The sequence below is a fragment of the Comamonas brasiliensis genome (assembly GCF_018292285.1).
In the GTDB taxonomy this organism is placed as follows: domain Bacteria; phylum Pseudomonadota; class Gammaproteobacteria; order Burkholderiales; family Burkholderiaceae_C; genus Comamonas; species Comamonas brasiliensis.
Genome location: NZ_JAANES010000001.1, coordinates 1,307,909 through 1,362,086 on the forward strand (window position 1 = coordinate 1,307,909; position 54,178 = coordinate 1,362,086).

Sequence of the window (54,178 nt, forward strand, 5' to 3'; positions counted from 1 at the left end):
CAACAGCCAGCTTTTGCCCGACCCTTCGACCGGGAGGCAGGCAGTTCTGCCGGATTGGGCGACGGCCCGTTTGCTTCGGCCCTTTGAAGTGGTGTTGAGATGAACCAGCGCAAGCACTTTGAACAGCTCTACAAGTCGAGCTCTGATCCCTGGGGAGCCAGAACCTCCTGGTACGAAAGGCGCAAACGTCAGCTGCTCCTGTCCGCATTGCCGCGGGAGCGCTACAGGCATGGCTTTGAGCCCGGCTGCGGCAATGGTGAGGTGACTGCTGCCTTGCTGGAGCGCTGCGAGCAACTTACTGCTGCGGATTTTTCAGAGTCGGCCATTCGTATATGCAGGGCTGCAGTCAACGGCGAGCACCGAGGGCGTCTTCATCTGCAGCGACTGCAGATTCCCGAAGAGTGGCCCCGGGTTCCTGGCAGCGGTTTCGATTTGATGTTTGTCTCGGAGCTGGCCTATTACCTGAGTGATTCTGGTCTGGAAATTTTCAAGGATCGCTGTATGGAGTCGCTGAGGTCAGGAGGGCACTGGCTGATGTGTCACTGGACGCACCAAGCTCCTGACATCTTGCAGGCTGCCATGTCGGTTCACACACTGATCAGCGCCAACTCAGCGCTCAAAAAACTGGTGGAACACCGCGAGGCTGACTTTATCCTGGATGTCTGGGAAAAATCATGATTGGCGTCTGCATTCCCGCCCACAACGAGGAAGAACTCATCGGGGCTTGCCTGCAAAGTGTCTTTATCGCAGCCAACTTCGCTGGCCTTGCCGGAGAGGGCGTCAGCGTTGTGGTGGTGCTGGACAATTGCAGCGATGGCACAGCTGCCATCGTTTCCCAATGGCCGTGTGTTGCCCTGGTCATCAATGCCAGCAATGTGGGCCAAGCGCGCGATGCGGGTGCCCGGTATCTCTTGCAGTGTCAGGCACGATGGCTTGCTTTTACCGACGCCGACAGTTGCGTAGCTCCAGACTGGCTGGCAGTGCAGCTTGAGCAAGGTGCCGAAGTCGTCTGCGGGACTGTTGAAGTTGACAGCTGGGCTGGACATGGCGCGAATGCCGACATAGCGCGCAGGCGCTTTGAGTCCAGCTATCAAGACCGGGAAGGACACCGTCATGTCCATGGAGCGAATCTGGGGGTATCAGCTCTGGGCTATCAACTGGCTGGAGGATTTGAATCTCTTCGATGTGGTGAAGATCAAGCGCTGGTGGACAGACTGGTCCACCTGGGCTTTCATATCGCTTGGACTGCTTTACCTCGGGTCACGACCAGCGGTCGACCGTTCTCGCGGGTGGAAGATGGGTTTGCTGGAGCCATTCGCCTGATATCCTGAGAGACCCAGAGAGCTTCAAGGCCAATGGCTCTTTCATGGTTTGAAGGCATTCACAGTTTCCCGCGTTGAGTCTCAGGTTTGCGGCCAGGCATTGACGGCAATGACCCGAGCATTTCCACAGGCAGGGCGCTTCCCTAATCACACGATCTTCAACGTCTCTGTGCTTGCACTGTCGCCCCGGCTCAAGCACAGCCGCGAAGTGCTTTGCCAAAACGATTGCGGCCTTTTCTACAAGGCGCGTGCGCGATAGAGCCTACGACACTCAGTATCTTGCTCAATCCGCGCTGGCTTCGGTAGGCAATTTATCGCTGTCAATTGCTCAGTACCCAATTTAATATTTCAGTATTTGTATTTCTTGCTGAATTATTTTCCGAAAGAATGCAAGTTTTTCCATGGAAAATTATTGTTTCTATCTAATTCACCCTGTATCGATTTGTTCTAATTTCTCTTGTAGGAAGATTTCCTTAGACTCAGTAATCAGCAATGACGGCACAAATTAAATATCCAGATGTCCGAAGGTATTTGCTTGGTTTTATCCCGAAAGGCAAGCCTGAAATTATGAATAGGGGGGGTGATGGATCGTGTTTCCTTATGTCACATTTAAGGTTGCATGCACGTGCTTGGCCTACAGTACCGCCGCTTTTTAAAGCTTACGCTGAGTTCTAATCTGATTATTTTCCGAATGAGATATCCAAGAATATTAAGTTTCTGAACATCTAGGAACAGATCCGTATGGATTACGCATTTCCCCGCAACAAGAATTAATCTTGGCATCAATTATTCAATAATTGTCTGGAGGCAATATGGCAGCAACGTACATCAAGCAGGAATTTCCAGTGGAACCTCGTTTCGAAGCGAGTCAGAGTGGCGTTTCCTGGCCAGCCGTTTTTGCGGGTGCTCTAGCCGCTGCAATACTTTCCTTGGTTCTATTTATGCTGGGCACGGGACTCGGACTTTCTTCAATATCTGTCTGGTCGGGTAAAGGAACTGACGGAGAGACGATCGGCTGGAGCACTCTTGCGTGGCTCGTGCTGACGCAGCTGGCCTCGGCAGGAGTGGGGGGCTACATGGCAGGCCGCCTGCGCACCAAATGGCAAGGACTGCATACCGATGAAGTCTACTTCCGCGATACCGCGCATGGCTTTCTTGCCTGGGCTTTGGCCACCATTGGGATGGTGGTTTTGACTGCGGCAATGGTAAGCGGCGCAGTGTCGAGTACAAGCAGAGTTGCAGGTGCGGTTGCAGGCGAAGCCGCACATTTCGCCGGTGGGGCTGCAGGAGGCTTGGCCGGGAGCACGGCAGGCGGCATGAGCGGGGTGTTCAATGATGGACAAAGCGCCAATCCAAATGGCAGAGGCAGCAATGACTTGCATTACTGGATCAATGGCTTGCTGCGTAGAGAAGTTGTCTCTGAGCCATCTCAAGTCAACAGTACGGATACCTCTCAACGGGCCAGGGACACAGCGGACGATGCCAAGGAGGTGGGAGTGATTTTCTCGCAGGCCGTGCAAACTGGAAAACTCCCGGATCAGGACGCAACGTATATCGCCAACATCGTTGCTCAAAGAAGCAATGTCAGTGCCGAGGAAGCCAAGACGAAAGTTCAGCAATCCTTTGAGCAAGTTCAAGCAAAGATAGAAAAAGCCAAGCAGGCAGCAGAGCAGGCTCGTAAGGCAACCGCTTATTCTTTGCTGTGGATATTCGTTGCTTTGCTAATTGGCGCTTTTGTCGCCAGCGTCTGTGCAACCGTGGGTGGCCGCCAGCGCGACAACGTTTAACAACAGCACTATATTAGGAGTTCAAAATGAGATCCATCTTGCTCTGGATGTTGGGTGTTCCTATCCCTATCATTATTCTGATAGCACTATTTCTACATTAATCCTGGACATAAGCAATAGGGCCAGCACCGGGATTATGCAAACCGATCGAATTGAGATGAGGAGATTTTGGGGTTTCCCAAGTCTGTGCCAGCTTCACAGACTGTTCAATCATCGATGAGCCCACGTGCTAGGCATCTGGAATGCAGGAACTGCAATGGGTGACTTTTTCGGGTTCCATAATTGACGCGGTGCAGATAATTGCTTTAGGAAACATTACAGAACATAAGGCCTTCGCTTGATCTACAGGCTGTTCGGGACCGGATGCTCACTCTGAAACCTCGATGATTCAAGGAGAAGCTTGCATGAGAATGCGAAAAGCGAATACGGCAAACCTTTCGGACGATCTAAACCGTCTGCTCAACGATCTCAGAGATGTTCTGGCATCCAAGACAAATGGCGCTGATGCAACTGCATCACAGTTATATAGCAAGGCAGTGGCGACGCTAGAGAAAGCCCGCTCGGCTTCGTCTGCGGCGCTGGATGAGTCCAAGGCTGCGGTTCAGTCCGCAGACACATATGTTCATGACTCGCCATGGCGAGCGGTCGGCGGGGCCTTAGCGGTCGGCCTATTGCTGGGATTTTTCTGGTGTGGACGTAACGCCCGTTGAAAATTCCAGCCTATTTGGTGGGTAAACCCAAGCTCGGCGGCGTTTAGGAGAGCCAGTCCGAGCTGCCGAACACAGCATTCCTTCGCCATGGGCGAGGATGCGCCTTTCAAGGAGCTTGCAATGTCGGATCCCGAACACACAGTCCCAACTGGAGCCACGCCAAGCAAAAACGGCAAGCCGGGCGAGAACCAGGCTTCCGAGCCAACGATCATTGCCGAGCAGCACAGAACTGTTCCCGCCGGAGCAACGCATATCCCTTCGGGATCTGCTGCCACCAGCTCGCCGCCGGCGCCTCCCGAACAGCCTGGCAATCCCGATCCATCGCAGCAGCCACAGTATCCGGCTGACCCGATGGATCCCTCAGATCCCCACAGCCCCAACCCGATCGAGGGCCGGCGTTAGGCATCTGCTCCACTGGAACCACCAGAAGCGTCGAGCCGAGCAACTGGGTTTTGACAGCCCAGCTGCATGGCCGTGGCCAAGCCCACGACCAAGCGAACTTTGAACCACGCGGGACGAGTGGGCACGCCGTTTGCCCCTTCGATACTAATTCTCGAGGCCGCACCGACTTGGTCAACCACGCTGCCCAAGCGTAGGGGGCGGGCATCTGTATTTCAAATTTTCTCTATCCCTGTCAGCAGCGATCGATGCATGTGAAATGAGAAACGTATGAGCGATGTATTGGCAAGCGTCATTCGCTCGGTTCGCGCCGAGTTCTCCGATGTTTCCGACATTGATCAGGCAACTCGAATCATCGTGCGGCTCACTGTGGCTGCATTATTGGGCGGCATTCTTGGCTGGCAGCGTGAAAGTCATGGCAAAGCAGCAGGGCTGCGTACGCATATGCTGGTCTCGATGGGGTCTGCATTATTTGTATTGGTCGCTTTGCAAGCAGGCGTCGATACTGCCAACTCTTCCAGAGTTATACAGGGAGTCATTGCGGGGATAGGCTTTCTTGGTGCCGGCACGATTCTCAAGGCAGAGGGCAAGGATTCAGAACCGCATGTCAAAGGCCTGACCACTGCTGCAGGCATTTGGCTCACTGCTGCGATCGGTGTTTGTGCGGGACTCGGGAAGGAAACTACTGCAGTCGTTAGTACGGCATTGGCAATGGTAGTTCTGAGTGCAGTACCAATGCTCACCAAGAAAAAGGATTGAATATGTTATCAATTCATCTGAAGTGTAATAAATTTACGTTATCCAAGTAATAGAAATGTAGTCGTTGTCCTTCGGGGATCCATTTGTTTCCCTTACGCCAAAGAGAATAATTGAGATTATATTGAAATCAAGGAGACGTTATGTTGCGTTACGCTGTAATATTTTTGATTATTGCCCTTGTGGCAGCGGTATTCGGATTTGGCGGCATAGCAGCTGGAGCGGTAGACATTGCAAAGATATTGTTCTTTGTATTTATCATCATTGCCGTCATCACATTTTTGATAGGGTCAATCAAAAAATGACCATCCATTAATAGTCCATTAAGGAGGTAAGCATGAAGTTCAACAAGATATCTCGAATTGTGTTATCTGCCACTGTACTCAGTCTCAGCGGCTTGGCCTTTACGGGTTGTTCCGTTGCCAGGCACCAGCAATCCGTTGGATCCTACGTCGACGATGCCGGCATAACCACTGCAGTAAAGTCCAAATATGCTGAAGACAAGACGGTCGCTGCAACGTCGATCAGCGTCGAAACTATGAAAGGTGTAGTGCAGCTTTCAGGCTTTGCCAAGAGTCAGGCCGAAAAGGATAGAGCTGAGGCTCTCGCCAGAGATACTAAAGGTGTGACGGGTGTGAAAAACAGCATTGTTGTTCGACCCTAAAAGGGCTGCACACCCGCACGGCATTCAATGAGATCGGAGTGTTAAATCCGATCGTCGTTGTGATACGGAATTGACTTGTTTACTGTGGATTGAACGGAGGCTTTATGAACGAAGACCGCATCAAAGGTAACTGGAAGCAATTCAAGGGTAAGCTTCAGGAGCAATGGGGAAAGCTTACTGATGATGACTTTGACGTCATCGATGGGAAGCGGAAGCAAATGCTTGGAAAGATTCAGGAGCGTCAAGGCGTCGCGCAGGATGAAGCCGAAAAGCAGCTGGATGCATGGCAAAAAAGAAATCCTGATTTTTATTGGGATGAATAACTGAGAATCGCATCCTGAACGCAAACAAAGGCCAGATATGGCCTTTGTTTGCGTTAATTTATGAGAAGATATTCCGATTCTATATTCCAGGTGTCGGTTCTTTGGTAATCCTGCCAGGATACGGAAAGCGTCATTGTCAAGTCGATGATCGCGCTTTCACCCCGTTAAGGCTCGACTGTCTGGAGGCGTCTCGCAACACCGCGGGGCATGAAAAGTAATTCCTGCTTCAGGTCGACCAGGCCTTCACGCTCACATCTGCGCTCAACTGGCTAACCGCGTTTCTGGGTATCGGTACTTATCTCGGCATCGTCAGCTTGAGCCAGACCGGCCCGGGTGCAAAAGGACCGCTTTCGAGCAGCAGCATCAGCCTTCCTGCGAGGGCCATCTCCATGTCTTCGATATAGAGGCTGATTTCGCCAAAATTTCCCCGATCTGTCTGGCTGCGGAGTCACCGATGCAGGTCAATTCAGGTCTTCGATGGCGAAGGAATGATAGGCCTTGGCGAAAGAGCATCGGGTATCAAGGATTGACTCTTTCAAGGCGTCAATATCCCCTTCATTTCCCGTATAGACAAGGATTCCCCAGTGACCTTTTTGAGCGAGGTCGGCAATCGCACGTGCCATCGTTCCGTCGGAGCCCACCGAAGGAAGGGGCAATTGCGAGCTGTCAGCGGTAGATGCAATTTCCTGCAGCGCTAATCGTGGTGGAATCATAAAGATGTCTTCTGCGCGGAACCGCGTTTCCGAGAGCTGCTTAGCTATCGACAACGCTTCTTCTTCAGTGGGAAACATGATCAAGGAAAAATTCTTTGGGTAGAAAGTTCCACCAATGAATGCGCGCATTTCAGGGGTCACGACAAGGGTTTGCATAGGTGTTTCCTTTGTGTGTGCCGTCAATTTGAAAAAGGCTTTTTTCTTGGTTGCAGCTGTCTCATTCGGCGACGCTTCCTGTAATAGGTAGCACGATTCCTGATATGTAGCTGGAGCAGACCTGCGATGCGAGGAACACGTAGGCAGGCGCCAACTCCTCGGGTTGAGCCGGCCTTCCCATCTCGGTGTCTGCGCCAAAGTCACGAATCTCTTGAACGGGGCGATCTGCCGGATTCAAAGGCGTCCAGACCGGGCCCGGAGCCACTGCATTCACCCTGATTCCCTTGTCCATGAGGTTCTGCGCCAGGGATTTGGTGAATGCGTGGATTGCTCCTTTGGTGGCGGAGTAGTCCATGAGGTGTTTGCTGCCGCGCAGGCCTGTGACCGAACCCGTATTAATGATGGCATCGCCTTCGTGAAGATAGGGCAGCGTTGACTTGACCATGTGAAAGTAGCCCAGGACATTGGTCCGGAATGTCTGCTCGATACGTTCGTCGGTGAGGTCTTCAATTGCTGAAGCATGCTCCTGGAATGCCGCGTTGTTGACCAGCAAGTTGATGGAGCCGAATTTTTCAAGAACCTGCTTGATTGCGTTGTCGCAGAATTTCTGGTCCTGTACATCGCCTGAAATCGCCAAACTCCGGCGACCTTCCTTTTCTATGGCATCACATGTTTCTTTTGCGTCATCGTCTTCGTTCAGATAAAGAATAGCCACGTCGGCACCTTCGCGGGCAAACAGTACCGCCACTGCACGTCCAATGCCGGAGTCACCGCCGGTAATGACGGCAATTTTTCCCTCCAGCTTCCCACTGCCTTTGTAATCGGAGGCGAGATACAAGGGTTTTGTGATCATCGCTCCCTCATGTCCCGGTTTTGTCAACGGTTGGGACAGCATTGGGGGAGTGGGAACCTCGTGGCCGGGACCAGGGGCGGAGCTTGGGACATCTGAACCCGCCTGCACATCGGCCTTGTCTCTTTCATCGTTGGCCTGTTGCTGGCTTTGGATCTTGCGCTGGACCTGGGCGGTATCCTTCACCGATCGAGGCTGGGAGAGTTTCTGATTCCTAGGCATGGTGATCTCCTGGTTGCTGTGAGTGGCAGTCTGGGCTGGCGGAATGAACCCGACGCCATTCGTTTTGTCCGATGGCGAAGAGATCCGGCATTGGACGTAAGGGCCTTGTGGTCCTGCGCTCAATGCGCCGAATAGCCGGCCTGCTGGAATGATCTGCGCGTGTGCTTCTGTTCGATCAAGGAGCACAGAACATGGCCCACAAAGATATGAGCCTCCTGAATCCGAGCAGTGTTGGTAGAAGGCACGACTACACAGGCATCACAAACTTCTCTCAGGCGGCCTCCACCATGGCCGGTGAGGCCAATGGTCGAGATGTTCATCCTGCGTGCGGCTTCTACTGCGCGGATCACGTTTTCGGAGTTCCCAGAGGTCGAGATGGCCAGCAGGCAGTCTCCCGGTCGGCCAAGGCCTGTGAGCTGGCGTGCGAAAACCTCATTGAATTCGTAGTCGTTGGCGATGCAGGTCAGCGCAGAGGTGTCGGTGGTCAGGGCCATGGCTGCAAGAGGCTGACGCTCTGTGACAAAGCGTCCCGTAAGCTCGGCTGCAATATGCTGGCTGTCCGCTGCAGATCCGCCATTGCCGCAGAGCATGAGTTTTTTCCCCAGGTCCAGGGTCGCGATGATGGTTTCTGCCGCAACCTCAACGTCCGGCCGTATTTCCGCGAGGCAGTTGAAGAGGGCCAGATGGTCATGCAAGGCGAGGGAAAAAGCGGCCTGGCTGAGCGCACGCTCCCTGACTTGCGTTATCTGTGGATTCGCGAGGGGTTTCATTTCGTCTGCTCCATGCTGTGGATCTGATGCGCGCGAGCTATCAGATGGGTAGTCGAGTGGCCGGCCCAGTAGGGCAGGATGATGGTTTGACCGCCCCAGGTCTTCATCAGCGCTGCCTCCGGCATTTCTTGCGCCCGGTAGTCTCCGCCTTTGGTGTAGATGTCAGGCTGGAGCTCGGTGAGCAGAGCCTGAGGACTAGACTCCTCGAAAAGCACAACGAGTGAGACGCATTGCAGTGCGGACAGGACGATGGCGCGGTCGGCAGCGCAGTTCAGAGGGCGGCCAATGCCTTTGCCCAGCGACCGCACAGATGCGTCGCTATTGAGGCCGACAATCAACGAAGCTCCCAGGCGCCGGGCGGCCTGTAGGTATTCGACATGACCACGGTGGAGAAGGTCGAACACCCCGTTGGTGAAGACCATGGGGCGTTCGAGCCGCGAAGCGCGGTCTCGCAGTACATCACAGAGCAGGGCATTGGCAAGAATCATGGTTCACACAGGCCGGTGGTGGAGAGGAAGTGAAGCGCTGCCCTGTAACGGTCCTGTGGCGCAGCATCGGCTGAAACCGGTTGCGTGGTTCGGTGTTGGCGCAGTAACTCCAGCACCGCCTCAGAAACCGACTGTGGCGATATGCGTTCAAGACAATCGTGATGCGTCTGGGGGCATCGGCTTTTGAGGCAGTTCCTGCACGGTACGTCGTGGCTGAGGATGCGTGCGCTGACCTTCCAGGGTGTGTGCTGGGGGTTGGTCAAGGCATAGAGAACGACTACCGGTGTGCCCACTGCAGCGGCGATATGGGCAGGCCCTGTGTTGTTGCACAACAGTGCACGGGCGCCGGCAATCAAGGCCGCCAGTTCACCCAGCTTCAGCTGTCCGGGCAAGCAGATCGCGGGGCGGGTCAACTGCGAGGCAGCTTCGGCAATGAGGTCTTTTTCATGCTCTGAGCCGGTGAAGATGAGCTGACAGCGAGCAGACTCTTCCAACATCCTTGCCGCTGCAGCAAAGTGGCTGGCGGGATAACGCCTAGAGGCCGCATTGGCGCCGGGATGAATCACCAGATAGGGCTGGTCGATGGAGCCGCCCATTGCAGCCATGCGCTCTCGTACCTGCTGCACATCCGCGCTTCCGTAGCGAAGTTTCAGGTGATTGTCGGCCGCCTCGCAGCCAATGTGGCCCACCAGATCCAGCTGGCGTTGGACTTCGTGCCGAACCGTCCCGATCTGTATATCGGTATCCGGAACCCAGTTCGTCAGCAAGGCATATGGATTTTCCCGTGCATGGGCCAGGCGCAGGGGAATATTCGCCAGTCTGCAGGCCAGGGCGGCGGGCAGGGCGCTTTGCGTGCACACCGTGAAGATGATGGCCGCGTCGAAGCGGCGCTCCGTGAGCTTGGTAATGAAATCGAGGTCTGCGCTGACGCTGGCTGGCTTGTCGCCAGTTGCCATCCAGGGGGCGGCGTAGACCAGAGACTCATCGATGGCCTCCACCCTTTCAGCCGCCTCAATGCCGGCCTCTGAAGTCAACAGAGTTATACGTGCCTGGGGGAGGCTGCGGCGCATGGCCGCCAATGCCGGAGTCGTCATGAGGACATCGCCCATGCTGTCAAGCCGCACAGCAAGCACATTGCTTACATGGGCCCAGTCGGCAGTCATGGCCATGATGTCTCCTGCTGAGGTAGAACCATGATCTCTGCCACGACCGAGCCTCTGGGCATGCCCAACAGAAACAATATTGCGCTTGCAACGTTCTGGGGGGGTTGCAGGACATTCAAGTCAATGTCCGGAAAGCGATCAAGCAGAAACGGGGTGCGCATGCCACCGGCAATCACGGTCGAAACACGAATTCCGCTGGAGCGAAACTCCGCATGCAGGGCTTCGCTCAGTCCACGCAGCCCCCATTTGCTTGCATGGTAGGCGCTAGCGTTGGGCCAGGCGCGCAGCGAAGCCGTCGAGGCGATGTTTACTATCTGACCGCCGCGGCCTTGGTCGGCTTCGCACAGCATGGTCAAGCCAGCCTTGACCAGAAGAAAGGGGCCAAAGAGATTGGTGTGCACGACGCGCGTCCACTGTTCTGGCGCGATGTCTTGCACGGAAGCGGTGTGATCCGTGCCCGCATTGTTGATAAGCACATCCAGGCCGCCCCACTGACGTCGGATGGCACCCATGGCCCTTTCGGCTGCGCCGGCAAGGCCGACATCGCAACTCAGTGCCAGCGTGCGATGACCTTGAGGATCGATCTCATGGGCCACCTGTGCGGCTTTGTCTGCATCCAAGTCGGCAAGTACCACGCGAGCGCGAGCCTGCACCAACTGTTGCGAAATGGCTGCCCCGAGGCCACTGGCTGCCCCGGTCACCAGGATTACCTTGTCTTCGAGAGTATTCATGATTTAAAGCGTTTGGTTGCCACCCCAGCGCTCTGGCAATCGCTGTTCCTGCAGCCCTGGGCAGGTACAGCGATTGCCAGCAGTCTTACCATGAGCTTTGCAGAAATATTTCAGGGCGAATGGTGGAGAACGGCACTCCAACTGGTGTTGTTGAGAGTGGGGGACGTGACGATCTCCGTCGGCTCGTTGCTCAAACTGCTCCTGTTCATGAGCCTGCTCTTCTGGTTGGCGGGCGGCATGCGGCGCTGGCTTGCTGGGCGCCTGCTGGGTCATTTCGATGTGGATGAGGGCACACGCATCGCCATCGCTTCGGTGCTGCGCTATCTGGTGCTGATTCTCGGCATGGTCCTGATCCTGCAGAACGTAGGCATCAACCTTTCCGCGCTGGGAGTGGTGGCGGGTGCTGTCGGTGTGGGCGTGGGCTTTGGACTTCAGAACATCGTCAGCAACTTCATCAGCGGGCTCATCGTCATGCTGGAGCGCCCCATCAAGGTGGGCGATCGCATTGAAGTTGGAAGCGTACAAGGGGTGGTGAGAGAGATTTCAGCCCGCCACACGACCTTAGTGAATTCGGACAATGTGGCCATCCTTGTGCCCAACCAGCGCTTTATTGTCGAAAACGTGGTCAATGCTGCCTATCTGCAGGAGCCGGTGCGTTTGCGCGTTGCCGTGACTCTGGCGGCCGACACCGACCCGTTGCTGTTGGACAGACTGCTGCTGGAGCTGGTGCATGCGCATTCCCAGCTTCTGGAGACTCCAACACCCGAAATATTGCTCAGCTCGGCCGACGGCAGCTCGCGCCAGTTCGAGTTTGCTGTCTGGTTTCATCCAGACAACATCGCCAGGGAGCAGCTTGCCAGCGAGATCCGACTGGATCTCGAAATGGCATTTGCAGCCCATGGAGTCCGTCATGCCTGATCCACGAAACGAGGTCTCCCAGCCGCGCAGACCTGCCCGTGCGATCTTTGACCAGCTCTGGCACTACGCGTGGGCATATCGATGGCGTACTTTGGCGGCGGTGGTCTTGCTCATACTTGCCAAGTTGGCAAGCGTGAGCGTACCTCTGGTCTTCAAGCGCATCGTCGATCTTTTCAGTATGCCCGGCAGCCTGGCAGAGGAGGTGACGTCGCAGGCATCGCGTCTGATGCCCAGCGGCGGCCAGGTGGTTGTGCTACCGGTCCTATTGCTGATCGGGTATGCTGCGCTTCGCTTTTCCAGCACGCTCTTCACAGAACTGCGCGATCTGTGCTTCGCGAGGGTGACCTTGTTCGCTGTGGCCGATTTTGCGCAGCGAGCGCTGGGCCATCTGCATCGCATGGGCCCGAAATTTCATCTCCAGATCCAGACCGGGGCTCTGATCCGGGATGTGGACCGGGGCACGGTGGGCATGGGATTCCTGTTGAGTGCATTGCTATTCACCCTGATTCCCACCTTGGTGGAAATTTTTGCGGTGGTTGCAATCATTGCCGCAGGATATAGCGGCTGGTTCACGGTCTGCATTTTGGTGACCTTTGTCTCCTATGCCGGCTATACCGCCCTGATGACGAGGCGAAGAGTCGCTCTGCAGCGCCGTGTCAATGAACTCGACTCACGCTCCAATGGTCTGATGCTGGACAGCCTCCTGAACCAGGAAGCGGTGCGCCACAACGCAAGAGCGCATCATGAAGTCTTGCGCTACCGGAATGTGCGCCAGACCTGGCTGGAGCACAGTGTGGAGAGCCAGAAGGCGCTGTCGGCGCTGCATATGGGCCAAGGCGCCATCATTGCACTGGGGGTGGGCGCTATCATGCTTTTTGCCGGCCTGGAAGCGGTACATGGTCGCATTACCGTTGGTGATCTGGTGCTGCTGAACACTTACGTGATTCAGGTCTGTCTGCCGTTGAACGCCCTGGGTTTTCTCTTCCGTGAAGCCCGGGACGCTATGACGAATGCGGAAAAGCTGCAACAGATGCTGGGCCGCCGGCCGGAGATCCAGGAATCGCCGCAAGCACTGCCCTTGTCGGTCAGGCGCGGCGAAGTAGTTTTCGAGCATGTCGATTTTTCTTACGAAACCGGGCGGCAGGTACTTTGGGATGTGAGTTTCAGAATCGGTCCTGGCCAGACCCTGGCGGTCGTGGGCGGCAGCGGTTCGGGCAAGTCCACCCTGGCACGTCTACTGCTGAGGACATATGACCCCCAGCGGGGGCGGATACTCGTGGACGATACCGATATCAGCACGGTGACGCTGGAGAGTCTGAGGGCCGGGATCGGCATTGTTCCCCAGGACAGCACGCTGTTCAACGAAAGTGTGGCCTACAACATAGCCTACGGCCGTCCCGGAGCATCGATATCCGAAGTTATTGCCGCGGCGCGTGCCGCCCAGCTTACCGAACTGGTCGATTCCTTACCCCAGCAGTTCGAGACCTTGGTCGGAGAGCGGGGCCTGAAGATGTCGGGGGGCGAGAAGCAGCGCATTGCCATCGCGCGCGCATTCCTCAAGAATGCGCCCGTCATGGTTTTCGACGAAGCGACGTCGGCGCTTGATACCCGCTCGGAGAAAGCCATCCAGACCCAGCTCGATACGCTTGCCGCGCAGCGCACTACTCTGATCATTGCGCATCGTCTTTCCACCGTGGTCGACGCCGACCAGATCCTGGTGCTGGACAAGGGAAGAATCGTCGAGCAGGGTCGGCACGAGGAGTTGCTCGCGCGGCGCGGCCTATATGCCCAGCTTTGGGACCTGCAACTGCAAAAGCAAGAGTTCGACAGACTGGAGAGAAGGCTGGTTCGTCAGCCCCTGAATCTGGGTGCGCTTCTGGCAGGTGTCATCGATGGAATTCGGCCCGCATTGGACGCGGGAGGCATACAGCTCATCACGCATCTGGATGCCGAACCGCTGCGCATCAGTGGCGACCCGGCCGTGCTGTCGCAGACCCTCTGGGATATGTGCATGCATGCCATCCAGGCCACGCCGGACGGTGGGCGCATCGATCTGCGGCTGCAGCGAGTGGCTCAGAGGGCGCAGTTGTTGTTGGTGGACGGTCGGCATCTTTCTGCGGACGGTGTCGGGAGCTCGGTGCCATTTTCCGGCTCGAACTTCGATCCCATGGTGCTGCGTTCTGCCATTGAGCGACAGGGTGGCAGCCTGAGCATCCAGTCTGCGACATCGGTTCAAGGAATGAGCATTTCGATGGAGCTGCCCTTGCGCGAGGGCGGCGTGACACATGGTCAAGTCCCGAGATCGAGGGAGAAAATCGCGCTGTCTTCCCTCATGGGTCTGGAGACGGTCATTGTGACTGAAGCTTCAGCACTGCGTTTGTCTCTGGAAGCCGCATTGCAGCAGCATGGCGCCAGGACGCGCGGATTCGCCTCCGCACAGCAAGCCCTTGAGTGGCTGGGCCTGCAGCCGACGGGGCAGTGGCCCGCAGTGCTCATATGTGATATCTCCGACGACAGTCAAGGCGGACGAGAACTGGTCGCAGGAGTGCGTGACATGGAAGAGCGCCTAGGGATTGCACTTGCTGGCAGGATCTCTGCGATTGCCCTTACGGGTTTCGCACGTCCCAACGACGAGCTGATGGCCTTGATGGCCGGATTTCAATTTCAGCTGTCCCGGTCGGCCAATACCAACGAACTGCTGGAGAAGGTGGCTGCGGCAGCCACCTATGAACAGGAGGCGATCAAACCGGTGATCGGTAGCGGTTCAGTTCAGGGAAAGAACGGCAGCTGATGCGATGGCTGACGCCGGCCGGCCTCAGAAATGACACGGATGGTGCAAAGCTTGCCGAAGCTTTTACGCAAAGGCGTGGGCCGTCGCAAGTGTTGCTCCGTTGGGCGCGGGAATGGCATTTGCCTTGTATTTGTAGGCTTCATTTGTGAAGCCGATACCGAAACTCTCAGGAAAGGATCCAGCAATGGCACAGCATGAAGATCGGAGCCGTCGCGGCTCTGGCCGCCAGGCACAACAAGGCATGGGTGAAGGCTTCCAGGGGCGAGAAGGCTACCGTGGAGGTGGCAACTATGGTGACTACGGTGGTGAAGGGGACTTCCGCGGCGGCAATCAGGGCGGCGGCATGTATCGAGGGCATCCGGAAGGCTCTCAGCAGTCTCGCCGAGGTTATCCCGACGACCAGATAGGCTATTACGGCGGGCAGCACGGCGGCTACGACAGGGGCTATGAGTCGGGCCGCGGCCGGCACGAGCAAGATTATGGTCAGGGGGGCTCAGGTTATGGCCAGGGCTACACCGACCAGGAACGTTATGGCGGTCCCTATCGAGGCGGCCAAGGCCAGCCGTATGAGCAAAACTACCGGAGCGGCCAGGGCCAGTATGGCTCGGACTGGTTCGAGGGCGGTCAATCCGGTGGCAATCGCCCAGGGTGGGGCAGCCAGGACAATCAGGGTTGGGGCGGTTCGGGCGTGCCTCCCTATCACGGGCGCGCTGCGAGGAACGAGGGCCGCTTCGATTCTGACTACAGCCAATGGCGCGATGAGCAGATGAGGGCGCTCGACGAGGACTACCATTCCTGGCGTGACGATCGCTACAAGAAGTTCTCCGACGAGTTCTCGCAGTGGCGCAATCAGCGCACCAGCGGTGGCAAAGGCTCCAACTCAACCTCGGGCGGTCAGACTGGGACTTCGGGCTCGGGCGGCAAAGACAACAGCTAATCCAGCCTGAGTCGCACCATTGCCGCCAGATCTTCGGAGCCTGGCGGCAATTTTCCTTATTGAGCGTGACGACGCCGCTTCTCGACCGGCTCGATCTGTAGCAGTTGCCGATACTTGGTGACCGTGCGCCGCGCAACCCTGAGCCCCTGAGAGGCCAGCTGACTGGTGATTTTTCCGTCCGAGAGAGGTTGTTGAGGAGATTCGCCGGCAATGATGTCGCTGATCAGCTCCCGGATGGCCGTGGGTGAGCATGCTGCCCCGCTAGCACTGACCACGGAACGCGAGAAGAAATGCTTGAGCTCGAAAACACCCAGGGGAGTCGCCATGTACTTGTTGTTTGTGACGCGCGAAACCGTGGATTCGTGCACGCCGATCTCGCTGGCTATTTCGCGCAGGAGCAGGGGCTTCATGGCCATGGCGCCGAATTCCAGAAACAGGCTCTGCTTTCTGACGATGGCTTCTGCAACATCGAGGATGGTTGAAAATCTCTGTGCGACATTGCGCAAGGTCCAGCGTGCGTCATGAAGGTCTTCCACCAGCCGTGAATGGCCTTTGCGCAGATTTCTTCGGAAAAGCTCTTCATAGACCTTGTTGATGCGCACGCGGGGGATGACGGCCGGGTTTAGCCGGACTTCCCATTGGTCCTGCCCGCGCCGCACTATCACGTCGGGCACGATGTAGTCCACGCGGGAGCAGCCTACTTGCCAGCCGGGCCGCGGGTTGAGCCTGCGTATGGCCTCTATGGCTGTTTCGATGACCGCCGCCGGTTGTTGCAGCAGCTTGCCGAGACGGGATACATCCCGCGCGGCAAGAGCGTCCAGATGATTGACGATGATACTTTCGGCGATCTCGCGTATCTGGGCATTGTCGATGTTGGGGCACTGGAGCTTCAGGCATTCGCCCACGCTGCGCGCTCCTACTCCTGCGGGATCGAATGATTGCACGAGGCGCAAAGCAATGTTGAGCTCTTGAGGCGTGGGGGCGGGAGAGAGGGGCAGGCTTTCCATGAGTTCGCTGCAGCTCGTGCGCAGGTAACCATCGTCGTCAAGAGATTCAATGATGGATTGCGCCAGATCCGAATCTCTTTGGGAAAGAGGAAGAACATTGAGCTGGATACGCAAGTGCATGGCCAGGGTGGTGGGGCAGGCCGTCAGGTCCAATGCAGAGATGGCCTCGCCTTCGGTGTAGCTCTTGCCTGCATATCCATCGGCCAGCCAAAGATCTCGGTCATCGACGCCGGGCGGCTCGATTCTGGCATCGCTGTCGCGGGCATCAAAGCTGCCGTCTGCATCTGCAGACTCCACTGTGGCGCCTTCTTCCTCCTCTTCCAGAAACGGGTTTTCGTCCATCTTGCTGCGGACCATGGCCGCGAAATCCAGCGAGGACATCTGCAGCAACTGAACGGCATGCTGGAGGCGAGGAGAAAGTGTCTGGCCCTGGCGTATATCTGCGCTTAGATGCATCGAGTTCATGTCGGCTCTCCCTTACGTTGGCTGGTGTGACTGAGCCTGGAGTAACGCAAGGAGCATGCCGAAGCGGCGCGGCCCTGCCGGGACGGCGTGCAGCGGGCGCGGACAGGAGGGAGGTTCGAATTTTCCGAAGGTTCAGAGGAACTTCAAGCCATCAAAATTTCTTGCTCGATTCTTGCAAGATTTTCGGCATTCCTTGCTGGGTGGCGAAATTCTTACGACCTGAGTCACCGAGTTGAACGATGGCTGCTGGCATGGCAATTGCCACCCCGCCAGGGCCCATAAGGGCCAATCACATCAACCTTGAGGACGCGTCATTATGAAATCCAAGCAAGTCATTGATACCTTGAACGATCTTGTCGAAAACTGCAGGGATGGTGAGTACGGCTTCAGAAGCACTGCAGAGCATGCCAAGACGGCGAGTTTGAAGCAGGTGTTTTTGGCACGCGCCGAAGAATGTCGCATCGCAGCCCAGGAGCTCAAGTACCTCGTGGTACAGCTGGGCGGTGATTCAGCCGAAGGTGGCACCCTGGCGGGGGCGGCACACCGGGGCTGGGTGGCAGTCAAAGGAACACTGGCAGGTTACAGCGACCTGAATATGCTGGAAGAAGCGGAGCGCGGCGAGGATGCGGCTCTGGCTCGATACCAGCAAGCACTCGCTGAGGATTTGCCCGCAGATGTTCGCACAGTCGTGCAAAAGCAGTTTGAGGGAGCCAAGCGAAATCACGCACAGATTCGTGATCTGAGGAACCAGGCCAGGGCAGCCAGCTGAATCGGGTTGCTTGCTCCTGCCGGCTCGCGCCGCCAGCGCGAGCATGTCTGGCAACAGCCAGCCGCCGACCGTTGTCAGCGGGTGGCTGTGCGTATAGCGAGTGGGGTCAGAGACAAGGCATGCCTCCCAGCTCTCGATAGCTTAGGGATGGCGACGGCAGACATGGGTCACCAATGCTCCGATGAGAAAAGCAGTGGCGATTGATGTCAGAGGAGTCTGTTTGACGGTTTCACGCAGGCTTTCAGTCCATTCGTTGCCATCATCCTTCCACTGCCGAGATTTTTGCTGGACGTTCTCACCGACCTTGGTGAAGGCTTGCTGCGCGTTCTTCATCCCGGCGGCAACGGCGTCCGCAACCTGGTTGACAGTTCGATGAGCTCCCTGTTCCATCTTGTCCAGGGTCTCAGAGCGCCCAGCTTCCTGTTGGGGGGCCTGGCTGTCCTTGTTGCCCGCGCTCCCGGTCTCGGCGCTCGACGAGGTATTTGATGTGTTGTCGGAATTCATTTTTCACTCCTTATCTAGGTGGAAAGTTACGGAAGACGAGATTGAATATCGTCAGAAAAATAAGGGCTCCCGTCAGAGAAATAAAAATCGACATAGGCTTGTATTCATGATCGTCAATGGGGAAGGGTGTGCCAAATAAGGGCGTTACCAGCCAACCTCCCACCAAGGCCCCCAGTACGCCTATTCCTATGTTGACAATCAGATCCTGATCTCCACGGGTATTCATGGCAAAGGCTGCAATCCATCCGATGAGGCCGCCAACCAAAACCCAAATGAGGAAGTCCATGGAAAAACCCTTCAGTCAAAGGTTGAAGAAGCCGTGGCAATCGACATGCCAGGCAAGGGGGCTAGAGAATTTGCTCACTTGCATCCTCTGGGTAGTTACAAATTACTGCGCGTGAATAGATATACGGGAGTCTCCAGCATCAACAGATTGACCGGACTGGGAATTCGGGTCCGCGCTTCCTGCTCGGGTGGCCGCAAGACCAAGGAATGCAGGAATGGAAATGCTCGATTTATTTCCATGACTTCGGGCAAGATATACGCATATCCTCCCGAGATTTTGAAGAGCTCGTCAATATTACGGTTGTAGATGGATATCGGCACATTGATGCAGCCGAACGTGATTCGATTGTCTGAAATAGTTTCCGACATCAGTCGTTGCAGCCGCTTGTCGCCTGGTTGGCCGGGACGTACCCGGTGAATGGAGACCGCGGCACTGTAGTCAATCCAGAAGACACTCTCGCCATCCGTGTTCATGCCGGCCTCTAGAAAGAAGCGCCCGGCTGGTGTCGTTTTTTCATGAGGCTTGATCCTAGAAAAAGGGCGAGTTCCTATGTCCTCCACGGAGGTGTCTCCGACGGCACTGCCCAGCAAGACAGCGGAGCTCGCGAGTAACTTGCCTTGCTTGTCATATATCCACATATGTGCTGAGTGCTTGTCGACGATAAGGTAAGGGCGTTGCCGGTTGTCTCCGGTCAACCCTATCCATTGATTCAGGCCTGCTGCCTGAACTGTCAAAGCAAGCTCCTTGTCCCTTTCAGCGGTTGCAATCAGGGGTGCAGCCAGCGTGAGCAGCAGGACACATTGCAGAGAGTGGATGGGCATCGTCAATGGCTTTTCAGGCACGGATCGGTCTCGGGCCATGCCCATGCATGGCAATCCAGATGCCCACATCCCCGGGCAGTTCCGGGAACACGGATTGCTGCCTGGGTGCATGACCAGCAAAAGCCGTTTTGTAGATGTGGGGGCTGCTCGAGTCGCAGTTTCTATCGTTCAACGCTCTATCGAGCACACTTTGGCGCACCCCGGGGTAAGCGCCAAGCAAGTGCTGCATCTTGTGGTGATGGATCCGGGGGCGAGCCCTGCGACTTGCTCATTCGAGGAGGGCGTGCTCCACGAGCAGTCCATCGGCAACACGCTCGACTGGGATGTCGATTACGCCGCCTTCGCTAGACAAAAGGCTCGACTGAGCTGGTGCCACGAGATGGACAGTCGCCGTCTGATCCAAATTTTTCCCCATCGGCTAGGACGGTGTGATTCGACGCTTTGGGGAGGCGTCTGGCTTGACGGTATCGTGGTTGCCGCAAGTGGCGCACTCCCCGCGTGGGATGAAGCATTTTCTCTCTGGGTCGCAGGAGGTCTTCGGAGTATCGCTTTGGAGCGATCGACGGGCATGTCGATTGCCTGATGCCGATTGGCGAAGACAGCCAACCAACCCGGAGTCAGACAATGAATGAGCAAACATTCCGAATCGCCATGATCAGCGAGCATGCCTCGCCACTTGCAGCAGCCGGCGGTGTGGATGCCGGTGGGCAGAACATCTATGTGGATTCTGTGGCGCGTGGACTCGCTGCCCTGGGCCACGAGGTAGATGTTCTGACGCGACGGGATGACACCCGATTGCCCGACATGGTGGAATTGGCACAAGGGGTGCGTGTCATGCATATCGATGCCGGTCCGCCCGCCTATGTTCCCAAGGAACAATTGCTGGACTTGATGCCTGCCTTTGCCCATCAGGCGCATCGTCAGCTCGTGAGGCGCGGGCGCTATGACCTGATGCATGCGAATTTCTTCATGTCCGGATGGGTCGGAATGGTGCTGAGGCCCATCATTCAAGCCCCACTGCTTACCACCTTCCATGCTCTGGGCCTGGTTAGGCGGGAGCATCAGGGCGCAGCCGACGCCTTTCCGCCGGTTCGAGAGTCGATAGAGAGATCGCTGGCCAAGCATTCGGACAGAGTGATTGCAGAGTGCCCTCAGGATCGCGATGATTTGATCCGTTTGTATGGGGCTTCGCCCGAACGGATCGAAACCATTCCCTGTGGCGTCGACACCAAGTCCTTCTATCCTAGCTCCCGGGCCGCCGCTCGCGAGCGACTCGGTCTGAGCGCCGACGAATTCATCGTGCTTCAGCTCGGCCGCATCGTGCCCCGAAAGGGTATAGACAATGTCATTCAGGCTCTTGCCTTGTTCCCGGCCTCGGTGGCCGCCAGATTGGTGGTGGTGGGCGGGGAATCCCGAGTGCCAGACCCGCACAGGACACCCGAATTCGCGAGGTTGATGCAGCTGGCCCAGGGTGCCGGCGTCGCGGATCGGGTCTATTTCGCGGGGCAGCGCCACCGTGACGAGCTGCGAGATTGGTATGTGGCAGCCGATGTGTTTGTGACCACCCCGTGGTATGAGCCGTTCGGGATCACGCCGCTAGAAGCCATGGCCTGTGGAATTCCGGTGGTGGGAAGCAATGTCGGGGGAATATCGCATACGGTCCGCAACGGGGTGACGGGATATCTTGTAGAGCCGAAAAAGCCTCAGGCATTGGCGCAAAAATTGCTGCAACTTCATCAGCACCCAGATCTGGCCCAGGCAATGGGCAGAGCAGGGATCCTGCGTGTGCATCAGAGATTCACCTGGGAGCGAGTGGTTGCTGAATTTGTTTCGCTGTTTGCGGACGTCTGCAATCAATACGATGTCAGATCAAGACCGCTTTTGCCAACGCCTCCCATGCAAAGGAGGGCGTCATGAAGAAGACTTTGCAGCCAGCGATATTCCTGGACAAGGACGGCACTCTGATCGAGAACGTTCCCTATAACGTGAATCCGGAGTTGGTGAAGTTCCAGCCGGGAGCTGTCCAAGCGATCAGCCGACTTGGCGCAGCGGGTTTCCTGATTGTCATCGTCACCAATCAAAGCGGCATTGCCAAAGGCTATTTCAAGCGCCGCGAACTCATAGAGCTACGAGATGCGCTGGCTTGCCGGCTGGCGCGTGAGGCGGGGGTCCATCTTCAAGGCTTCCAGTATTGCCCTCATGCACCGGATTCCAACGGACGGCCCACTTGCCTGTGTCGTAAGCCTCGTCCTGGTTTGCTGATGGAGGCTGCAACGCTCTATGGCATTGATCTGCAGAATTCCTGGATGATCGGGGACACGCTCGATGACGTGGAGGCGGGCATCAGGGCAGGTTGTGCCACGGTTTTATACGACTCGGGCGGAGAGACGCTATGGCGTCAGTCTCCTTTGCGGCATCCGACCATGCATGCCTTCCAATGGACGGAAGTCGTCCGCTTCATTCTCGACCAAGAGGAGCAGGGCAGTCCCCAGGTGTCGGTGCAAAAGACCCTGGCGGCACTGTCAGGCGCCACCGAGTAGGGACGGCGATGAGCTTGCGAACAAAGCACCTTCGAAGAATTGGCGTTTTTCGCGCTTTGATGCTGGGCGACATGCTGTGCGCGACCCCTGCCTTGCGGGCGCTGCGCGCAGCTTGCCCCGAGGCCCATATCACCTTGATCGGATTGCCCTGGGCCTCGGAGCTGGCCGGCAGGCTGGCCTCGGTGGATGATTTCGAACCCTTTCCCGGATGGCCGGGACTGCCCGAGATACCTCAACCCCCGGCAGGGGAGATGCAAGCTTTTGTCGGGCGGGTTCGGGCCAGGAGCCTGGATCTGCTCATTCAAATGCATGGATCTGGCAGGCTGACCAATGCCTTGCTGTCCGAGCTGGGGGCCAGACACCGAGCAGGATTCTTCGAGCAGGAGGGCCATGTTCGACCCGAGGATAAGGCCCTTTGGATGGAATGGCCACGCAAGGGCAACGAGATCACGCGGCTGCTTGGCTTGACCAGCCATCTTGGCTTTGCACCACAAGGTACTGCGCTGGATCTGCCTCTCGAGTCCCACGACTACGTTCAAGCCCAGACGCTGATACCGAGCTCTCGGCGCTACGTGGTAGTGCATGCCGGCTCCCAATTGCCCTCACGCCGCTGGCATGCCCAGAGCTTTGCAGCCGTCGGAGATAGTCTGGCAGAGGCGGGATACGAGATAGTGTTGACGGGAACTGCCGGGGAGCAGCCAGTAGTGGCTTCGGTGGCAAACTCGATGAAGCACAGCGCGTTCAATGCATGTGGTGCCACGAATATCTGGACTTTGGGTGCCTTGCTTGCATCGGCACGCCTGCTGATCTGCAACGACACCGGTCTGTCGCATATGGCTGCCGCCTTGGGCACTCCCAGCGTAATAGCCGCATGCGGCAGCGAGGTCGAACGCTGGGCTCCACTTGATGCTTTTCGGCACCGGGTCTTGTGGAGAGAAACGCACTGTAGGCCTTGCGCCCATCGCATTTGCCCGATCGGCCATCACTGTGCAACGGATCTGGTTGCCGAAGAGGTGGCTCGGGTCGCTTTGGACCTAGTAGACAGGAGTGCAGGATGAATGGCGTCAATTCTCTGGTCCGCATGCCGCGTCGTCTAAAGATCCTGACTTGGCATGTGCATGGCAATTACCTGTTCAATCTGACCCAGGTTCCTCACGATTTCTGGCTGGTGGTGGACGAGCAGCGTTCCATGCACCGCACAGGTCGAAGCGGGACGCTCCCCTGGGGAGAGAATGTTCACGAGATAGCTGCCGACGAGATCAAGCGGGCTGATTTCGATCTGGTGCTCTACCAGTCCAGGCAGGCGTGGGACGACGACCGCTTCAGGCTGCTTACCTCAGCGCAGCGCAGCCTGCCCTGCATCGTGCTGGAGCACGATCCTCCTCAACATAGCCCCACTGACACGCGGCATTGGTGTGACGATGTGAATGCCTTGCTGGTCCATGTCACCGCCTACAACGCATTGATGTGGGACAACGGCCAGGTCCCGTCTCGGGTCGTCGAGCACGGGGTACGTTTGCTCAATCAGCCACCGTGGACGGGCGAGCTGCAGCAGGGCTTGGTAGTGGTGAACAACATCGGCAAGCGGGGACGGCGTCTGGGATTGGATATTTATACCCAAATGTCAGCTAGGCTGCCACTGCGATTGGTGGGGATAGGAAGCTCTGATGTGGGTGGTGCGGGCGAGGTTTTGCAGCAGGAATTGCCGCAACTCATGACGAGGCACCGCTTTTTTTTCAATCCGATTCGCCATACCAGCCTGGGTCTGGCCGTTATCGAGGCGATGCTGCTGGGGCTGCCAGTTGTCGGTCTGGCAACTACAGAGCTGGTGACAGTGATTCAAAGCGGCCACAACGGCTTTATCGATACCCGTCCAGAGCATCTGGTCGAGGCCATGGAGGAGTTGTTGAGCAACAGGAGTCTGGCTTTGGAGTGGGGAGAGGCTGGCCGGCGGACCGCTCGGGAGCGCTTCTCCATCGACCGGTTCATTGATGACTGGATGCAAGTCTTTCATTGGGTGGCGGGCTGAGCACATGACCCCCGAGCAGCAATAGCTTTGGATTCATTGCTCATTGGGGACCATGGCACGCGGCTTGCCTGACATGAGTTCCCGAACAAGGAGGTAACTGCATGGATCAAATTTCGACCGGAGCAATGCTAGGCCTGCTGGACAGATTGCTGCCACAAGGACGATTGCGCACTGGCGCAGCCCTTTTCACCCTGGGTTTTCTGCTGGCTAAAAGCTGTGCTTGTTGCGCAGCAGTTCATAAAAGACGTTCGGAGGAGCGCACTTCCACCAAAGCACCCAATGTGCAGCGTTGGGAAGGTGAAGGAGGGCGCACCGAGGAGCCTGCTGTCGGTGGAGGCATCACCGAGTAGTCGTGCAATACGATGTCCAGGGAGCTTGCCAGGTCTTGACGAACCCGGGGCGGCGCACTAGCCGCTCCACGGCAATCGGGTCTATCTGAATTTGTGGGAGCGTTGATTGCCCAGTGATATGTGACATCCACTACTGGGCATGCATCGTGACATTCATATCTGGCGACTCTTTGCATGAGGAAACTAATTTCAGGCATACGGTGGCGGCGCGTGCGTGCCTGGTATGGGGCGGCAATGTTTTGTGCCGATGCAACCGCTCGGCCGGCTTTGCCGCCAAGCCCCAAAAGCCCCTGCAGCCATGACCGGGCGTGCAATTCTCGTGATCGGCGACAGCATGCTGGATCGCTACTGGGATGGTCTCGTGGAGCGAATTTCTCCAGAGGCCCCGGTTCCTGTGCTGAAGTTCGCAAAGGAATGGCAGCGTCCCGGAGGGGCTGCCAATGTGGCTGCAAACATTTGCGCGATGGGGAGTCAAGCGACCTTGGCTACCTTGGTAGGCGAAGACGAAGCGGGCGACCTGTTGCTGCAGTTGATGGCAACTTACGGAGTAAAGCTGAAAGCAGTTCGCTCGCCTCATGCCGTCACGACCCAGAAGATTCGCGCTGTCTGTGGGCAACACCAGATGCTGAGGATCGATATCGAGCGCGAAGTGCCGACGCAGGCCCTTGAGTCGCTCATACAGACCGCAGATGCGCTGATTCCCCGTCATCCGTGGATCTTGCTTAGTGACTATCACAAAGGATCGCTTTCCCGATGTGAAGGCTTCATCCAAAGCGCCAGGCAATGTGGTTCACGCGTGCTGGTCGATCCCAAGGGCAGCGACTTTGAACGCTACCGTGGCGCCTGGCTGCTCAAGCCCAATGAGAAGGAGGCGCGTGCCATGACCGGCGCATGGTCCAGTGAAGCAGAGTTCACGCATCTGATGCACGCCGCGAGAGCCCAATTCGGCGTGGAACATTTGCTTGTTACCCGCGGAGAACGAGGCATGTCATTGTTCAGCGCAAACGGCGCGCCCCAACATATTCCAACTGCAGCCAAAGAGGTGTTCGATGTCAGCGGTGCCGGAGATACTGTTCTGGCCGCTTTGGCAGCGGCGTTGGCCGGCGGTGCGCCTCTTGTTCAGGCGATCCGGCATGCAAACCTGGCTGCAGGGGTGGCTGTTGCCAAATTCGGCACTGCCACGGTGTCCCTGGCCGAAATCCTGCGGGTTCAAGACAAGGCCGACGCGGCATCGCCTTGAGGTGGCGTGTGGTTTGGCAGCAAAGCCGCAAGCATCGACCGGGAAAGTTCAAGCTGGTTGCTCGTGAATAGCAGTCCGACAATGAGCGGCAAGATTCCTCGAAGATATTGTTTCAGAGTTTGAAAAAACTGGGAACAGCAGCCCATTTTGTAATAATTGCTGCAGTGGCCCGTTTCAAGGCCAAAAGCAATGATTCATTCTTGTTGCGTCTGTTTTCCAGGCATGCCGATTGCTCCATGTTTTCTGCGCATTGCGCCGTCGATCAGGATTTTAGCGAAGCTGAAACCGGGGACGTAACGTAAACATTTTGGAGAACGCAATGAAGATCTATTCGAAAATTATCGTTTCTGCAGCGGCCATTTTTGCTTTTGGCACATTTCAGGTGGCTAATGCGCAAAATACACCGACCACTCCTTCAACGGGGACGGCCACTCAAGGGCAGGCAACTGATACCACCAGAGGTAATAGCAATACCCGCTCCTCGCAGAGCGCTCCGGCCAACCGATCAAGTACCTCTGATGGCGGCTCTGATTATCAGAGCGGTACTCAAACAATGCCTGAGAGTACTGGAACCGCGCCCAACTCCACCACTGGTGACACCAACCGTGATAACCGAAATTCTACCGATGGCTCTATGCGTACACCGCGACGGGATCGCGGATAAGCCTGAGTCGAAAGCAATAAATTGGTCAAAATCAGGAGGCGCCATGCATGGCAGGTAAGAGAGGGAGGGGCCCCTGGTTTCACCGCTGAAGAAGATTCCCATGGAATCTGCATGTGTGATCTGCGGAGTCTGAAATTAATAAAGCGTCGTTTTATTTTTTGGTTGCATGTGATTTCAGGAAGTTAATCAAGTCATTTTCCACGCGCTGAAGGCCCTTCAGTGGTGCTGAAGAGGAAGTGGGTGTGGCTATGGCGGTGGGCAGAGCGTCGAGCACCGCCGGGTAGATGTAAAACTTGCGGCACACGCTGTATGTATTTCCGAGACGTCCCGCCACCTCGCGAACGATCTGGACCCTGTCGGCAGGAGCTTGCAAGATCTGGCTGCGGATCAGATCCAAAGCCCAGACATTGGCTTGCCAGGTCCGGAAGTCTTTGGCGGTGAAACTTGCCCCGCAGGCGGAGCGGATATAGGCGTTGACTTGTACCGAGCGCAAGGACTGCACTTGGCCGCATTCATCCATGAATTGAAAGAGGCGCTTGCCGGGAAGGCTTTGGCATTGGCGCACGACGCGACTGACTTTTCGGTCGACCAATGTGACTTTTTGCATCACGCCACTCTTGCCGCGGAACTGGAACGTAAGCCGGTCGCCATGAAACCGTACGTGCCGGCCCTTGAGTGTACTCAGGCCGTATGAGCCATTGCGGGAGACATATTCCTCATTGCCAATGCGCAGTGCCGTGCGATCTAGCAGTCGCACTACGGCAGCGGTGACAGTGACAAGACTGCATTGCCGCCGCGAGAGGTCGCGCTCCACCTTTTGGCGCAGGATAGGCAGGCGTTTGCCGAAATCCAGCATCCTGCGGAATTTCCGGTGCTCCTGATGTTCCTGCCAAAGGGGGTGGTATCGATACTGTTTGCGTCCCTTGTCATCGCGCGCCGTGGCCTGGATGTGGCCTTCAGGGGAGGGGCAGATCCAGACCTCGGTATAGGCAGGCGGGATGGCCAGCTTTCGGATGCGATCGAGTTGCGCGGAATCGCGGATGGTCTTGCCTTGTTCATCTGCATAGGAAAAAGACTTTCCTCGTCGCACGCGGCTCCAGCCCGGAGTGGTGTCGTCCACATGAACTAGTTGCGCGGGCATATTTTGCATATGCAGTCCCCAGGTAGTTTGATAGGAGTGTGCTGGTGGCCTCGGCTGGGACGGTTTTCCAGCTCTGCCAAGTGCCATGAGATCTTGCAGAGGGCAATCAACGTGCGCGCTCATTGAGGAAGCGGGCATGCACATTGCCAGCCATACAGGACAGCGGTCAGCGAGACCGTGCACTTCAGCAAAGGGACCAAGTGATGAAATCAATCAGTGAAATGATGACCACAGGGGTGCGCAGCCTGTCGCCCTCGGATTCGCTTCAAGCGGCAGCCCAGGCCATGGAAGCCCTGGCCATCGGCTCTGTGCCGGTATGCGATGGTCAACGCCTGGTGGGCATGGTTACGGATCGCGATATCGCGATCCGTGCCGTTGCCCAGGGGCTGCCCGCGCAGAGCACCACGGTGAGTCAGGTCATGTCGGGGGATGTGAAATGGTGTTACGAAGACCAAACCGTGGAGGAAGCCACTTATCTAATGCAGCAGTCACAGATCAGGCGTTTGCCCGTTGTCGACCGCGACAAGCGCCTCGTTGGCATGCTGGCCCTTGGCGATCTATCCGTCAAAGCCGACTCGGCACAAGCTGCCCGCGCGCTGCAGGGAATTTCAACTCCTTCCGAGCCCGATAGATCCAATTTGTCGGCGGCAGCCGGCCAAGCCGGCGGCGGCGCAGATGCCCAAACCGAGGCCTGAACTTATTGGTCAACGGGGAGAGTTCAATGAACAAACGCCCTTACGATGCACAGCAGCTCAAGGAGCTGTTGCTGCAGATGATGGAAACCGAGCTGGGCGGCGAGCAGGTGTATCGCACAGCGCTGGCCTGCGTAAAGAATGACGACTTGCGCCATGAATGGGAGGGATATCTGCAGGAGACCTTGAGCCATCAGAACGTGGTGCGCAGCACTTGCGAGGCCCTGGGCATCGACTGCGATGAGAACTGTGCTTCGCGCCAGATTGTGAAGCTCATCGGCGACTCGCTGGTGAAGGCCATGGCGCAGGCGTCGAAAACCACAGATGCCAACGTAGCCCAACTGGTGGCCTGCGAATGCGTGGTGCATGCGGAAACCAAGGATCAGGCCAATTGGGAATTGCTGGGTAAATTGGCTGAAGCCGCCACTGGGGAGACGCGCAAGATTCTTGACGATGCCTACAGCAGCGTGGCCAACGACGAGCAGCATCACCTGTTTCATACCAAAGGCTGGTGCCGGGAGCTATGGATTGAGCAGCTTGGCATGCCGGCCGTCTTGCCTCCGCCCGAGGAGGTAAAGCAGGTGGCGTCTGCCATTGGCGCCTCGCGAGCCGAGCAGCAGCGTAAGCAGATGCTCTGAGATTGACGAATGCAGCGGGCTCATTCGCTAAAACCGACCGAGGTTCCTCACAGCGCCCATGTGCTGTTGTTGGTCGACGTGATCAATCCGCTGCATTTTCCCAATGCTCGAGCTCTGCTGCCGCATGCGCTTGAGGCCGCGCGCCACATTGCCCGTTTCAAATCCCGCCTGGCGCTGCGCAAGGTGGCGGCCATCTATGCCAACGACAATTACGGTACCTGGCATAGTGAATTCAGTGACATCCTGGCCGCCTGCCAGGCCTTGCCCGGCGCGCGCGGCGAAATAGCCCACCTGCTGGCTCCTACCGCCTCAGATCTCGTCATTCTCAAGCCTCAGCATTCTGCTTTTCATTCGACGCCGCTGTTGCATTTGCTACGGCGCATGGAAGCCAGGCGGTTGACGATTGTCGGATTCGCCACCGATATGTGCGTGATGCTCACCGCCACCGATGCACGCATGTCGGGCTATTCGGTTCGCGTGCCGGAGGATTGCACGGCCGCAGAGTCGCCTCGGCGCAAGTTGGAGGTGTTGTGCCAGCTTCAGGATACCTTCAAGTGCTCTGTGCGCCCGACGCAGCGTCAAGCCGGTGAGGAGAAGCGGTAATGTGGAGCCTCGAGTCAGATGCCTGGGAGCTGCTGTGGCGCACCTTGATCGTCTATGGCGCCTTGCTGCTGATGATGCGCCTGTCAGGGCGTAGAACCGTGGGGCAGTTCACGCCCTTCGATCTGTTGGTCGTCATGCTGCTGAGTGAGGCCGCGGGACCTTCCATGACCGGCTCTGACCAGTCCCTGTCCGCCGGTCTAGTGGTATGCGCGGTGCTGATTGTGTTGAACACCCTGGTGGGCTTTTTGACGGCCTATGTGCGCCCGGCGGAACGATTGTTAGAAGGGGAAGCCATCCTGCTCGGTCGCAAGGGTCGGGTTTTCGATGCCAAGCGCAAGAAGCACCGTGTCTCGAAAAATGATATCGAAAAGGCCTTGCGTGAACATGGCTGCGCGTTATGCGACATGGAGTGCCTGTTTCTGGAGGCAGACGGCAGCCTAAGCGTTATTACGCAGGACTGAGGCTGCTGCCCAAGAAGGCAGCAGCCGGCCAGGCGCCTAGGCCAGATCGCGCAATGCTGGCTCCCGGCTCCAGAAGCGCGTCTTGGCTCCCTCGATGAAAGGGGCGGGGTCGTCTGTGGCGAAGAATCCGCTATCGGGCCTGATGCCTGAAGCGTCGAGGATGGCGTTGCTTGCCGGGCAGGCAGCAATTGCCTTCAGATGGGCAAAGGCGTCGCGAAACCAGTCCTGGGCGCAGCTTTGCGTTGCCAGTCTTTCGGCGCTTGAGGGCGCGAGAAGAGAGACTATCGCATCGAACTGTGCCGAAGGAGCGCCTGCCAGCTGCGCATCCACAGCCAGAATGCTGCCGTCGTCCAGCGTGACCCCAGATACCCGTGGTGCAATGATCATGACCCTGGCCTGTTGCGCTTGCAGAGCCTGTTTGAACATGGTGACAGTGGATGCACCGGAGCCTTCGTCCACGAGCATGGCGATGCAGCGTCCCTGCAGGGTGGGTTTCATGCGGTCGATGATGCAGGTCGCAGGGCTGGGGTCGAGATCTTGCACAGGCATCGCCGGTTCCGCCGCACGCGGCAACTGCTGCATGCCCAGACCTTTGGCCACGCGTCGACCCAAGTCTTCGTCGATGACCAGCAGATGGCTGACCATGGCCTCGCGCACATGAGCGGTCTGAACCTTTGACAGTTCGAACACCATTGCGCTGGCCATATGCGACTGCTCGACGCGGCTTTGGCTCTGATAGAACATTCGGGCCTGGCTGTAGTGGTCTGCGAAGCTCTCCGGCCTCAGGCGTGCCTTGGAACCTTCAGGAGTGGCTTGGGCGAAATGCGTGAAGCCGGAAGCCTGACTGGCACGAGGACTGTCCGTCTGCAGGCTGGAGGGTTCGTAGCTGACCCTGCCTGAAGGCACGGCCTGCTGCATATGGCCGTCGCGCTGGTGGTTCGCAAAAGGGCATTGAGGGGCGTTGATGGGAAGCTGGGCGAAATTGGGTCCGCCCAGGCGCAGCAACTGAGTGTCGAGGTAGGAGAACAAGCGGCCCTGCAGAAGCGGGTCGTTAGAGAAATCGATGCCTGGCGGAACATTGGCCGGACAAAAAGCGACTTGCTCGGTCTCGGCAAAGAAGTTGTCCGGCCAGCGATCGAGCACCAGCTCGCCGATGCGCTTGAGGGGGATGAGTTCCTCGGGAATGATCTTGGTGGGGTCCAGATGGTCGAAGGGCAGCATGGCTGCCTGTTCCTCGTCGAAGAGTTGCACGCAAAGATCCCAGCAAGGGAAGGCTCCGCACTGTATGGAGTCGAAGAGGTCGCGTCGATGGTAGTCGTTGTCTGCGGACTGCAGTTTGAGTGCCTCATCCCAGACGGTGGACTGCATGCCCAGTTGGGGGCGCCAGTGGAACTTGACGAATGTGCTCTTGCCGCTGGCGCTAAGCAGGCGAAAGCTGTGGATGCCGAAGCCCTCCATCATGCGCAGACTGCGGGGCAGCGTCCGGTCGCTCATGATCCACATCACCATGTGCATGGACTCCGGCATCAGGGAGATGAAATCCCAGAAGGTGTCGTGTGCTGTGGCGGCCTGAGGAAACGCGCGGTCGGGCTCCATCTTCACCGCGTGGACCAGATCTGGAAACTTCATGGCATCCTGGATGAAGAAGACGGGGATGTTGTTGCCCACCAGATCCCAGTTGCCTTCCTCGGTGTAGAACTTCACGGCGAAGCCGCGTACATCGCGCGGTGTGTCCACCGACCCTGCTCCGCCGGCCACGGTGGAAAAGCGCGCGAACACCGGCACCTGCTTGCCCACTTCCGTGAGCACTTTGGCCGTGGTGTATTGCTGCAGGCTCTCCGTGAGTGTGAAGTGACCGTGCGCAGCGGAGCCTCTGGCATGGACCACGCGCTCGGGAATGCGCTCATGGTCAAAGTGAGTGATCTTCTCTCTGAGAATGAAGTCTTCCAGCAGACTTGGGCCTCGATTGCCCTGAGTCAATGAATTCTGGTTGTCTGCAATAGGAATGCCTTGCTGGGTGGTCAACACCGGGTGGCTTGAATCTGCTTGCTGCTGCAGTTCTCCTGCATTTCCGATGGGATGTTGCTGCATGAATGGCTCCTTTGATCGATGCGGGAGGTCGGGGCAATGGTCAGTGATTAGCGCTGCTTCCATCGCATCCGGTGACCGCGGTAGATGAGGGAAGGGATGTCACTCCGGGCACGTGCCCCGAGAATGCGCCCTGGCCCGGGTAGGGGAAATCAGGGCAATTTCCATTCCCGCCGCGGTCTGGCGTTGCCGACATTCAGCCTTCGCGGCAGGGCTAAGCTTGTCATTTGCAGATCGAACTATGCGAATATGCGTTCCTGCGAGCTGATCTGGTCTCAAGCGCTGCATGGCGATGTCATCGGTTCATTTTCTATGCGGGGTGTCGGCCAGAGGGTCTTGTCTCGCTTCAGTGAAGGAGTGAGTGGCATGGAGTCTGGGCACCAAGAATCACCTTCTGTCGAGCAAGCTCTGGCGCTTGAGAAGGAGAGGCGGCAAGCTCTGCTGGCGATTGCTTCCGGCGCGCCCATCAAGGCGAGTCTTGAAGCGGTCACGGAGGCGGTAGGGCGACTTATTGAGGGTGCACGTGCCTGTGTGATGTTTACTGACGTTCAGCACGGGCTGATCAAAGAAGGCCATTCCCGTCAGTTTCCTCCTTTGTTCATCGAATCTCTCAAGGGCTTGTCTGTCGACGACGAAGGCGGCTGGTGCGGTGCGCAAGCACTTCAGAAAAAACATTATGTTGTTTGCCACAGAAGTGAAAACACGGGACAAACGAATGCCGCGTGGAATGCAATATGCGATGCGCATGACATTGACGTCTGCTGTTTTCACCCCGCGCTGGATGGGGACGGAAAAGGGGTGGGGATAGTTCTGCTCGCCCTGCCCGCCGTGGAGCCAGGGACCTGGGAGTGCCGAGTGGCTGAATTCGCGGCACTTGCAGTATCTCTGGCGGTCACGCGAATTCGCGCCTCGGAAGATCTCTATCTGGAAATCGATGCGCTGGCCAGACTTCAGCAACTGAGTTCCGAGCTAGTCGGCAAAGGGGAACTGGAGCCTCTGCTCCATAAGATTCTCGCCGCCGCGGCCGATATTTCGGGCACGGACAAGGGCAACATCCAGATTTTCGATCCCGTCAGGAACGCATTGCGCATCGTGGTGCATCAAGGATTGGGCGCTAGGATGGTGGAGCATTTTCGGTATGACGGGTGGGATGCCAGTTGCGGAGAGGCAGCGGCACGCGTGCAGAGGCTGGTGGTTGAAGACGTGGACCAGCTCGACGGGCTTGAAGGAACGCCTGGCCTAGAAATCATTCGGGAGGACGGCATCCGCTCCATTCAGTGCACGCCGCTTGTCAGCCGCGACGGCCGCTTGCTGGGCATGCTCAACAATCACTATCGACAGGTCGGCGGGCCCACGCCAGAAGCTCTGCGCTATATCGATCTGCTGGCACGGCAGGCGGCGGAGTTGATAGAGCGCCATCAGACGGAGGCCGAACTGGCGACCGAACGGCAGCGTAAGGATGAGTTTCTGGCCATGCTGGCGCATGAGCTGCGCAATCCGCTGGCTCCATTGCGCAATATGCTTGAAGTTCAAAAGCGCGCGAATGGAGATGCGGGGCTGATGATGGGCGCTCGTGAAGTGATGGAGCGTCAGCTTTTGCAGCTGGTGCGACTGGTCGATGATTTGCTGGATGTGAATCGCATCAACCGGGGCAAGCTGGAGTTGCGTTTCGAGCCGGTGCTTCTCGAGTCAGTGGTGAACCATGCGCTTGAGGTCTGCAGGCATATCCTGGACGAGCGCAGGCACCGGCTGCAGGTGTTGCTACCAAAGTCCCCCTTGATGCTGAATGGCGATGCAGCGCGCCTGACGCAGGTATTTGGCAATCTGCTCACCAACGCGGCGAAATACACGCCCCCAGGCGGTGCGATTCGTCTGCACGCCGAAGTTAAAGAGGACTGTCTGGAGGTTCTCGTCCTGGATAACGGTACGGGCATACCAGCGGATCAGCTGGAGACGATCTTCGAGGTATTCACCCAGGTCGACCGGACGCGGGAACGCTCCCAGGGCGGTCTGGGTATTGGATTGATGCTGGTCAAGCGGCTTGTGGAAATGCATGGCGGCCAGGTTCAGGCCTTCAGCGATGGCTTGGGCAAAGGCAGCGAGTTCGTGGTCAGATTGCCGCTCAAGGAATGTGCCTCGGCCCGGCAGCTGCCGTCCAAGCAAGCGCCTGGGAGGCCATGCCGCATTCTCATCGTGGATGACAGCCAGGACGCGGCGCACTCACTCGCGATGTTGCTGAGCCAGGAGGGCCACGAAACACATGTGGCGTGCGACGGGCCAGGTGCTCTGGAGGTGGGGCCTGTGCTCAGGCCCGATGTCATCCTGATGGACATCGGCATGCCGGGTATGAATGGTCACGAGGTTTGCCGGCGCATCCGAGAGCAGGAGTGGGGCAGGCGCACTTTGATCATTGCCGTTACGGGCTGGGGGCAGGACAAGGATCGCCGGGAATCCGAGCAGGCAGGCTTTGACGCTCATATGGTGAAGCCGGTACGAATGCCCGAACTGCAGAATTTGTTGGCCAGTGGGCCTAAGGACGTTCCTCGGACACGATAGTTGTGCTTGCAAGACTAGGTACTTGGTTTTCACAACTCACTTTGAAAGAAGACCGCGAAGTTGTTATTTCCAGAATTTCCTGATGTTTTACGTATGCGGATTTTGACAAGCTAAGAAGGATCGTATCGAGAATGAAAGCATGGACTTGCTACATGCTGATCGGAGTCGAAGCATGTATAAGTTTATTCATCAGTAAAAACTATTTTTTCTATCGATAATTTTTCTTGGTAGAATTTTATGCAGGTGATTTTCCAAATCATAGAAATGAAAAGATATTAAAGATACATTTTGTCTTAAATATCTAGGTTCTCTAATTATATTTCGGTGTAAGATAGTTTTGGCCCTTGTCAAGGGAGAATTATTTGGCGATTAAAAATGCTGAGTACCTATATAACATAACCAACAGAGATTTTGATGAATCATATTCTTATCGTTGATGATTGCTTTGATTCTGCTGCATCACTGAAAGAATTAATCTTTTGCCTTGCAAAAGATGCCAATATCTCGACCTCCATAGCAACAGCGCATTCGTTGATAGATGCTAGGCGTCAGCTTGCATTGCAAGCAGCCAAGCTTATCTTTCTGGATCTTAGACTGCCAGATGGAAATGGCACGGAAGTTATTGCGGATAAAGATCTCTGCAAAGATGCGGATGTGGTATTAATGACCGGATATGCCAGCATCGACACTGCAATAGATGCCTTGAGGCTTGGGGCTATAGATTATCTTATCAAGCCGGTTGAGGTGAACAAGGTCGATGAGTTATTGAAGAAGTCGTTAGGGTCAAGCAATACGGTTGAAATTGACGGCCAGTTTGACAGGGTTCAAGGCATTATTGGTGGGTCTGCGGCCATGCAGGATGTCTATAAACAGGTTATTCGTGTTGCTCAAACTAGCGTGTCGGTATTCATTACGGGAGAGAGTGGGTCTGGGAAAGAGGTAGTTGCGCAGACCTTGCACAATCTCAGCAAGAGAAAAGATGCTGCTTTCCTTGCCGTGAACTGTGGCGCCATATCGCCGAATCTGATCGAAAGCGAGGTGTTCGGTCATGAAAAAGGGAGTTTTACCGGCGCCGAGAAGCAGCATCAAGGTTTTTTTGAAAGAGCCGAGGGCGGCACGTTGTTTCTGGACGAGGTGACAGAAATGCCTCTGGAGTTGCAAGTTAAACTCCTGCGGGTTCTGGAAACGGGCCAGTTCTCGCGCGTCGGCTCCACTACGACGAAGGACGCTGACGTCCGTATCATTGCCGCCTCCAATCGCTGTCTTCACCAGGCTGTATTGGACGGCAAGTTAAGAGAAGATCTTCTTTACCGTCTAAATGTGTTTCCGATCGAGCTTCCTCCACTACGGGAACGTCTGGAGGATGTCCCGGAACTAGCCGATTATTTTCTCAATGCTATCTGCGACCAGGAGGGAAAAAGAAAGTTTTTTTCGCAGGAAGCGTTGCGAAGACTTTCTAGATACTCCTGGCCGGGAAATGTTCGTGAACTGAGAAATTCCATTCAACGGGCTTATGTCATGGAAGAAGGGGATTGCATCGGTTGTGAATGGCTTCCGGTGCCTGAGGAGGCTGAAGGCAGGGAATTCCATTTATCTACAGATGGCTCAGAAGTGGCCATGAATACCGGGGCGTGTCTTGACGAAGCTTGCGATAATGATGGTGCTTCGTCCATTCAGATGTCGGTAGGATTGTCCGTGGGTGAGGCAGAGCGTATGCTCATCGAGGCCACTTTGAAGGAATGCAATTTCCACAAGGAAAAGGCAGCGGCCATCTTGGGGATCAGTTTGAAAACGCTGTATAACAGAATCAAAGAGTACGAAAGTAGCGGAGACAATGGATCGTTTTCAACACAATTGCGGTAAGCGGCAGAGTAGCCTCAGGCTTGTTTTTCTGGGGCCTTGAGGAATCAGCTGGCTTTGGCTCTGGTTTTAGGCTGCACTTTTCGAGGCTCGGATTTCTTTGCTTGGGATGGCTGAATGCGCGGACGCAGACTGCTTTTAAGCAAGGCAGTCAGGTCGATCACCTTGGCGCTCTCGAGAGCCTGCTCCTGGGGCTTGACTACGGTTTTAGCCTTGCCAGCCTTGGCCTTTTTCTGCACCAAGCTCATGATCTGCTGACGGAATTCATCCTTGAAATCCTGCGGATTCCAGGCTCCTGTCATCTCGTCGACCAGTTGCTTGGCCATCTTGAGTTCTGAGGCGCTCAGGCTTTTCTTACCTGCGGCAGGCAATTCCAAGCCATCCAATGTCCTGACTTCATCTCCCCAGCGCAGAAGATTCAGTATCAAGGCCGAACCCGAGGGCACCAGAGCGGCCAGATGCTGTTTGGTGGCAATGACGACCTTGGCCAGACCGATCTTCCCTGTGGCGAGGAGGGCCTCGCGCAGCAGCGCGTAGACCTTGTCGCTCTTATTGATCGGTGCAATGAAGTATGGCCGCTCGAGATAGATGAAAGGCAGTTCCGAGGCATTGACGAAGCGCTCGATCTCTATGGTCTGGGTGGTCTTTGGAAACACTGCTTCGATCTCTTGTGCGTCGACGACGACGTATTTGCCGTCCTTGTACTCGACGGCCTTGACGATATCGTCCTTGCTAATTTCCTTGCCTGTACGCTTGTTCACGCGCTTGTATCCCACCGGATCCATGGTGCGTTTGTCCAGCCAGTCAAAATCAATGCCTTGCTCGGTAGTTGCGGTATGAAGCGCGATGGGAATATGCACCAGGCCAAAGCTGATAGCCCCTTTCCAGAGTGTGCGACGTGCACTTGCCATGCCTGAACCTCCATCGTGGCTATATGACTACAGTCTCTGCGTCAATGCGCCTGGCGTTTGTAGGTTCAGCCGTCGCAGCCTGGTAGGCCCAGGGGAACTGTCGGTCCTTAAATGGCCTATGCTGAAGCCATGAATAGCAGGCTCAGGGAAATCGCGGTGCATGTCCGGGAACCTAGCAGGGGACGTTTCCTTTGCGTACCGAGCGAGCTGAGTCAGAACCGCTGACGCGAGATACAGCGCGCGAGTACAGCAGTGCTTGGCTATCGGTCGGCCATGGCCGATGGTTTGCTTGCCTTGCAAGCCTTAATTGAAGATCTGGACCTTGGTCCACGGCGGTGGCAAACGGCCGGGCCATCACAGGACAAAACGTAGACGTCGGGGGCGTCGTCTGCATCGCACAGGTCTGGCAATCACTTCGGGTTTGGGTCGGCAGACTGAGTCGCTTTGGCATAGGAGTCGATTCCTTAGGGAGTCTTGCCGCTGCGTGCCAGCATGGCTCCGAGGGCAAGACCTGCGGCGAACGCGAGGTATACGCCACCTAACTGGGGGCGTGAGAGGTGGTGCTCGAAGCCGGGTTTGAGACGTTCGGGCGTGCATTTGAAGTCCACCAAACAGGCGACGACACTGGTGGTCAGGGCACCGGCCACCACCTGGGCAGGCTGTTGCGAGCGGGGGTGGTGCATCATTGCCGCTGCATGGACGGCAGCCCACCAGATCGAAGCGCAATGATGGATGCAGTAGCCGAGCAAGGTGTGGCGCACCGAAAATTCGCGCTGATGAAACGCGGGGCGGCCCCAGCGCCAGTGACTGACGGCGTTCAATGGAGCGACTGCGCTGCGAACTTCGCTATGCCCGGCCCAGGCCAGCGCGAATGCGGAGAGGACGCTGGCAAAGCTTCCCGCCATCAGAGCCTCTCGAAGCACAGCCAATCCCCACAGTGCTTGCTTGCTGCCGGCTCGAGCATGGGCCATGTGCGATCTCCTGGGGTGAAGGACGTAAAACGCGACCCAGAGTCTAAGACTGGGCGTCGACAACAGTCATGGGCCTGCATGCGGCCGTCCGACGAACGCGTGGAGCATCCCCCTGATCGGCTCAGGTTACGCTGCCTAGGTTTTGTGCGAAGCCGTGGGCGAGTACTCCAGCCGTTTCATGGCCGTGGTGATGCTGACCGCCGAGGCCGGGTAGTCGGCCCAGGGGCTGTTGCCGGTGCGAAGCCGCTGCTCTACCGTCTGCAGACTCCAGTGGGAGCCGCTTTTGAGTCGGTCTAGCTCGCTCCAGGCCACAGGCACGGAAATTCCCATTCCGGGCCGCGCGCGTGCCGTCCAGGCGCAGGCCGTGGTCGCGCCGAAGCCATTGCGCAGATAGTCCACAAAGATTTTTCCCACGCGGTTGCGGGGTCCGCTTTTGGCCACAAAACGCTGGGGGATGGTGCTAGCCAGATGCTGGACCACGGCGCGTGAAAAGCCCTTGACGGTGTCCCAGTCGTGCAGGCGCTTGATGGGTGTGACCACATGCAGGCCCTTGCCGCCACTGGTTTTGAGGAAGGCAGCCAGGCCCAGCTCCTGCAGGAATACCTGGACCAGCTGGGCTGCTTCCAGGACATGCTCCCAGGCCACCCCTTCACCAGGATCCAGGTCGAACGTCATACGGTCGGGGCGCAAAATGCGGTCTTTTCGGGCGTTCCAGCTGTGATATTCGATGACGTTCATCTGTGCACCGGCCAGAAGTCCCTGTGCACGGGCGACTTCCAGCAGCGGGGCGTGGCCTTTGTCCAGGCCGGGTTCCAGTGCTTCGATGCCGTCTATTTCTGCACGCTCCAGGTGCTTCTGGAAGAATCGTTCGCCATTCACTCCGTCCGGTGCGCGCAGCAGAGCCACGGGACGATGCTTCAAATGCTCCATCATCAAAGGTGCGACCAGCGCGTAGTAACGCACCAGATCCAGCTTGGTGACTCCGGTGGAGGGGTCGATGATGCGCTCTGGGCTGGTCACTTTCAGACCGGATGGCAGCTTGTGGTTGGAGGCGGCGTTCTTGGTCATAGAAGATAGAGGCTCAAGTTGTTCGCGCGTTATGGCCGTGGCGGGCTTGTCGTCCCGGAGGCCGTGAAAGACCGGGTGGCGCAGCTTTCCGGACTGGGTCCATTCGGCAAATGAGACCTCGGCCAGCAGACGGGGCTGCACCCAATGAGCATTGCGAGGCGTGGCCTGACCCTTGGCGAAGGGACTGCTGGCACTGGCCAGGCGTACCAGTCTTTCTCGCAGTTCACTTAGTGAACGATCGGTGAATCCGGTGCCTACGTTTCCTGCATAGCGAAGTCGGCCGTCGTCGCCATGCACACCCAGCAGCAGGGAGCCAAGTCCCTGCCGATGGCCTTGCGGATCGGTATAGCCGCCGATAACGAACTCCTGCCGGCGGCTGCACTTGAGCTTGATCCAGTCGGAAGTCCGTCGGGATGCGTAGGCGGAGGTTTTGCGCTTTCCCACGATCCCTTCGAAGCCCAGCTCGCAGGCCGAAGCGACCAGGTCCTGCGGGGCGGCGTCGAATGCCTGGCTGAACCGAATGTTGGGGGTGGCTGCTGTGTCGATCAGGCTGCTGAGCATCTGCTTTCGCTCGAGAAGGGAAAGCGGTCGCAAGTCCTGCCCGTCGATGTATGGAAGATCGAACAGGTAGTAAACCAAGTCCTGGGTTGCATGGCCGTCGAAGGCATTTTGCAATGCTTGAAAGTCCGGGTGACCGCGGCTGTCGAGCATCAGGACTTCTCCATCCAGCCAGGCCGACTTGACAGGCAGGTTGGCTAGCGCTGCAGTCAGCGCGGGCATTCTGTCAGTCCAGTCAATGCCGTTGCGGGTAAATAGGCGCACGGAGCCCGCATGGATGCGAGTCAGCATGCGGTAGCCGTCGAACTTGAGTTCCCACTGCCACTCGGAGAGATCATGAGGAGGCGTCTCGGCGAGCGTGGCCAACTGAGGCGCAAGTCGCAAGGGGAGCGGCGCTGCTTTCGGCTGCAAGCTTTGAGAGGATCGCGCCTGCGGTCGGGGCGCATCGATGGGTGGCAGGGTCAGTACGCTGTCCGGCATGGCATCGACAAGCTTAAACACGGAGGCAGGGCGTGCTAAATCATCCTGTTCCTTGATCAGCAGCCAAGTCGGCTGCTTTTCACCGGAGCGACCCCGCATGCGCACCAAAGTCCATTGCCCTTGCAGCTTGTGACCGTGCAGCGTGAATTTGAGCTTGCCGTCTCGATAGCCTTGGCCAGGATCTCCGTGTGGCTGCCACCAGCCTTTGTCCCAGACGATGACCTTGCCCGCACCATATTGTCCGGAGGGGATCTGTCCTTCAAAGCGGTTGTACGCGATGGGATGGTCTTCGACCTGGACCGCCATGCGTTTGTCCGCAGGGTCATAGCTTGGGCCCTTGGGTACGGCCCAGCTCTTCATGGCTCCGTCAAGCTCCAGTCGCAGGTCATAGTGCAAGTGACTGGCCCAGTGCTTCTGGATAACGTACTGGAGACCCGCGGTGCCGGTTTCGCCTCGACCCGATGGCTCGGGCGTTTGGGTGAAGTCCCGCTTTTGCCGATAGGAGTGGAGCGGGTCCAGGGGCTTCTCGGACAGGGACGGTGCGGATTTCGGTGCAATGGGGCTTGGTTTGCGCTTTTCATTGTTTTTCATGGAGCACTTTTAGCCGCCGCATTCAGCGATGCTGGCCGACGCCAATATGCAGTTAACGTTTCACTACGATACCGAGGATCATTTCTCGCCGACGAAGGTGCTCATGTGTTCTGCTTGTGAGACGTTTTCCCCTGATTTGAAAATATCTGGCTCTGAGAGCATTTAGCTTCTATTTGATGAGCATCATTCCAATGAAATGCGGCGTATCAACGGGGCTCACAGTCGCTGAAATCAGGCAAAGTCTCTGGGCAATTGGGCCGATATTGACGTGAAGCGAGCGTGAGATCATTCTCGGCTCCTCAGATTTTTCACTGCTGAGCATAAGTCAGTGGGCAAAGCAATGTGAGCTTGAGAAATCGACGAAGTAGCTGCTGACTTGAGCGAATTATCGTCATTGTCGGGCAAACGGAAATCGATGTATTGCAAGCTTGTAAGAGCAGGGCCAGGGGTTAATCCCGCAGGCATGAGAATTGCCAGTGCGACATGTCCACTCAGGAGACTTTCGTGAAAAAAATCCTCCATTCCTTCGCAATCTCCCTTTTCGTCACATCTGCATTTGCACAGACACAGTCGAAAGGGCCGACTGAGCCGACGGTGGCTGACCCTGGTGGGCCTTCGCATGGCGCTATTGTCGATAAAACACCAGAAGGCGTAGACCGGGACAAGCCAAGTTCTCCCGCTGGTCCGAGCAGTGACGTGCTCGACTGTCGTTACGACCAAGGCAAATCCGGTGCGAAAATCAACAGAGATACCTCTTCGCCAGCCACGAATTCTGGCAAGCTCGAGCGCAAAGATTGCCCGCCGCAGCCGAGGAAGGAGAGTCCGGATGGCGGCGTCAAATGCGACGTTGAGTGTGATGGTATAGATTGATTTCGATACCGTTTGATCATTCGATCAAATAGGCATTCAATAGCGGTGTCGAGGCGTGTTCTTAGATGCAGGTAGATATGCCCAATTCTATGGGCGTATGAGTGGACGAATGAACAGTAGTGTGCCAGATTCTGCTCGTCCTCAGGTGCGGCGGAATTTGATCCATTTCGCTAGCGAAACTTCACATGAAAAATATCAGATGTTTTATGCTGGAATAATCCCCAAAAATGGGCATGCAAACCTTTTAGCCTGTTATGAGTTTTAAGGGTTGACCATGGGCTATTTATTTTATCGTGGAAGATTCTTCTTCATCCAGAAATTTCTACGGCAGAATTTTCCGATAAACAGGAGAAAAATATTCAAGGCCTGGCTACGTTCTCTGTGAGAAATCCTGGCATGAATGATGCTTCAGCTTTAAGGCCGATGTTTTTGCGGTATACCTTAAGGAGATAATCATGGTACAGCAGAGCCACAGCGATACCACGAAGAAGCACGACAGCACCTCGAAGCCTAATGAGCAGCAGCAGGGCAGTGCGCAAAACCATAATCCTGCAAGCGGTGCACACAAGCAGGCCGGGCAGGACGCCAAGAGCGATCCCAAGAAGGATCAACAGCAACAACAGGGCGGAGCGAAAAGCCATAATCCGGACAGCGGCGGGCACAAGCAAGCCGGACACGAGGCGAAGAGCGATCCTAAAAAGGATCAGCAGCAGCATTAACAAATGGTCGGACAGGCACGAAAAAATGCCTTGAAAAACCTTTGTTTCAGTTATTCGCTGTGAACGACGGGCAACTAATACCTCTTATGTGGATGTAACGGGTGCCCAAAAAGTCATTTGACAAAGGCGTGTCGCCTAGCCTCAAGAAATCTGCTGAGAGAGGCATATCGCCCATGCTCAAAGAACCATGACAACCAAATGAAATGAGAACTGTTATGACAATCAATTCCAAGTTGGCTATTCTCTGCACTGCTTGTACCTTATCTGCGTCGGTGTTTGCGCTGACACCGGCAGAGCACTCCGCTGAAAAAGATCGTATCAGTTCAGAATACAAGGCGGCCAAGGAGCAATGCAAATCTCTGAGTGGAAATGCCAAAGACATCTGTGAAGAGCAGGCCAAAGGAAAAGAAAAAGTTTCGTCAGCCGAGCTGAAATATAAGGCGGAGCCTAGTGAAAGAAATCAGTATGCCGTTGCCAAGGCCAAGGCTGATTCAGAGTATGAAGTAGCCAAAGAAAAGTGCGATGACTTTTCCGGGAATGCAAAAGATGTATGCAAGAAGGATGCAAAGGCCTCCCATACAAGAGCACTTGAGTCGGCAAAGGTCTCAGAAGTTAGAAACAGTCCGTCTGCCACATCATCTGATGTAGCCAATACCAGAAAGGATGGCAGCGAAAAGGTTCGTGAGGCCGACTATAACTCCGCAAAAGCACGCTGTGAATCGATGACAGGTGATGCAAAGGATACCTGCATCGCAGATGCTAAGAAGCGGTTTGGTCAATAGTTTCTTGCTGATGTGATAAGGAAGGCAGATTTTCCCTATCTGCTTTCCTGGTTGCATCGGATGCCATTGACAGCGTTTAAAGGCTAGTCTCACTATATCTATAGACACTAATTGCAGGGAAGATGTGTAACCCAAGGAAGGGGCTTTAATGAAAATTCTCTTATTGGTGACGCTTTTCAGCGCCATGGCGGCTACCTCTGCCTGTGATAACAGAGTTCCCAAATCGGAATCCGAGACTAGGCCACCGATGACGCAGCGGATGGATGAACCGCCCCGTACAACCGAACCTTCGCCGGCGCCAGCAGATCCAGTGCGGCCCAGAGATCCAACCCAGGCTCCTTTGGGCCCCAATAAATGATTTCAACTTAGTATGCTGCTCTTTCAAATTGCATCATTAATATGATCTGATAAAGGTGCCTTGGCAAAAAACATCGATTCACGATATGCTTTTGCAAAGGGGAAATAAATGCATAGTTCAGGTGAGCCCGTGTCTTTTGACTCAAGACTGCATAGCTGGCTTGGAAAAATCGAAGCCGCGCAGCCTTGTCATAGCCAGCAGGATGCTCATGACTTGATTATGAGTTTATGGGTGCAGGTCAACCTAGAAGTTGGGGCTGGCGAGGAACTCATTCAAGAGTTGCGCATGAAAAGACTTTGCATAGAGCATGGGTGGAAGGGATTGGACTCAGACGTCGCTTTCATAGATCTGGAGCCGAATGTGCGGGTGCGAGTCTATCTACATCGCGATGGAAGTATCGTGATTCAGGCCATTGAAGAGCACACATTCCACATTCTTGGCGCTTTGCCAGCCACCCGGCAGGATCAATGGGTAAGTGTAAGAACGAACAAGGTTCGATAGAAAATGAAGGAGTTGGGCAGATTCGTGCGGCTTGGAATTGCAACGCTGTGTTTCCAGGCGATCCAGTATGAATACAGGCGCCAGTTTTTTATTTTTGCTTTTTCATCCGCAGTCGATCGCTGTCGAACTGCATTTGTCTGAGATCGATAGCGTGGACTGAGGCTCTCGCTCCAATGGTGGGTGGCACGGGCTTTTCATTTGTCCTGGACATATTGATTGCCGTTTGCGAGCAGTTGCACCGCTTCAGGGCTGATGCAGCGATGAAGATCAAGGAGGTAGACCGTGAATATATTCCATGATGCAGCCCCCGATACTCCGATTGTCCCTCCGGTCGAGGATCCCGATCAACCTCCAGGCGTTCCATCGAAGCCCAAACCCATTGATCCACCTCAGGAAGTTCCACCAGTGAAGCTTCCACCGGAGCCGGTGCCTCAGCCCTAAAGGAGAACTGCGATGGCCCAAGGAGATAAGTCCAAGTACACGGACAAGCAAAAACGCCAAGCGGCGCATATTGAAGAGAGTTATGAGAACCGTGGAGTGAGCGAGAAAAAAGCCCAGGAGATCGCTTGGGCCACGGTCAACAAGGAGTCCGGTGGCGGGAAAAAGTCGGGCTCGGGCAGGGCCAAGTCGAAGTCCTAGCAATAGCCATGGGCGTTCGAGTTCAGGCGCTGTCAGCCGGAGCAGCTTTCACTTGCGCCGAGCGTCGATCGGCCAAAAGAGGGCAGCGTGTACTCCTGGCTGCCAAAACTTCTAACAGGCTGTCGTCCATGAGTCGATCATGTCAGCCCATACATGCTGCATCTCTTTGCGCTGCTACCGTTAGTCAGCCTTGTTGTAGACGGCTCGGGCCCCTTTCTGTTCGTGGGCAACGGGCGTCAACTGTCAATAGTCCGAGCCCGGAGCTGGCAATTTGAAATGTGACCTGAGGCTACTTCCTCTTACTCGCTCTAAGTGAGGATAGAAACTCTCTTCTTGGAGAGGTCGGCACGGCATTTGCCCACCCTGCGGTGGCATCCGATGTTTTGTCCTGGCAAGTGACTTCGAGCATATGGGTCCGGAATTCTGGAGCCGGACACCAGTATCTCGACACTTCATTAACAGCTCCGAACGTGTCTTGTCCTATGGACTACACGGCAGCGTTTGTCAGTGCACCAGACTGAGCTTTCGAAAGGAGGCGCTTATGAAGCCAAAAGACCGTTTTACGGTGGCCAGCCCTGACGAAGCCAAGGTGAATCTCGCAAAGAAGAGCGATGCGAGGGCACCTGGCAACGAGTCCCAGTTGCCACACGAGCGGGATCAGTCATTGCATGCAACCAGAGTCAATGCCCACCCAGAGATGAAGCAAGCCCACAAGGACCTCAAGAAAGGTCTGGTTGATACAGATGCCAGGGCCAGTGATGGCCGTCCCCTGGCTGGCCGAAGAACGACCTAGCCCGCAGCGTTCTTTTATCGCCGTAACTACGCAGGAGATCTTATGCCATATATAGAAATTTCCCAATCCAAATCCAAGCCAGTGCAACTGCACTATCAAGACTTTGGTGATGGTCCGCCCGTTGTGCTCATTCATGGCTGGCCGCTCAGTGGGCGTACCTGGGAGCCTCAGGTTGCCGATCTGGTGGATGCCGGATTCAGAGTCATTACCTATGACCGGCGCGGCTTTGGCGGCTCTTCTCAGCCTTGGGATGGTTATGACTACGACTCGCTGGCCAGCGACCTCAATGCGCTAATCACGGAACTCGCACTAAAGAACGTCTGCTTGGTGGGCTTCTCCATGGGCGGCGGTGAAGTTGCTCGCTACATCGGTGCCTACGGCACAGCCTCTATCCGGTGTGCGGTGTTCGCAGCAGCTGTCCCTCCGTTTCTGCTCAAGTGCGAATCGAATCCGCAGGGAGCTGTCTCTGAAGAGGAGGTTGTGAAGAAGGAGCAGGCGGTCCTCAAAGACCGTCTGAATTTTCTCGACGAGTTCACACAAAAGTTCTTCTCGAAGTCGGATGGAACCTTGCTGGTCAGTGAAGCACAGCGCGAGTATGCCAAGACGATTGCGGCATTTGCCTCGCCGAAGGGAACCCATGACTGCATAGCGTCTTTCTCGCGCACTGACTTTCGGGATGACCTGAAGAGAATTGATGTGCCCACTCTCATCATTCATGGTGACAGTGACCGCATTGTTCCTCTGGAGGTCAGCGGGGCGAGAACCCATGATGCAGTGAAAGGCAGTGAAATACACATCATCAAGAATGGTCCGCACGGCTGCAACCTCTCGCATGGCGAGGAGTTCAACCGGGCACTGATTGATTTCATAGCGGCTCACTGAGCCTCATTCCTTGATGCCTTGAAAGGAGTCCGCTTTGACCTCAACCAACCCCTATCTGTCCTGCATTGATGAATGCAACGCTTGTGCTGTCGCTTGTGACTCATGCTTCGCTGCATGTCTCAAAGAAAGTGATGTGCAGATGATGACTCGCTGCATCATGCTCGATACAGACTGCGCAGCGATGTGCCGTCTTGCAGCATCGTCCATGGCACGCAACAGTGAGATGGCCAAGCGGATCTGTCGTCTTTGCGCCGAGATTTGTCTGGCATGTGCCAATGAATGTGAGCGGCACACTCATCAGCACTGTCAAACCTGCGCGCTTGCTTGCAGAAAGTGTGCTGCGGCTTGCGTAGCCATGAGTGAAGAAGGAATGAGTCCAACCTCTGTCGGGCAAGGCGAGGAGCGCCTTAAACATTGAATTGCACTTCACCGAGACATATACGAACTTGTCTCACAGACATGTGTGGCGATGCAATCTACTTTGAACTTACGCGGCTGGCCATCCACGAGCTGGATCTGGCAGTCTTTTTCTGTTTCCGCATAACTTTGAGGCCCAAGTATGACCCAAATTGCACAAAAGACAAACGCTCACGCGCAGTTGAAGATTGATACCGAAGCACTAGAAAGAGCCAAGCGTAGCTTGGACGATGGAGCAGTCGTTGAAGAAGAGAGTCCGTGGCGCGAGGACATCATTCGGCTGCTAAATGACTCGCTGGCTACCGAGCTGGTCTGCGTTCTCCGCTACAGGCGCCACCACTTCACGGCTACCGGACTGTCCTCACCAGCTATTGCAGATGAATTTCTCGTGCACGCTAACGAGGAGCAGACCCATGCCGATCGAATAGCTGCGCGCATTGTTCAGCTAGGTGGCGAGCCTGACTTCAATCCCGCATCGCTTGTTGACCGCAGTCACTCAGACTACGATGCGCAGCTCGATCTGCATGCAATGATTCGGGCGAACCTTGTTGCTGAACGTGTCGCTATCGAGGCCTACACACAGATGATTGCCTTGATCGGAGATAAAGATCCCACCACCCGCCGTCTGATTGAGCAAATCCTCGAACAGGAGCAGGAACATGCTGACGAGCTATCCGATTGGATGCACAAATAACAGATCGAGGTATTCGCGCAGCCTGCTGAACTGCCTGTCTTGGCCTCAAGGGCAATCAGCAGCTAGCTAACACAGTGACTGAGGCTTTTGCGGTGCATCGAATCCTTTTCATCGAATGACTGCTGACAGCCACAGTCATAAAGCCGTAGAGCTCGATGGATGGTGTCGCCCAAATGCCGTCGCTCCTGGCGGCAGCTGAGCATCGTTACTTGCGAGCGCTGCACCACAAAGCTGACCTATGGAGTTGGCCTTGAGCGTCTGGCGCAGGGCAGGTATCCGAATCATGGCGGATAAGCATCATCCCGCAGCGCGAATTTCGAGCGCTATGTGCGTTGGTAGTCTCGTTGCGTATACCAGTTGGATTGACCTCCTGTGGCTTGACCAGGTTGCTGGTCATGACCGGCTGAGTTCGGCCAGAAGCTGTCGTTCGGTAGGTAGCCGTGAACGGCAGGTCTTGGCCGGTAGGCGACCGTCTCAGAACGAGTGAGGATTCAACCAGAACCATGCCGCGATCCCCATGGCGACCCACAACACGATGATCATGATCGCCCCCGCGCGACTGCTTGGCTTCGACCCTTTTTCGGCCATCCACGCATCGGCCTGAACACGGCATTCAGCAAGAACTGATTCGGGTAGCAGCTTGACAGTCAGCCAAATCAGCGCCGGAAGCAAGAGGATATCGTCCACATATCCAAGAACCGGGATGAAATCAGGAATCAGATCAATCGGGCTGAGCGCATAAGCCACGACAAGAAGCCCCAGTGCTTTAGCATGCCAAGGCGTGTCGGGGTGCTTTCCGGCGAACCAGAGTGTCACGCCATCGCGCTTGATCCGCTTTGCCCAAGCCTTTAAGTTGCCATTGAGATTCATAGAAATTCCGAGGACAGGTCAGAATTTTCGCTCCTTATCGATGACGGCCACGCATGTTCCGATAGCCGCCGATGCAATTTTTGGCAGTTGGAAAAGTACGAAGCATCTACGCGCATCAAGTTACAAATGCTTGGTCAACGTTCCCAAATTCCCCTCGTTAAAGAGACCAAGCATGGCGAGCGCCATTGCCTTGAAAGTCACTTGATGAACTACACGTCACTCTCGCTGCTTGCTGCACTTGCAATGGCTGCGGCACCTGGTCATGCAGAGGTCTACCTGGGTATAGGCTACGGTGCTCCGGCTCCCTACGTTGCTGCGCCTTATTACGCGGCACCGCCTGTTCAATACGGACCACCGGCTGTTCAATACGTTCCACGGCCAGTCTACGCCCCTAGACCCGTGATAGTCGCGCCGCCGCCGGAAGCGGTTCCGGGATGGCGCTGGCAGGAGGACGGCCGACGTTGGGACAGGTGGCACAGACACCATCATCGAGGCTGGCGTGAGGATGACGACGAAGATTGATGGCGACGCCAGACGTCGGCATTGGATCTCTACGTGGCCGCGAACGGCAGGTCCAGGCTGTCTGCGGTCACTCAGCTCAAAGATGTCAATGACTGCTAATGCACAAAGCAGTCATTGGAGCTCGACTTCCACGGATGTCCGCGCCAAACCTCAAAGCAGAGACTGGACAGTCGCGAATTTCGGGTGACTGCATTTACCTGAGGCGAACCGATGTTAACGACCCATTGTCGACCTTCGTTATGACGCAAGTTCGCGTGCTGGATCATTTCTCGGCTGATAAGAACTTCAGACCGACAATCCCAGCCAGGATCAGTGAAAAGCAAACGATTCGCCCAAGGCTCCGGTCTTCACCGAGCATCAAGACGCCATAGATGGCGGTACCCACGGCCCCAATTCCAACCCAGACAGCGTACGCCGTACCCACGGGAATGGTTCTTGTTGCAAGGGAGAGCAAATACATGCTCATCACAATGAATGCGGCACAAAAAGCGCTAGGCCCAAGTTTCGTAAATCCATCTGTCCTTGGCATCGCTGCTGCATAGAAGATTTCACATAGACCCGCTAAAACCAGATAGATCCACCCCAACATGTGCTCCTAAAGCGCACAACTTTACACAACAAGTTCTCGCATGCCTCATGCGAATGTCCTGAATAACCGGATAGATGGACCCGATTGTGTATGACTGCTTTTGGCCGAGAGCACCATTTCGCTCATGCCCCCGAAGCAGTCACTGACTGATTCGATGCCAACAGTGAGAGTCCGTTAGGGGCATGTCGATTGCGTACTGCGGCCACAAGCTGACGTTCGCTCTAGAAAGAACTAGGGAACAACGAATCTGCCACGGCGCGAGGTCAGCAGTGTCAGGGCAGCCGCAATCAGCAGCAGTGCGGCACTGGCCTCAAAGGTGATGCGATACCCTCTAGCGTCGAATAGAACGCCACCTAGCGTAGAGCCCAGCGCGATGCAGAGCTGAATTACGGCAACCATCAGCCCCCCGCCGGCCTCGGCATCGCCGGGCAGTGACCGAGATAACCACAGCCACCAGCCCACCGGTGCTGCCGTTGCAATGAGCCCCCATACGCACAGCAGCACAGCAGTAATGACCAATGAGTCACCGAACAGGGCGAGCGCAATGCCGATGGCAGCCATCAGCAACGGAATAGTCACCAGCGTGCGGTACATCCCCATCTTCAGGAACGTACTTACAACAGATGTGCCAACGAATCCGGCGATACCGATGGCCAGCAGAATCATAGACAGAGTTGCCACGTCCACTCGCGTGACCCCCTCTAAGAATGGTCTGAGATAGGTGTACAACATGAACTGCCCCATGAAAAACATTCCGGCAGCTGCCATTCCAAACCCAACTAGCGGATTACCCAGCAGGCGAAAGACATGACCTGAACTCGATGCACGCGTTGCGTTCCGCATAGACGGCAAGCTCACCCATTGCCACGCCAGTGCAATGAGCGCGACGGGCACGAGGCACAAGAATGCGCCGCGCCACCCGATAACGCTCCCCAGGTAGCTTCCCAAGGGCGCGGCCACCACGGTGGCAAGTGCATTTCCGCCATTGAAGATGGCCAGAGCACGAGTCACTTGATGGGTAGGGACTAGTCGCATAGCGACCGCAGCGGACAGGGACCAAAAGCCGCCGACCACGACTCCAATTAAGGCACGCCCCACCATGTAGATGGTGTAGTTGGGGGCCAAGCCCACCAATAGACCAGACAAGCTCATAAGGCCGGTTAGACCTAGCAGCAAGACCTTCCGGTCCAGCGTTCCGGAAAGCCTTGAGATGGACAGACTGGTCATCACTGCAAAAGCGCCAGAGATAGCAATGCCGTAGCCCGCCCAACCTTCGCTGACATGGAAGTCCGCGGCCATGGGCGTCAGCAGGCTGACCGGCATGAACTCCGAAGCAATCAAAGCAAAGACGCAGAGCGTCATCGCAAAGACACCTCCCCAATGCGCAGTACCTTCGGCAACGCGCTCACGACTCTCGTCGACTGTGACTTGAGGGTTCACTGCTTTAAGCCGCCAGGTATTGATTAAAGAACGAGGTCAGTTTTTGCCAGGGAATCAGGTTTGAACGGTCATAGAGGTCCACGTGTCCGGCGCCTGGCACCCAAAACAGCTCCTTGGGACCGGTGGCTTTGCGGTAGGCGTCCTCGCTGAACTCCCGGGAATGGGCCTGGTCGCCGGTGATGAACAAGAGCGGACGTGGCGCAATCAGCTCCAGGTCGTTAAACGGGTAGAAGTTCATGAAGCGAACTTCGCTGGTCAGCATACGGTTCTGCGTTAGCTCTAGCGTGCGGCCTTCGGGTATGACAATGCCACGAGATGTGCGGTAGAACTCCCAGAACTCGCGAGTGACGGGGTCAGCATCCGAAGGCAATTGCAATGGGAGGTAGTTCAGGAAGATGCCCTTGCCGCTATCGAACTCGGCAGCTCGCTGGCCCGCAGCCTTGGCAAGCAAAGCTTTGCGCTGCTCAAGATTCTGCGATTGGTTCAGGCCATTTCGCGTCACCGCACCCATGTCGTACATGCTGACCGTAGCGATGGCCTTTAGCCGTGGGTCCAGCTTGGCCGCGCTGATGGCAAAACCTCCGCTGCCGCAGATACCTAGCACACCGATGCGGTTGCGGTCGATGTTGGCGCGAGTGCCAAGGAAATCTGCCGCAGCGCTGAAGGCCTCGGCGTACGTGTCAGGGGCTACCAGGTTTCGCGGCAGTCCCTCGCTTTCGCCCCAGTACGGCAGGTCGATGGCGAGGGTTGCGAAGCCTTGTTCAGCGAGCTTCTGCGCATAGAGCATGGAGCTTTGCTCCTTCACTGCGCCCATCGGGTGGCCCAAGATGATGGCGGGCGACTTCTGCCCAGGCTTGCGGTCCTTAGGCGACACCAAGTTGCCGACCATCTGCATGCTGTACTGGTTCTTGAACCGGACTTTCTCAATAACAACGCGGTTGCTTTTGTAGAAGTTGTCAGCGCCTTCGGATGCAGTCGGTGCTGCTGCTTGTGCCGCGACTGGCCCGGCAAGGGACAAACTGCTCAGGGCTGCGATGCCGAGGCCGGCGGTCTTCAGGAAGTCGCGGCGTTCGTTCACGATGGATTGGTCAGGGACCGTTATTGCTGGCTTGGTCATTCGGTACTCCAGATAGAGATGCAGGTTCAGAAGGCATCAGCTAAAACGCTGAGCTGCCCGTGCCTTGAATGGTCGCGTCTACTGGAGGTTTCGATAAGATGGTGCAATCTTGATGTACTTGTGAGTTTTACTCAGCAATGAAATCTGCCAGAACTGATGACCTGCAAGCATTCCTCGCTGTCGCACGCGACCAGAGCTTCACCAAAGCAGCAGCCAAGTTGGGTGTCACGCCCTCTGCACTCAGCCATTCGATGAAGGCGTTGGAAGAACGGTTGGGCATACGCTTGCTTGCACGCACGACCCGCAATGTTTCAACGACGGAGGCTGGTGACCGGCTGATGCGCTCCATAGCTCCACTGTTTGAGCAGATTGCCGCAGAGGTGGAGGCTCTTGGCGAACTGCGCGACAAGCCAGCGGGAACCATCCGCATCACCTGCACGGACGACATCATTGAGCTGTGCTTGAGGCCACTACTCGCGGAGTTCTTGAATACCTACCCAGACATCAAGCTGGAACTGTTCGTTGACTACGGGTTCACCAACGTGGTCGAAGAACGGTTTGATGCCGGTGTCCGGATGGGAGAGGCTGTTAGCAAGGACATGATTGCTGTACGCATCGGTCCCGATTGGAGCCTAGCCGTCGTAGGCTCGCCCGCGTACTTCGAACGCCACCCGCCACCGAAAACGCCCTATGACTTGACTCGCCACAGTTGCGTGAATATCAGGCATAGGCCTTCGGGCTCCATTTACGCTTGGGAGTTTGAGAAGGATGGCAAGATTTTCACGGTGAAGGGTGATGGCCAACTGGTCTTCAACAGCATCATGCATGTGCTCAACAGCAGCCTGGATGGGCTGGGGCTGGGTTACGTTCCCGAGCAATTGGCTGCGCCATACATCGCGGATGGCCGATTGAAGCGTGTGCTGCACTCGTGGTGTCCAACATTTCAAGGGTTCCATCTCTACTATCCGAATAGGCGGCAGGCTTCGCCGGCGTTTTCGGCGTTCGTCGAGGCTGTCAGGCATCGGGGGTGACTGTTGGTGCGGCACTGTCGAAAGGGTAGCCGTTTAGGCATCGACTGCCTTCGTGCTCCGAAGGGCAACTATGCGGCTGCCACCGGTAGTCCGCCCTGCGGACATGAGCTGCAGCAATCGCTGCAAAGCAGACATAAGACGATGGCCGACGAACGACTGCAACGGGTCGATTGCTGCCGGTGGTCAGTACCAGCAGGCCGGTCATCTCGCATCGGAATGATGGTCAATTAGCACCAGCTCCTGCATAGTGGTGCCAAGTCATCCGTGGCAGCATAGATTTCATCAGACACCGGCTCCAACTAGAGCAACTGTCTAATGGGGGATCGCCTGCCGGAGAGTAGCTGCGCGCAGGCGAAGCAGAGCTTGAGGCTACTTGTTATCACATTGTGATTCATGCGGCAAAGCTCTGTTGGCACTCGCCACAAATCAACTTAAGACCAGGTTTCCCCCAGACAGAAATCTTATCTTTGCATCCTCGGCAGGTATATTTCACTCGATTCGACTTATTTGCTGGTGCTGTCAACATCCCCGCATCATCCGTAAATACTTGGCCAGTTGGTTTCACAACTTCGGCAAGGGCAGGGATGCTGGCCATCGGCGATTTGGTACCCTCGACCCCTTGAATATGATTGGCCATACTAGCTTGGCCGACGAGAACATGATCTGCAGAAGGAAATCGGTCGTACCAGCTGAGCTTGAACTTTGCAGTCAGCAGCTCCTGACATGCAGCTAGGAAGCGCCCCCCCTCGACGGCGTAGTCTGCCATGCAATCACCGGTTCGCGCACCACCAGGTTGCCCGGTGGAAGAGGGCATGAGCCCAATGCTTTCCATCTTCCGTGCCCATTCCTCGTTGTGATATCGGCCGCGGCCCGGCTTGCCGAAATGGTGCTGCCACAAGTGTGTCATTTCATGGACTTGGGTCTGGAGTGTTTCGATGATGGGGAGCACAGCAAAGTAGGT

General features: G+C 56.3%; 57 protein-coding genes (2 of these 57 cut by a window edge). 37 read left to right on the plus strand and 20 right to left on the minus strand.

Going from position 1 to position 54,178, the window contains the following annotated elements; genetic code table 11:
- The 9 genes from DJFAAGMI_RS05815 to DJFAAGMI_RS05855 form a co-directional block, all read left to right on the plus strand.
- A protein-coding gene (locus tag DJFAAGMI_RS05815) for a PIG-L deacetylase family protein (protein ID WP_211456292.1) crosses the window boundary here: on the plus strand, positions 1 to 103 show its final stretch. It extends 656 nt beyond the left edge of the window; only the last 103 of its 759 coding nucleotides appear in the window; its start codon lies off the left edge, out of view; its stop codon occupies positions 101 to 103.
- Positions 100 to 678: a methyltransferase domain-containing protein gene (locus DJFAAGMI_RS05820; protein WP_211456293.1), complete on the plus strand. Its 579-nt coding sequence runs from the start codon at positions 100 to 102 to the stop codon at positions 676 to 678. The genes DJFAAGMI_RS05815 and DJFAAGMI_RS05820 overlap by 4 nt, the downstream gene beginning before the upstream one ends.
- Positions 675 to 1,331, plus strand: coding sequence for a glycosyltransferase family 2 protein (locus DJFAAGMI_RS05825; RefSeq protein ID WP_211456294.1), 657 nt, complete (start codon positions 675 to 677; stop codon positions 1,329 to 1,331). The genes DJFAAGMI_RS05820 and DJFAAGMI_RS05825 overlap by 4 nt, the downstream gene beginning before the upstream one ends.
- Positions 1,332 to 2,134: 803 nt before the next feature.
- The gene (locus DJFAAGMI_RS05830; RefSeq protein ID WP_211456295.1) at positions 2,135 to 3,109 is read left to right on the plus strand and encodes a hypothetical protein; all 975 of its coding nucleotides are present in this window, start codon (positions 2,135 to 2,137) and stop codon (positions 3,107 to 3,109) included.
- A 410-nt stretch (positions 3,110 to 3,519) separates the two neighbouring features.
- Positions 3,520 to 3,819 (plus strand): ElaB/YgaM/YqjD family protein, encoded by a 300-nt coding sequence (locus DJFAAGMI_RS05835; protein ID WP_249334037.1) that lies wholly within the window; start codon positions 3,520 to 3,522, stop codon positions 3,817 to 3,819.
- Between the two features lie 669 nt (positions 3,820 to 4,488).
- On the plus strand, positions 4,489 to 4,977 hold the full coding sequence (locus tag DJFAAGMI_RS05840) for an MgtC/SapB family protein (RefSeq protein WP_211456297.1): 489 nt from the start codon (positions 4,489 to 4,491) through the stop codon (positions 4,975 to 4,977).
- Positions 4,978 to 5,117: 140 nt separating this feature from the next.
- The gene (locus DJFAAGMI_RS05845) at positions 5,118 to 5,279 is read left to right on the plus strand and encodes a DUF1328 domain-containing protein (protein ID WP_211456298.1); all 162 of its coding nucleotides are present in this window, start codon (positions 5,118 to 5,120) and stop codon (positions 5,277 to 5,279) included.
- Between the two features lie 32 nt (positions 5,280 to 5,311).
- Positions 5,312 to 5,638, plus strand: a complete 327-nt coding sequence (locus DJFAAGMI_RS05850) for a BON domain-containing protein (protein ID WP_211456299.1) — start codon at positions 5,312 to 5,314, stop codon at positions 5,636 to 5,638.
- A gap of 104 nt (positions 5,639 to 5,742) precedes the next feature.
- Positions 5,743 to 5,961, plus strand: a complete 219-nt coding sequence (locus DJFAAGMI_RS05855) for a CsbD family protein (protein ID WP_211456300.1) — start codon at positions 5,743 to 5,745, stop codon at positions 5,959 to 5,961.
- Between the two features lie 461 nt (positions 5,962 to 6,422).
- Here the strand turns inward: DJFAAGMI_RS05855 and DJFAAGMI_RS05860 are convergent, their stop codons facing one another.
- From DJFAAGMI_RS05860 to DJFAAGMI_RS05885, 6 genes are all read right to left on the minus strand, one after another.
- The gene (locus tag DJFAAGMI_RS05860) at positions 6,423 to 6,830 is read right to left on the minus strand and encodes a hypothetical protein (RefSeq protein ID WP_211456301.1); all 408 of its coding nucleotides are present in this window, start codon (positions 6,828 to 6,830) and stop codon (positions 6,423 to 6,425) included.
- A 61-nt stretch (positions 6,831 to 6,891) separates the two neighbouring features.
- Positions 6,892 to 7,902: an SDR family oxidoreductase gene (locus DJFAAGMI_RS05865; RefSeq protein WP_211456302.1), complete on the minus strand. Its 1,011-nt coding sequence runs from the start codon at positions 7,900 to 7,902 to the stop codon at positions 6,892 to 6,894.
- Positions 7,903 to 8,021: 119 nt separating this feature from the next.
- Complete coding sequence (locus tag DJFAAGMI_RS05870) at positions 8,022 to 8,672, minus strand: D-sedoheptulose-7-phosphate isomerase (protein ID WP_211456303.1); 651 nt, start codon at positions 8,670 to 8,672, stop codon at positions 8,022 to 8,024.
- Positions 8,669 to 9,160, minus strand: coding sequence for an adenylyltransferase/cytidyltransferase family protein (locus DJFAAGMI_RS05875; protein ID WP_211456304.1), 492 nt, complete (start codon positions 9,158 to 9,160; stop codon positions 8,669 to 8,671). Before DJFAAGMI_RS05875 ends, DJFAAGMI_RS05870 begins: the two co-directional genes overlap by 4 nt.
- Positions 9,157 to 10,329 carry a glycosyltransferase family 9 protein gene (locus tag DJFAAGMI_RS05880; RefSeq protein ID WP_249333840.1) on the minus strand — a complete coding sequence of 391 codons (1,173 nt, stop codon included), beginning with the start codon at positions 10,327 to 10,329 and terminating at the stop codon, positions 9,157 to 9,159. Before DJFAAGMI_RS05880 ends, DJFAAGMI_RS05875 begins: the two co-directional genes overlap by 4 nt.
- Entirely contained in the window at positions 10,320 to 11,054 is a 735-nt protein-coding gene (locus DJFAAGMI_RS05885; protein WP_211456305.1) for an SDR family oxidoreductase, read from the minus strand. Before DJFAAGMI_RS05885 ends, DJFAAGMI_RS05880 begins: the two co-directional genes overlap by 10 nt.
- A gap of 237 nt (positions 11,055 to 11,291) precedes the next feature.
- On the opposite strand from DJFAAGMI_RS05885, the gene DJFAAGMI_RS05890 reads away from it, so the two are divergent.
- From DJFAAGMI_RS05890 to DJFAAGMI_RS05900, 3 genes are all read left to right on the plus strand, one after another.
- A complete protein-coding gene (locus DJFAAGMI_RS05890; RefSeq protein WP_283245736.1) occupies positions 11,292 to 11,972 on the plus strand; it encodes a mechanosensitive ion channel family protein in 681 nt (226 codons plus the stop codon).
- A complete protein-coding gene (locus tag DJFAAGMI_RS05895; protein ID WP_211456307.1) occupies positions 11,965 to 14,763 on the plus strand; it encodes an ATP-binding cassette domain-containing protein in 2,799 nt (932 codons plus the stop codon). The genes DJFAAGMI_RS05890 and DJFAAGMI_RS05895 overlap by 8 nt, the downstream gene beginning before the upstream one ends.
- Before the next feature lie 184 nt (positions 14,764 to 14,947).
- Positions 14,948 to 15,700 carry a hypothetical protein gene (locus tag DJFAAGMI_RS05900; RefSeq protein ID WP_211456308.1) on the plus strand — a complete coding sequence of 251 codons (753 nt, stop codon included), beginning with the start codon at positions 14,948 to 14,950 and terminating at the stop codon, positions 15,698 to 15,700.
- A gap of 56 nt (positions 15,701 to 15,756) precedes the next feature.
- Here DJFAAGMI_RS05900 and rpoN read toward each other — a convergent pair whose 3' ends face one another.
- Positions 15,757 to 17,172: an RNA polymerase factor sigma-54 gene (gene rpoN / locus DJFAAGMI_RS05905; RefSeq protein ID WP_211456309.1), complete on the minus strand. Its 1,416-nt coding sequence runs from the start codon at positions 17,170 to 17,172 to the stop codon at positions 15,757 to 15,759.
- A gap of 316 nt (positions 17,173 to 17,488) precedes the next feature.
- On the opposite strand from rpoN, the gene DJFAAGMI_RS05910 reads away from it, so the two are divergent.
- Positions 17,489 to 17,941 (plus strand): PA2169 family four-helix-bundle protein, encoded by a 453-nt coding sequence (locus DJFAAGMI_RS05910; RefSeq protein ID WP_211456310.1) that lies wholly within the window; start codon positions 17,489 to 17,491, stop codon positions 17,939 to 17,941.
- A gap of 141 nt (positions 17,942 to 18,082) precedes the next feature.
- Here the strand turns inward: DJFAAGMI_RS05910 and DJFAAGMI_RS05915 are convergent, their stop codons facing one another.
- The 3 genes from DJFAAGMI_RS05915 to DJFAAGMI_RS05925 all read right to left on the minus strand — a co-directional run bounded on the left by DJFAAGMI_RS05915 (position 18,083) and on the right by DJFAAGMI_RS05925 (position 19,597).
- Positions 18,083 to 18,445, minus strand: coding sequence for a hypothetical protein (locus tag DJFAAGMI_RS05915; RefSeq protein ID WP_211456311.1), 363 nt, complete (start codon positions 18,443 to 18,445; stop codon positions 18,083 to 18,085).
- A gap of 10 nt (positions 18,446 to 18,455) precedes the next feature.
- Complete coding sequence (locus DJFAAGMI_RS05920; protein ID WP_211456312.1) at positions 18,456 to 18,731, minus strand: GlsB/YeaQ/YmgE family stress response membrane protein; 276 nt, start codon at positions 18,729 to 18,731, stop codon at positions 18,456 to 18,458.
- 95 nt (positions 18,732 to 18,826) lie between these two features.
- A complete protein-coding gene (locus DJFAAGMI_RS05925; protein ID WP_211456313.1) occupies positions 18,827 to 19,597 on the minus strand; it encodes a L,D-transpeptidase in 771 nt (256 codons plus the stop codon).
- 64 nt (positions 19,598 to 19,661) lie between these two features.
- On the opposite strand from DJFAAGMI_RS05925, the gene DJFAAGMI_RS05930 reads away from it, so the two are divergent.
- The 8 genes from DJFAAGMI_RS05930 (at position 19,662) to DJFAAGMI_RS05965 (ending at position 26,375) form a co-directional block, all read left to right on the plus strand.
- Positions 19,662 to 20,135, plus strand: a complete 474-nt coding sequence (locus DJFAAGMI_RS05930; protein ID WP_211456314.1) for a hypothetical protein — start codon at positions 19,662 to 19,664, stop codon at positions 20,133 to 20,135.
- A 41-nt stretch (positions 20,136 to 20,176) separates the two neighbouring features.
- Positions 20,177 to 21,469, plus strand: coding sequence for a glycosyltransferase (locus DJFAAGMI_RS05935; protein WP_211456315.1), 1,293 nt, complete (start codon positions 20,177 to 20,179; stop codon positions 21,467 to 21,469).
- Complete coding sequence (locus DJFAAGMI_RS05940; RefSeq protein ID WP_211456316.1) at positions 21,466 to 22,092, plus strand: D-glycero-alpha-D-manno-heptose-1,7-bisphosphate 7-phosphatase; 627 nt, start codon at positions 21,466 to 21,468, stop codon at positions 22,090 to 22,092. Before DJFAAGMI_RS05935 ends, DJFAAGMI_RS05940 begins: the two co-directional genes overlap by 4 nt.
- Positions 22,093 to 22,100: 8 nt before the next feature.
- A complete protein-coding gene (locus DJFAAGMI_RS05945; RefSeq protein WP_211456317.1) occupies positions 22,101 to 23,150 on the plus strand; it encodes a glycosyltransferase family 9 protein in 1,050 nt (349 codons plus the stop codon).
- Complete coding sequence (locus DJFAAGMI_RS05950) at positions 23,147 to 24,121, plus strand: glycosyltransferase family 4 protein (protein ID WP_249333842.1); 975 nt, start codon at positions 23,147 to 23,149, stop codon at positions 24,119 to 24,121. Before DJFAAGMI_RS05945 ends, DJFAAGMI_RS05950 begins: the two co-directional genes overlap by 4 nt.
- A gap of 101 nt (positions 24,122 to 24,222) precedes the next feature.
- Positions 24,223 to 24,471 carry a hypothetical protein gene (locus DJFAAGMI_RS05955; RefSeq protein WP_211456318.1) on the plus strand — a complete coding sequence of 83 codons (249 nt, stop codon included), beginning with the start codon at positions 24,223 to 24,225 and terminating at the stop codon, positions 24,469 to 24,471.
- A gap of 298 nt (positions 24,472 to 24,769) precedes the next feature.
- On the plus strand, positions 24,770 to 25,711 hold the full coding sequence (gene rfaE1, locus DJFAAGMI_RS05960) for a D-glycero-beta-D-manno-heptose-7-phosphate kinase (RefSeq protein ID WP_211456319.1): 942 nt from the start codon (positions 24,770 to 24,772) through the stop codon (positions 25,709 to 25,711).
- 319 nt (positions 25,712 to 26,030) lie between these two features.
- Positions 26,031 to 26,375 carry a hypothetical protein gene (locus DJFAAGMI_RS05965; RefSeq protein ID WP_211456320.1) on the plus strand — a complete coding sequence of 115 codons (345 nt, stop codon included), beginning with the start codon at positions 26,031 to 26,033 and terminating at the stop codon, positions 26,373 to 26,375.
- Between the two features lie 151 nt (positions 26,376 to 26,526).
- On the opposite strand, the gene DJFAAGMI_RS05970 is transcribed toward DJFAAGMI_RS05965, so the two are convergent.
- Positions 26,527 to 27,525, minus strand: a complete 999-nt coding sequence (locus DJFAAGMI_RS05970) for a DNA topoisomerase IB (protein WP_211456321.1) — start codon at positions 27,523 to 27,525, stop codon at positions 26,527 to 26,529.
- A 194-nt stretch (positions 27,526 to 27,719) separates the two neighbouring features.
- Between DJFAAGMI_RS05970 and DJFAAGMI_RS05975 the strand changes: the two genes are divergently transcribed.
- The 4 genes from DJFAAGMI_RS05975 to DJFAAGMI_RS05990 are packed head-to-tail and all read left to right on the plus strand — an operon-like array spanning position 27,720 to position 29,910.
- Positions 27,720 to 28,211, plus strand: a complete 492-nt coding sequence (locus DJFAAGMI_RS05975; RefSeq protein WP_211456322.1) for a CBS domain-containing protein — start codon at positions 27,720 to 27,722, stop codon at positions 28,209 to 28,211.
- Positions 28,212 to 28,237: 26 nt separating this feature from the next.
- Positions 28,238 to 28,846 carry a hypothetical protein gene (locus tag DJFAAGMI_RS05980; RefSeq protein WP_211456323.1) on the plus strand — a complete coding sequence of 203 codons (609 nt, stop codon included), beginning with the start codon at positions 28,238 to 28,240 and terminating at the stop codon, positions 28,844 to 28,846.
- Between the two features lie 9 nt (positions 28,847 to 28,855).
- Complete coding sequence (locus tag DJFAAGMI_RS05985; protein WP_211456324.1) at positions 28,856 to 29,449, plus strand: cysteine hydrolase family protein; 594 nt, start codon at positions 28,856 to 28,858, stop codon at positions 29,447 to 29,449.
- Positions 29,449 to 29,910: a DUF421 domain-containing protein gene (locus DJFAAGMI_RS05990; RefSeq protein WP_211456325.1), complete on the plus strand. Its 462-nt coding sequence runs from the start codon at positions 29,449 to 29,451 to the stop codon at positions 29,908 to 29,910. Before DJFAAGMI_RS05985 ends, DJFAAGMI_RS05990 begins: the two co-directional genes overlap by 1 nt.
- Positions 29,911 to 29,946: 36 nt before the next feature.
- Here the strand turns inward: DJFAAGMI_RS05990 and DJFAAGMI_RS05995 are convergent, their stop codons facing one another.
- A complete protein-coding gene (locus DJFAAGMI_RS05995; RefSeq protein ID WP_249333844.1) occupies positions 29,947 to 32,001 on the minus strand; it encodes a catalase in 2,055 nt (684 codons plus the stop codon).
- A 246-nt stretch (positions 32,002 to 32,247) separates the two neighbouring features.
- On the opposite strand from DJFAAGMI_RS05995, the gene DJFAAGMI_RS06000 reads away from it, so the two are divergent.
- Both DJFAAGMI_RS06000 and DJFAAGMI_RS06005 read left to right on the plus strand, forming a co-directional pair.
- The gene (locus DJFAAGMI_RS06000; protein WP_249333846.1) at positions 32,248 to 34,554 is read left to right on the plus strand and encodes a hybrid sensor histidine kinase/response regulator; all 2,307 of its coding nucleotides are present in this window, start codon (positions 32,248 to 32,250) and stop codon (positions 34,552 to 34,554) included.
- A gap of 414 nt (positions 34,555 to 34,968) precedes the next feature.
- A complete protein-coding gene (locus DJFAAGMI_RS06005) occupies positions 34,969 to 36,417 on the plus strand; it encodes a sigma-54-dependent transcriptional regulator (protein WP_211456327.1) in 1,449 nt (482 codons plus the stop codon).
- A 44-nt stretch (positions 36,418 to 36,461) separates the two neighbouring features.
- Here DJFAAGMI_RS06005 and ku read toward each other — a convergent pair whose 3' ends face one another.
- From ku to ligD, 3 genes are all read right to left on the minus strand, one after another.
- Positions 36,462 to 37,325 carry a non-homologous end joining protein Ku gene (gene ku, locus DJFAAGMI_RS06010; protein ID WP_211456328.1) on the minus strand — a complete coding sequence of 288 codons (864 nt, stop codon included), beginning with the start codon at positions 37,323 to 37,325 and terminating at the stop codon, positions 36,462 to 36,464.
- 464 nt (positions 37,326 to 37,789) lie between these two features.
- A complete protein-coding gene (locus DJFAAGMI_RS06015; RefSeq protein ID WP_211456329.1) occupies positions 37,790 to 38,296 on the minus strand; it encodes a hypothetical protein in 507 nt (168 codons plus the stop codon).
- Between the two features lie 135 nt (positions 38,297 to 38,431).
- A complete protein-coding gene (gene ligD, locus DJFAAGMI_RS06020) occupies positions 38,432 to 40,993 on the minus strand; it encodes a DNA ligase D (protein WP_211456330.1) in 2,562 nt (853 codons plus the stop codon).
- 504 nt (positions 40,994 to 41,497) lie between these two features.
- On the opposite strand from ligD, the gene DJFAAGMI_RS06025 reads away from it, so the two are divergent.
- The 9 genes from DJFAAGMI_RS06025 (at position 41,498) to DJFAAGMI_RS06060 (ending at position 47,648) form a co-directional block, all read left to right on the plus strand.
- Complete coding sequence (locus DJFAAGMI_RS06025) at positions 41,498 to 41,863, plus strand: hypothetical protein (protein ID WP_211456331.1); 366 nt, start codon at positions 41,498 to 41,500, stop codon at positions 41,861 to 41,863.
- A 455-nt stretch (positions 41,864 to 42,318) separates the two neighbouring features.
- The gene (locus DJFAAGMI_RS06030; RefSeq protein WP_211456332.1) at positions 42,319 to 42,582 is read left to right on the plus strand and encodes a hypothetical protein; all 264 of its coding nucleotides are present in this window, start codon (positions 42,319 to 42,321) and stop codon (positions 42,580 to 42,582) included.
- A gap of 215 nt (positions 42,583 to 42,797) precedes the next feature.
- On the plus strand, positions 42,798 to 43,364 hold the full coding sequence (locus tag DJFAAGMI_RS06035) for a hypothetical protein (RefSeq protein ID WP_211456333.1): 567 nt from the start codon (positions 42,798 to 42,800) through the stop codon (positions 43,362 to 43,364).
- A gap of 487 nt (positions 43,365 to 43,851) precedes the next feature.
- Positions 43,852 to 44,223, plus strand: coding sequence for a hypothetical protein (locus DJFAAGMI_RS06040; protein ID WP_211456334.1), 372 nt, complete (start codon positions 43,852 to 43,854; stop codon positions 44,221 to 44,223).
- A gap of 453 nt (positions 44,224 to 44,676) precedes the next feature.
- The gene (locus tag DJFAAGMI_RS06045) at positions 44,677 to 44,862 is read left to right on the plus strand and encodes a hypothetical protein (RefSeq protein WP_211456335.1); all 186 of its coding nucleotides are present in this window, start codon (positions 44,677 to 44,679) and stop codon (positions 44,860 to 44,862) included.
- Between the two features lie 541 nt (positions 44,863 to 45,403).
- The gene (locus tag DJFAAGMI_RS06050) at positions 45,404 to 45,655 is read left to right on the plus strand and encodes a hypothetical protein (RefSeq protein ID WP_211456336.1); all 252 of its coding nucleotides are present in this window, start codon (positions 45,404 to 45,406) and stop codon (positions 45,653 to 45,655) included.
- Positions 45,656 to 45,697: 42 nt separating this feature from the next.
- The gene (locus DJFAAGMI_RS06055) at positions 45,698 to 46,537 is read left to right on the plus strand and encodes an alpha/beta fold hydrolase (protein ID WP_211456337.1); all 840 of its coding nucleotides are present in this window, start codon (positions 45,698 to 45,700) and stop codon (positions 46,535 to 46,537) included.
- A gap of 34 nt (positions 46,538 to 46,571) precedes the next feature.
- A complete protein-coding gene (locus DJFAAGMI_RS25285) occupies positions 46,572 to 46,955 on the plus strand; it encodes a four-helix bundle copper-binding protein (RefSeq protein WP_249333848.1) in 384 nt (127 codons plus the stop codon).
- A 141-nt stretch (positions 46,956 to 47,096) separates the two neighbouring features.
- Positions 47,097 to 47,648, plus strand: a complete 552-nt coding sequence (locus tag DJFAAGMI_RS06060) for a ferritin-like domain-containing protein (RefSeq protein ID WP_211456338.1) — start codon at positions 47,097 to 47,099, stop codon at positions 47,646 to 47,648.
- Between the two features lie 474 nt (positions 47,649 to 48,122).
- Here the strand turns inward: DJFAAGMI_RS06060 and DJFAAGMI_RS06065 are convergent, their stop codons facing one another.
- The 4 genes from DJFAAGMI_RS06065 to DJFAAGMI_RS06080 form a co-directional block, all read right to left on the minus strand.
- On the minus strand, positions 48,123 to 48,518 hold the full coding sequence (locus DJFAAGMI_RS06065) for a YkvA family protein (protein WP_211456339.1): 396 nt from the start codon (positions 48,516 to 48,518) through the stop codon (positions 48,123 to 48,125).
- A gap of 784 nt (positions 48,519 to 49,302) precedes the next feature.
- The gene (locus tag DJFAAGMI_RS06070; protein ID WP_211456753.1) at positions 49,303 to 49,626 is read right to left on the minus strand and encodes a DMT family transporter; all 324 of its coding nucleotides are present in this window, start codon (positions 49,624 to 49,626) and stop codon (positions 49,303 to 49,305) included.
- A 234-nt stretch (positions 49,627 to 49,860) separates the two neighbouring features.
- On the minus strand, positions 49,861 to 50,991 hold the full coding sequence (locus DJFAAGMI_RS06075) for an MFS transporter (RefSeq protein WP_211456340.1): 1,131 nt from the start codon (positions 50,989 to 50,991) through the stop codon (positions 49,861 to 49,863).
- Between the two features lie 82 nt (positions 50,992 to 51,073).
- Positions 51,074 to 52,186, minus strand: a complete 1,113-nt coding sequence (locus DJFAAGMI_RS06080; RefSeq protein ID WP_211456341.1) for an alpha/beta hydrolase — start codon at positions 52,184 to 52,186, stop codon at positions 51,074 to 51,076.
- 137 nt (positions 52,187 to 52,323) lie between these two features.
- Between DJFAAGMI_RS06080 and DJFAAGMI_RS06085 the strand changes: the two genes are divergently transcribed.
- Complete coding sequence (locus DJFAAGMI_RS06085) at positions 52,324 to 53,217, plus strand: LysR family transcriptional regulator (protein WP_211456342.1); 894 nt, start codon at positions 52,324 to 52,326, stop codon at positions 53,215 to 53,217.
- Between the two features lie 391 nt (positions 53,218 to 53,608).
- Here DJFAAGMI_RS06085 and DJFAAGMI_RS06090 read toward each other — a convergent pair whose 3' ends face one another.
- Positions 53,609 to 54,178 carry the 3' portion of a SprT-like domain-containing protein gene (locus DJFAAGMI_RS06090; protein ID WP_211456343.1) on the minus strand. It continues 237 nt past the right edge of the window, so 570 of the gene's 807 nt are visible here — the last part of the coding sequence; the start codon falls outside the window, past its right edge; the stop codon is at positions 53,609 to 53,611.

What these genes read in the sequence shown, in the direction of transcription:
- DJFAAGMI_RS05955 (WP_211456318.1), top strand. Translation starts at nt 24,223, where the DNA reads ATGGATCAAATTTCGACCGGAGCAATGCTAGGCCTGCTGGACAGATTG.
- DJFAAGMI_RS05885 (WP_211456305.1), bottom strand. Translation starts at nt 11,054, where the DNA reads ATGAATACTCTCGAAGACAAGGTAATCCTGGTGACCGGGGCAGCCAGT.
- DJFAAGMI_RS06000 (WP_249333846.1), top strand. Translation starts at nt 32,248, where the DNA reads ATGCGTTCCTGCGAGCTGATCTGGTCTCAAGCGCTGCATGGCGATGTC.
- DJFAAGMI_RS05950 (WP_249333842.1), top strand. Translation starts at nt 23,147, where the DNA reads ATGAATGGCGTCAATTCTCTGGTCCGCATGCCGCGTCGTCTAAAGATC.
- rpoN (WP_211456309.1), bottom strand. Translation starts at nt 17,172, where the DNA reads ATGAACTCGATGCATCTAAGCGCAGATATACGCCAGGGCCAGACACTT.
- DJFAAGMI_RS06035 (WP_211456333.1), top strand. Translation starts at nt 42,798, where the DNA reads ATGACAATCAATTCCAAGTTGGCTATTCTCTGCACTGCTTGTACCTTA.
- DJFAAGMI_RS05895 (WP_211456307.1), top strand. Translation starts at nt 11,965, where the DNA reads ATGCCTGATCCACGAAACGAGGTCTCCCAGCCGCGCAGACCTGCCCGT.
- DJFAAGMI_RS05965 (WP_211456320.1), top strand. Translation starts at nt 26,031, where the DNA reads ATGAAGATCTATTCGAAAATTATCGTTTCTGCAGCGGCCATTTTTGCT.
- DJFAAGMI_RS06055 (WP_211456337.1), top strand. Translation starts at nt 45,698, where the DNA reads ATGCCATATATAGAAATTTCCCAATCCAAATCCAAGCCAGTGCAACTG.
- DJFAAGMI_RS05920 (WP_211456312.1), bottom strand. Translation starts at nt 18,731, where the DNA reads ATGGACTTCCTCATTTGGGTTTTGGTTGGCGGCCTCATCGGATGGATT.
- DJFAAGMI_RS05845 (WP_211456298.1), top strand. Translation starts at nt 5,118, where the DNA reads ATGTTGCGTTACGCTGTAATATTTTTGATTATTGCCCTTGTGGCAGCG.
- DJFAAGMI_RS05935 (WP_211456315.1), top strand. Translation starts at nt 20,177, where the DNA reads ATGAATGAGCAAACATTCCGAATCGCCATGATCAGCGAGCATGCCTCG.
- DJFAAGMI_RS06030 (WP_211456332.1), top strand. Translation starts at nt 42,319, where the DNA reads ATGGTACAGCAGAGCCACAGCGATACCACGAAGAAGCACGACAGCACC.
- DJFAAGMI_RS05870 (WP_211456303.1), bottom strand. Translation starts at nt 8,672, where the DNA reads ATGAAACCCCTCGCGAATCCACAGATAACGCAAGTCAGGGAGCGTGCG.
- DJFAAGMI_RS06050 (WP_211456336.1), top strand. Translation starts at nt 45,404, where the DNA reads ATGAAGCCAAAAGACCGTTTTACGGTGGCCAGCCCTGACGAAGCCAAG.
- rfaE1 (WP_211456319.1), top strand. Translation starts at nt 24,770, where the DNA reads ATGACCGGGCGTGCAATTCTCGTGATCGGCGACAGCATGCTGGATCGC.
- DJFAAGMI_RS05875 (WP_211456304.1), bottom strand. Translation starts at nt 9,160, where the DNA reads ATGATTCTTGCCAATGCCCTGCTCTGTGATGTACTGCGAGACCGCGCT.
- ligD (WP_211456330.1), bottom strand. Translation starts at nt 40,993, where the DNA reads ATGAAAAACAATGAAAAGCGCAAACCAAGCCCCATTGCACCGAAATCC.
- DJFAAGMI_RS05835 (WP_249334037.1), top strand. Translation starts at nt 3,520, where the DNA reads ATGCGAAAAGCGAATACGGCAAACCTTTCGGACGATCTAAACCGTCTG.
- DJFAAGMI_RS05890 (WP_283245736.1), top strand. Translation starts at nt 11,292, where the DNA reads ATGCGGCGCTGGCTTGCTGGGCGCCTGCTGGGTCATTTCGATGTGGAT.
- DJFAAGMI_RS05825 (WP_211456294.1), top strand. Translation starts at nt 675, where the DNA reads ATGATTGGCGTCTGCATTCCCGCCCACAACGAGGAAGAACTCATCGGG.
- DJFAAGMI_RS05995 (WP_249333844.1), bottom strand. Translation starts at nt 32,001, where the DNA reads ATGCAGCAACATCCCATCGGAAATGCAGGAGAACTGCAGCAGCAAGCA.
- DJFAAGMI_RS05925 (WP_211456313.1), bottom strand. Translation starts at nt 19,597, where the DNA reads ATGGGCATGGCCCGAGACCGATCCGTGCCTGAAAAGCCATTGACGATG.
- DJFAAGMI_RS06080 (WP_211456341.1), bottom strand. Translation starts at nt 52,186, where the DNA reads ATGACCAAGCCAGCAATAACGGTCCCTGACCAATCCATCGTGAACGAA.
- DJFAAGMI_RS06060 (WP_211456338.1), top strand. Translation starts at nt 47,097, where the DNA reads ATGACCCAAATTGCACAAAAGACAAACGCTCACGCGCAGTTGAAGATT.
- DJFAAGMI_RS05900 (WP_211456308.1), top strand. Translation starts at nt 14,948, where the DNA reads ATGGCACAGCATGAAGATCGGAGCCGTCGCGGCTCTGGCCGCCAGGCA.
- DJFAAGMI_RS05880 (WP_249333840.1), bottom strand. Translation starts at nt 10,329, where the DNA reads ATGGCCATGACTGCCGACTGGGCCCATGTAAGCAATGTGCTTGCTGTG.
- DJFAAGMI_RS06085 (WP_211456342.1), top strand. Translation starts at nt 52,324, where the DNA reads ATGAAATCTGCCAGAACTGATGACCTGCAAGCATTCCTCGCTGTCGCA.
- DJFAAGMI_RS05860 (WP_211456301.1), bottom strand. Translation starts at nt 6,830, where the DNA reads ATGCAAACCCTTGTCGTGACCCCTGAAATGCGCGCATTCATTGGTGGA.
- DJFAAGMI_RS05855 (WP_211456300.1), top strand. Translation starts at nt 5,743, where the DNA reads ATGAACGAAGACCGCATCAAAGGTAACTGGAAGCAATTCAAGGGTAAG.
- DJFAAGMI_RS05830 (WP_211456295.1), top strand. Translation starts at nt 2,135, where the DNA reads ATGGCAGCAACGTACATCAAGCAGGAATTTCCAGTGGAACCTCGTTTC.
- DJFAAGMI_RS05910 (WP_211456310.1), top strand. Translation starts at nt 17,489, where the DNA reads ATGAAATCCAAGCAAGTCATTGATACCTTGAACGATCTTGTCGAAAAC.
- DJFAAGMI_RS05970 (WP_211456321.1), bottom strand. Translation starts at nt 27,525, where the DNA reads ATGCAAAATATGCCCGCGCAACTAGTTCATGTGGACGACACCACTCCG.
- DJFAAGMI_RS06045 (WP_211456335.1), top strand. Translation starts at nt 44,677, where the DNA reads ATGGCCCAAGGAGATAAGTCCAAGTACACGGACAAGCAAAAACGCCAA.
- DJFAAGMI_RS06075 (WP_211456340.1), bottom strand. Translation starts at nt 50,991, where the DNA reads ATGACGCTCTGCGTCTTTGCTTTGATTGCTTCGGAGTTCATGCCGGTC.
- DJFAAGMI_RS05940 (WP_211456316.1), top strand. Translation starts at nt 21,466, where the DNA reads ATGAAGAAGACTTTGCAGCCAGCGATATTCCTGGACAAGGACGGCACT.
- ku (WP_211456328.1), bottom strand. Translation starts at nt 37,325, where the DNA reads ATGGCAAGTGCACGTCGCACACTCTGGAAAGGGGCTATCAGCTTTGGC.
- DJFAAGMI_RS05820 (WP_211456293.1), top strand. Translation starts at nt 100, where the DNA reads ATGAACCAGCGCAAGCACTTTGAACAGCTCTACAAGTCGAGCTCTGAT.
- DJFAAGMI_RS05915 (WP_211456311.1), bottom strand. Translation starts at nt 18,445, where the DNA reads ATGAATTCCGACAACACATCAAATACCTCGTCGAGCGCCGAGACCGGG.
- DJFAAGMI_RS06015 (WP_211456329.1), bottom strand. Translation starts at nt 38,296, where the DNA reads ATGGCCCATGCTCGAGCCGGCAGCAAGCAAGCACTGTGGGGATTGGCT.
- DJFAAGMI_RS05865 (WP_211456302.1), bottom strand. Translation starts at nt 7,902, where the DNA reads ATGCCTAGGAATCAGAAACTCTCCCAGCCTCGATCGGTGAAGGATACC.
- DJFAAGMI_RS05985 (WP_211456324.1), top strand. Translation starts at nt 28,856, where the DNA reads ATGCAGCGGGCTCATTCGCTAAAACCGACCGAGGTTCCTCACAGCGCC.
- DJFAAGMI_RS05840 (WP_211456297.1), top strand. Translation starts at nt 4,489, where the DNA reads ATGAGCGATGTATTGGCAAGCGTCATTCGCTCGGTTCGCGCCGAGTTC.
- DJFAAGMI_RS05850 (WP_211456299.1), top strand. Translation starts at nt 5,312, where the DNA reads ATGAAGTTCAACAAGATATCTCGAATTGTGTTATCTGCCACTGTACTC.
- DJFAAGMI_RS05930 (WP_211456314.1), top strand. Translation starts at nt 19,662, where the DNA reads ATGACCAGCAAAAGCCGTTTTGTAGATGTGGGGGCTGCTCGAGTCGCA.
- DJFAAGMI_RS05945 (WP_211456317.1), top strand. Translation starts at nt 22,101, where the DNA reads ATGAGCTTGCGAACAAAGCACCTTCGAAGAATTGGCGTTTTTCGCGCT.
- DJFAAGMI_RS05980 (WP_211456323.1), top strand. Translation starts at nt 28,238, where the DNA reads ATGAACAAACGCCCTTACGATGCACAGCAGCTCAAGGAGCTGTTGCTG.
- DJFAAGMI_RS05975 (WP_211456322.1), top strand. Translation starts at nt 27,720, where the DNA reads ATGAAATCAATCAGTGAAATGATGACCACAGGGGTGCGCAGCCTGTCG.
- DJFAAGMI_RS06065 (WP_211456339.1), bottom strand. Translation starts at nt 48,518, where the DNA reads ATGAATCTCAATGGCAACTTAAAGGCTTGGGCAAAGCGGATCAAGCGC.
- DJFAAGMI_RS06005 (WP_211456327.1), top strand. Translation starts at nt 34,969, where the DNA reads ATGAATCATATTCTTATCGTTGATGATTGCTTTGATTCTGCTGCATCA.
- DJFAAGMI_RS05990 (WP_211456325.1), top strand. Translation starts at nt 29,449, where the DNA reads ATGTGGAGCCTCGAGTCAGATGCCTGGGAGCTGCTGTGGCGCACCTTG.